Annotated in this window: 49 protein-coding genes (2 of these 49 cut by a window edge); 28 read left to right on the top strand and 21 right to left on the bottom strand. The window is 64.9% G+C overall.

Annotation, left to right across the window (positions count from 1 at the left end; translation table 11 throughout):
- Window positions 1-815, top strand: partial view of a lipid IV(A) 3-deoxy-D-manno-octulosonic acid transferase gene (waaA, locus tag H5P29_RS21810; RefSeq protein ID WP_154385450.1) — the 3' portion only. It extends 502 nt beyond the left edge of the window; 815 of the gene's 1,317 nt are visible here — the last part of the coding sequence; the start codon falls outside the window, past its left edge; it ends in the stop codon at window positions 813-815.
- 2 nt (window positions 816-817) lie between these two features.
- Complete coding sequence (gene lpxK, locus H5P29_RS21805) at window positions 818-1,843, top strand: tetraacyldisaccharide 4'-kinase (RefSeq protein ID WP_154385449.1); 1,026 nt, start codon at window positions 818-820, stop codon at window positions 1,841-1,843.
- 47 nt (window positions 1,844-1,890) lie between these two features.
- Here the strand turns inward: lpxK and H5P29_RS21800 are convergent, their stop codons facing one another.
- Both H5P29_RS21800 and H5P29_RS21795 read right to left on the bottom strand, forming a co-directional pair.
- The gene (locus H5P29_RS21800; protein WP_067966764.1) at window positions 1,891-2,124 is read right to left on the bottom strand and encodes a DUF2093 domain-containing protein; all 234 of its coding nucleotides are present in this window, start codon (window positions 2,122-2,124) and stop codon (window positions 1,891-1,893) included.
- Window positions 2,125-2,296: 172 nt separating this feature from the next.
- Entirely contained in the window at window positions 2,297-3,202 is a 906-nt protein-coding gene (locus tag H5P29_RS21795; RefSeq protein WP_067966762.1) for a LysR substrate-binding domain-containing protein, read from the bottom strand.
- A gap of 112 nt (window positions 3,203-3,314) precedes the next feature.
- Between H5P29_RS21795 and H5P29_RS21790 the strand changes: the two genes are divergently transcribed.
- Window positions 3,315-4,214 carry a DMT family transporter gene (locus H5P29_RS21790; protein ID WP_154385447.1) on the top strand — a complete coding sequence of 300 codons (900 nt, stop codon included), beginning with the start codon at window positions 3,315-3,317 and terminating at the stop codon, window positions 4,212-4,214.
- A gap of 246 nt (window positions 4,215-4,460) precedes the next feature.
- Here the strand turns inward: H5P29_RS21790 and mutL are convergent, their stop codons facing one another.
- Both mutL and H5P29_RS21780 read right to left on the bottom strand, forming a co-directional pair.
- Window positions 4,461-6,305, bottom strand: a complete 1,845-nt coding sequence (mutL, locus tag H5P29_RS21785; protein WP_154385446.1) for a DNA mismatch repair endonuclease MutL — start codon at window positions 6,303-6,305, stop codon at window positions 4,461-4,463.
- A gap of 268 nt (window positions 6,306-6,573) precedes the next feature.
- Window positions 6,574-7,476: a LysR substrate-binding domain-containing protein gene (locus tag H5P29_RS21780; protein ID WP_067963326.1), complete on the bottom strand. Its 903-nt coding sequence runs from the start codon at window positions 7,474-7,476 to the stop codon at window positions 6,574-6,576.
- A 91-nt stretch (window positions 7,477-7,567) separates the two neighbouring features.
- Between H5P29_RS21780 and H5P29_RS21775 the strand changes: the two genes are divergently transcribed.
- From H5P29_RS21775 to H5P29_RS21765, 3 genes are read left to right on the top strand one after another with little or no spacing between them, the layout of a single operon-like run.
- Entirely contained in the window at window positions 7,568-9,133 is a 1,566-nt protein-coding gene (locus H5P29_RS21775; RefSeq protein ID WP_154385445.1) for a trimethylamine methyltransferase family protein, read from the top strand.
- Window positions 9,134-9,144: 11 nt separating this feature from the next.
- The gene (locus tag H5P29_RS21770) at window positions 9,145-9,537 is read left to right on the top strand and encodes a nuclear transport factor 2 family protein (protein ID WP_067963320.1); all 393 of its coding nucleotides are present in this window, start codon (window positions 9,145-9,147) and stop codon (window positions 9,535-9,537) included.
- Window positions 9,534-10,016, top strand: a complete 483-nt coding sequence (locus tag H5P29_RS21765) for a hypothetical protein (RefSeq protein ID WP_083948618.1) — start codon at window positions 9,534-9,536, stop codon at window positions 10,014-10,016. Before H5P29_RS21770 ends, H5P29_RS21765 begins: the two co-directional genes overlap by 4 nt.
- Before the next feature lie 23 nt (window positions 10,017-10,039).
- Here the strand turns inward: H5P29_RS21765 and queF are convergent, their stop codons facing one another.
- A complete protein-coding gene (queF, locus tag H5P29_RS21760; protein ID WP_154385444.1) occupies window positions 10,040-10,501 on the bottom strand; it encodes a preQ(1) synthase in 462 nt (153 codons plus the stop codon).
- A 113-nt stretch (window positions 10,502-10,614) separates the two neighbouring features.
- Between queF and H5P29_RS32870 the strand changes: the two genes are divergently transcribed.
- The gene (locus tag H5P29_RS32870) at window positions 10,615-12,660 is read left to right on the top strand and encodes an NADH:flavin oxidoreductase (protein WP_154385443.1); all 2,046 of its coding nucleotides are present in this window, start codon (window positions 10,615-10,617) and stop codon (window positions 12,658-12,660) included.
- Here H5P29_RS32870 and H5P29_RS21750 read toward each other — a convergent pair.
- On the bottom strand, window positions 12,650-13,543 hold the full coding sequence (locus tag H5P29_RS21750; protein WP_067966757.1) for a LysR family transcriptional regulator: 894 nt from the start codon (window positions 13,541-13,543) through the stop codon (window positions 12,650-12,652). The genes H5P29_RS32870 and H5P29_RS21750 overlap by 11 nt on opposite strands.
- 119 nt (window positions 13,544-13,662) lie before the next feature.
- Here H5P29_RS21750 and H5P29_RS21745 point away from each other — a divergent pair, with 119 nt between their 5' ends.
- The gene (locus H5P29_RS21745) at window positions 13,663-14,865 is read left to right on the top strand and encodes an acyl-CoA dehydrogenase (protein WP_154385442.1); all 1,203 of its coding nucleotides are present in this window, start codon (window positions 13,663-13,665) and stop codon (window positions 14,863-14,865) included.
- A 269-nt stretch (window positions 14,866-15,134) separates the two neighbouring features.
- Window positions 15,135-15,602: a cupin domain-containing protein gene (locus H5P29_RS21740; protein WP_154385441.1), complete on the top strand. Its 468-nt coding sequence runs from the start codon at window positions 15,135-15,137 to the stop codon at window positions 15,600-15,602.
- Window positions 15,603-15,653: 51 nt separating this feature from the next.
- Here H5P29_RS21740 and H5P29_RS21735 read toward each other — a convergent pair whose 3' ends face one another.
- Window positions 15,654-16,769, bottom strand: a complete 1,116-nt coding sequence (locus H5P29_RS21735) for a mandelate racemase/muconate lactonizing enzyme family protein (protein WP_185910161.1) — start codon at window positions 16,767-16,769, stop codon at window positions 15,654-15,656.
- A gap of 261 nt (window positions 16,770-17,030) precedes the next feature.
- Between H5P29_RS21735 and H5P29_RS21730 the strand changes: the two genes are divergently transcribed.
- The 7 genes from H5P29_RS21730 to H5P29_RS21700 all read left to right on the top strand — a co-directional run bounded on the left by H5P29_RS21730 (window position 17,031) and on the right by H5P29_RS21700 (window position 22,876).
- Entirely contained in the window at window positions 17,031-17,510 is a 480-nt protein-coding gene (locus H5P29_RS21730; protein WP_154385439.1) for a cupin domain-containing protein, read from the top strand.
- Between the two features lie 176 nt (window positions 17,511-17,686).
- Window positions 17,687-18,874 (top strand): glycine C-acetyltransferase, encoded by a 1,188-nt coding sequence (locus H5P29_RS21725; RefSeq protein WP_154385438.1) that lies wholly within the window; start codon window positions 17,687-17,689, stop codon window positions 18,872-18,874.
- A gap of 55 nt (window positions 18,875-18,929) precedes the next feature.
- On the top strand, window positions 18,930-19,964 hold the full coding sequence (gene tdh, locus H5P29_RS21720) for an L-threonine 3-dehydrogenase (protein ID WP_154385437.1): 1,035 nt from the start codon (window positions 18,930-18,932) through the stop codon (window positions 19,962-19,964).
- A gap of 123 nt (window positions 19,965-20,087) precedes the next feature.
- Window positions 20,088-20,591: an HPP family protein gene (locus H5P29_RS21715; protein WP_154385436.1), complete on the top strand. Its 504-nt coding sequence runs from the start codon at window positions 20,088-20,090 to the stop codon at window positions 20,589-20,591.
- Window positions 20,592-20,703: 112 nt separating this feature from the next.
- Window positions 20,704-21,573, top strand: coding sequence for an MBL fold metallo-hydrolase (locus H5P29_RS21710; protein WP_154385435.1), 870 nt, complete (start codon window positions 20,704-20,706; stop codon window positions 21,571-21,573).
- Window positions 21,574-21,587: 14 nt separating this feature from the next.
- Complete coding sequence (locus H5P29_RS21705; protein WP_067963287.1) at window positions 21,588-22,331, top strand: fumarylacetoacetate hydrolase family protein; 744 nt, start codon at window positions 21,588-21,590, stop codon at window positions 22,329-22,331.
- A 14-nt stretch (window positions 22,332-22,345) separates the two neighbouring features.
- Window positions 22,346-22,876 carry a DinB family protein gene (locus tag H5P29_RS21700; protein WP_154385513.1) on the top strand — a complete coding sequence of 177 codons (531 nt, stop codon included), beginning with the start codon at window positions 22,346-22,348 and terminating at the stop codon, window positions 22,874-22,876.
- Window positions 22,877-22,922: 46 nt separating this feature from the next.
- On the opposite strand, the gene H5P29_RS21695 is transcribed toward H5P29_RS21700, so the two are convergent.
- From H5P29_RS21695 to aztA, 6 genes are all read right to left on the bottom strand, one after another.
- Complete coding sequence (locus tag H5P29_RS21695) at window positions 22,923-23,261, bottom strand: TIGR01244 family sulfur transferase (RefSeq protein ID WP_067963282.1); 339 nt, start codon at window positions 23,259-23,261, stop codon at window positions 22,923-22,925.
- A 93-nt stretch (window positions 23,262-23,354) separates the two neighbouring features.
- A complete protein-coding gene (gene zigA, locus H5P29_RS21690) occupies window positions 23,355-24,575 on the bottom strand; it encodes a zinc metallochaperone GTPase ZigA (RefSeq protein ID WP_154385434.1) in 1,221 nt (406 codons plus the stop codon).
- A gap of 141 nt (window positions 24,576-24,716) precedes the next feature.
- Window positions 24,717-25,907 (bottom strand): zinc metallochaperone AztD, encoded by a 1,191-nt coding sequence (aztD, locus tag H5P29_RS21685; RefSeq protein WP_154385433.1) that lies wholly within the window; start codon window positions 25,905-25,907, stop codon window positions 24,717-24,719.
- 136 nt (window positions 25,908-26,043) lie between these two features.
- Complete coding sequence (aztC, locus tag H5P29_RS21680; protein ID WP_154385432.1) at window positions 26,044-26,979, bottom strand: zinc ABC transporter substrate-binding protein AztC; 936 nt, start codon at window positions 26,977-26,979, stop codon at window positions 26,044-26,046.
- A gap of 23 nt (window positions 26,980-27,002) precedes the next feature.
- Window positions 27,003-27,869: a zinc ABC transporter permease AztB gene (aztB, locus tag H5P29_RS21675; protein WP_154385512.1), complete on the bottom strand. Its 867-nt coding sequence runs from the start codon at window positions 27,867-27,869 to the stop codon at window positions 27,003-27,005.
- A gap of 8 nt (window positions 27,870-27,877) precedes the next feature.
- Window positions 27,878-28,753 (bottom strand): zinc ABC transporter ATP-binding protein AztA, encoded by an 876-nt coding sequence (aztA, locus tag H5P29_RS21670; RefSeq protein WP_154385431.1) that lies wholly within the window; start codon window positions 28,751-28,753, stop codon window positions 27,878-27,880.
- Between the two features lie 192 nt (window positions 28,754-28,945).
- Between aztA and H5P29_RS21665 the strand changes: the two genes are divergently transcribed.
- The gene (locus H5P29_RS21665; protein WP_055979001.1) at window positions 28,946-29,290 is read left to right on the top strand and encodes a RidA family protein; all 345 of its coding nucleotides are present in this window, start codon (window positions 28,946-28,948) and stop codon (window positions 29,288-29,290) included.
- Between the two features lie 91 nt (window positions 29,291-29,381).
- On the opposite strand, the gene H5P29_RS21660 is transcribed toward H5P29_RS21665, so the two are convergent.
- The 3 genes from H5P29_RS21660 to H5P29_RS21650 all read right to left on the bottom strand — a co-directional run bounded on the left by H5P29_RS21660 (window position 29,382) and on the right by H5P29_RS21650 (window position 31,975).
- On the bottom strand, window positions 29,382-29,717 hold the full coding sequence (locus tag H5P29_RS21660) for a hypothetical protein (RefSeq protein ID WP_154385430.1): 336 nt from the start codon (window positions 29,715-29,717) through the stop codon (window positions 29,382-29,384).
- Between the two features lie 125 nt (window positions 29,718-29,842).
- Complete coding sequence (hutC, locus tag H5P29_RS21655) at window positions 29,843-30,586, bottom strand: histidine utilization repressor (RefSeq protein ID WP_154385511.1); 744 nt, start codon at window positions 30,584-30,586, stop codon at window positions 29,843-29,845.
- A gap of 36 nt (window positions 30,587-30,622) precedes the next feature.
- A complete protein-coding gene (locus H5P29_RS21650; RefSeq protein WP_157097103.1) occupies window positions 30,623-31,975 on the bottom strand; it encodes a formimidoylglutamate deiminase in 1,353 nt (450 codons plus the stop codon).
- 91 nt (window positions 31,976-32,066) lie between these two features.
- On the opposite strand from H5P29_RS21650, the gene hutI reads away from it, so the two are divergent.
- The 11 genes from hutI to H5P29_RS21595 all read left to right on the top strand — a co-directional run bounded on the left by hutI (window position 32,067) and on the right by H5P29_RS21595 (window position 52,934).
- Window positions 32,067-33,299: an imidazolonepropionase gene (hutI, locus tag H5P29_RS21645; protein ID WP_154385429.1), complete on the top strand. Its 1,233-nt coding sequence runs from the start codon at window positions 32,067-32,069 to the stop codon at window positions 33,297-33,299.
- Window positions 33,296-34,840 carry a histidine ammonia-lyase gene (gene hutH, locus H5P29_RS21640; protein ID WP_154385428.1) on the top strand — a complete coding sequence of 515 codons (1,545 nt, stop codon included), beginning with the start codon at window positions 33,296-33,298 and terminating at the stop codon, window positions 34,838-34,840. The genes hutI and hutH overlap by 4 nt, the downstream gene beginning before the upstream one ends.
- Window positions 34,837-35,664, top strand: a complete 828-nt coding sequence (hutG, locus tag H5P29_RS21635) for an N-formylglutamate deformylase (RefSeq protein WP_067963253.1) — start codon at window positions 34,837-34,839, stop codon at window positions 35,662-35,664. Before hutH ends, hutG begins: the two co-directional genes overlap by 4 nt.
- 13 nt (window positions 35,665-35,677) lie before the next feature.
- On the top strand, window positions 35,678-37,351 hold the full coding sequence (hutU, locus tag H5P29_RS21630; protein ID WP_154385427.1) for a urocanate hydratase: 1,674 nt from the start codon (window positions 35,678-35,680) through the stop codon (window positions 37,349-37,351).
- Between the two features lie 72 nt (window positions 37,352-37,423).
- Entirely contained in the window at window positions 37,424-38,749 is a 1,326-nt protein-coding gene (locus H5P29_RS21625; RefSeq protein WP_154385426.1) for a YjiH family protein, read from the top strand.
- Window positions 38,749-39,318, top strand: a complete 570-nt coding sequence (locus H5P29_RS21620) for a HutD family protein (protein WP_154385425.1) — start codon at window positions 38,749-38,751, stop codon at window positions 39,316-39,318. Before H5P29_RS21625 ends, H5P29_RS21620 begins: the two co-directional genes overlap by 1 nt.
- Window positions 39,319-39,432: 114 nt before the next feature.
- Window positions 39,433-40,005: an NADPH-dependent FMN reductase gene (locus H5P29_RS21615; protein WP_154385424.1), complete on the top strand. Its 573-nt coding sequence runs from the start codon at window positions 39,433-39,435 to the stop codon at window positions 40,003-40,005.
- 350 nt (window positions 40,006-40,355) lie between these two features.
- On the top strand, window positions 40,356-48,947 hold the full coding sequence (locus H5P29_RS21610) for a GH36-type glycosyl hydrolase domain-containing protein (RefSeq protein WP_154385423.1): 8,592 nt from the start codon (window positions 40,356-40,358) through the stop codon (window positions 48,945-48,947).
- Between the two features lie 243 nt (window positions 48,948-49,190).
- Window positions 49,191-50,957, top strand: a complete 1,767-nt coding sequence (locus tag H5P29_RS21605; RefSeq protein WP_067963229.1) for a glucan ABC transporter ATP-binding protein/ permease — start codon at window positions 49,191-49,193, stop codon at window positions 50,955-50,957.
- 109 nt (window positions 50,958-51,066) lie between these two features.
- Window positions 51,067-51,831 (top strand): heme ABC transporter permease, encoded by a 765-nt coding sequence (locus H5P29_RS21600; RefSeq protein ID WP_067963225.1) that lies wholly within the window; start codon window positions 51,067-51,069, stop codon window positions 51,829-51,831.
- Window positions 51,832-51,857: 26 nt separating this feature from the next.
- The gene (locus H5P29_RS21595) at window positions 51,858-52,934 is read left to right on the top strand and encodes a nitronate monooxygenase family protein (protein ID WP_154385422.1); all 1,077 of its coding nucleotides are present in this window, start codon (window positions 51,858-51,860) and stop codon (window positions 52,932-52,934) included.
- A gap of 77 nt (window positions 52,935-53,011) precedes the next feature.
- Here the strand turns inward: H5P29_RS21595 and H5P29_RS21590 are convergent, their stop codons facing one another.
- The 5 genes from H5P29_RS21590 to H5P29_RS21570 form a co-directional block, all read right to left on the bottom strand.
- Window positions 53,012-53,302, bottom strand: coding sequence for a hypothetical protein (locus H5P29_RS21590; RefSeq protein WP_154385421.1), 291 nt, complete (start codon window positions 53,300-53,302; stop codon window positions 53,012-53,014).
- A gap of 67 nt (window positions 53,303-53,369) precedes the next feature.
- Window positions 53,370-54,863, bottom strand: a complete 1,494-nt coding sequence (gene glpK / locus H5P29_RS21585) for a glycerol kinase GlpK (protein WP_154385420.1) — start codon at window positions 54,861-54,863, stop codon at window positions 53,370-53,372.
- Between the two features lie 91 nt (window positions 54,864-54,954).
- Complete coding sequence (locus H5P29_RS21580) at window positions 54,955-56,679, bottom strand: ABC transporter substrate-binding protein (RefSeq protein WP_115732542.1); 1,725 nt, start codon at window positions 56,677-56,679, stop codon at window positions 54,955-54,957.
- 74 nt (window positions 56,680-56,753) lie between these two features.
- Window positions 56,754-57,035, bottom strand: a complete 282-nt coding sequence (locus tag H5P29_RS21575; protein WP_154385419.1) for a DUF2160 domain-containing protein — start codon at window positions 57,033-57,035, stop codon at window positions 56,754-56,756.
- Between the two features lie 13 nt (window positions 57,036-57,048).
- Window positions 57,049-57,327, bottom strand: partial view of a carbohydrate ABC transporter permease gene (locus H5P29_RS21570; RefSeq protein ID WP_115733878.1) — the 3' end only. Its footprint extends 540 nt past the window's final position; only the last 279 of its 819 coding nucleotides appear in the window; its start codon lies off the right edge, out of view — the gene reads right to left on this strand; it ends in the stop codon at window positions 57,049-57,051.

The raw sequence follows: 57,327 nt of genomic DNA, 5'->3' as shown, positions 1-57,327 counted from the left end.
CGTGGAAGAAGCGCGCCTACATCGCCGAGGCGCTGTTCGAAAACATGGCCCATGTGGTGGCGCAGTCGGAGGTCGACGGCGAGCGTTTCCGCGCGCTCGGCGCACGCCCGGTCACCGTCTCGGGCAACCTCAAGGTCGATACCGCGCCGCCGCCGGCCGACGAAACCGCGCTCTACGCCATCCAGCGCCAGATCGGCCGCCGCCCGACCTGGGCTGCCGTGTCGACCCATGACGGCGAAGAGGTGATGGCTGCCGAAGTGCACGCCATGCTGCGCAGCCGCCATCGCAGCCTGTTGACCATCATCGTGCCGCGCCATCCCGACCGCGCCGCGGCCCTGGTGACGGAACTGACCGCCCTGGGCCTGAACGTCGCCCGCCGCAGCACCGGCGACCGCATCACCCCTGACACCGACATCTTGCTCGGCGACACCATCGGCGAGATGGGACTTTACCTGCGCCTGACCGAGATCGCCTTTGTCGGCCGTTCGATGACGGCCCAGGGCGGGCAGAACCCGCTCGAGCCGGCGATGCTCGACACCGCCGTTCTCGCCGGGCGCAACGTGCAGAACTTCCGCGACACCTACCAGCGCCTGATCGACAAGGGCGGAGCCAAGATCGTCCGCGACCGCGACATGCTCGCCGGTGCGGTCAACTTCCTGCTCGGCAACGAAATCGCACGCCACGACATGATGTTGGCCGGTGCCGCCACCGTCGAGGAAATGCGCGGTGCGCTCGCCCGCACGCTGAAGGCGCTCGAACCCTTCATCCACCCGCTGATCGTGCAGTCGCGCCTCAAGGGCGCGGGCGGGAGGTAGCTCTGGCCAGCGAAGCGCCTCCTTTCTGGTGGGAAAAGCCGGACTGGCGCGCTTACGCGCTCTATCCGGTGTCGGCGCTGTACGCCTTGGTGGCGGGCCGGCGGATGAAGGCGGCGAAGCGCGAAAAGATGGACGCACCGGTGCTGTGCGTCGGCAATTTCACCGTCGGCGGCACCGGCAAGACGCCTGTTGCCATAGCCCTTGCCAGGCAGGCCAAACGCATGCATCTGGTGCCCGGTTTCCTGTCGCGCGGCCATGGCGGCAGTTTTTCCGAACCGCACATCGTCGATCCTCATCACGACAGCGCCAAGCATGTCGGCGACGAGCCGCTGCTTCTGGCCGAACATGCGTTGGTCGCGGTGTCGGCCAACCGAGCAGCCGGCGCGCGCATGCTGATCGAGCGCGGCTGCAATTTCCTGATCATGGATGACGGCTTCCAGAGCGCGCGCATCCACATCGACTATGCGCTGATCGTCGTCGACGCCCGTTATGGCCTCGGCAATGGCCACGTCATCCCCGGCGGGCCGATGCGGGCGCGGCTGATCGACCAGCTCCGCTTCGCCGACGCCGTGCTCAAGATGGGCGAGGGCGAGCGCGCCGATGCGGTGGTGCGCCGGGCGGCGCGTGCCGGCAAGCCGGTCTTTGCCGCTGTGGCGCGCCCACGCGGCAAGAAGGCCTTTGCCGGCCGTCGTTTCCTGGCTTTCGCCGGTATCGGCCATCCGGAAAAGTTCTTCGCCACGCTGGCCAAGGCAGGGGCGACGGTGGTGCTGGCGCATCCCTTCGCCGACCATCATTTCTACCTGCCCGACGAACTCGAGGATCTGGTCACCGCCGCGCGCGTCGGCGAGCTCGAACTGGTCACGACGTCCAAGGATGCCGCCAGGTTGCGCCATGGCGCGGCGTCGCCGGAATTTCTCGAAAACCTGAATGTGCTGGAGATCGACGCCGTCTTCGACGTCGAGAACGCGCCCGAGCGCATCATCAGCGAGACGCTCGAAGCCTGGCGCCGCCGGAAGATATCAGGTTGAAGATATCAGGTTGAAAATCTCAGCCTGAAGATCTCAGGCTGGCCGGCTTATTTGCGCGTGCGCAGCTCCGGGTTCATGTCGATTTCACGCGACAGCGACACCGCGGCATCGCGGTAAGGTTCCTGGCGGGCGACGCTCCAGTATTTGAGCTCGTCCAGCGGGATGGATTCCCCCGTCACCGCGCAGCGCACGAAGGAACCGGGGCTCGTCACCTGGAAATCGCCGTCGAGATAGCGGATGCGGGCTTCGCGTGCGCCGGGGCCTTCGAAACGGTTCATCATGGGCTTTCGCTCAATCTCCCTGTGCCGGCTGCCGGTCGCCGGCGGCATCGCCTGCCGAAATCTACAGTTTCTTGACCCGCTAAAGAAGGGGGGCCATCAAGGCGGTCGCCCGTCAAGAAGGGCGGGCCGTGCCTTGCCCGGCTTTTACGGTCACAGAACGTCCTGGGTCAAGTTACCTGTCCTCGGCGAGGAAGCGTTCGACCGTCTCCAGCGACAGCCCGGCATGGTGGCCGATGCGCCGCGCCAGCTCGGCCGCAGCATGTCGCGGCCGTCCCGCAGGGCGATCGAGCCAGTAGGACACAGGGTTCAGCGCGCGGTGTTCGTCGACCATGACGAGATGGCCCGCCTTGAGCTGGTTTTCGGTCAGCGGCGGCCGCGCCAAAGCGATGCCGAGACCGTGGCTCGCCGCCGACAGCACCAGATTGTAGTCCTCGAAGCGCCGGTCCTGCGGTCGCGGTCGGTAGTCGAGGCCGTGGGTGCTGAACCAGGACCGCCAGCTCGACGCATCGGAATCGTGGATCAGCGGAAAGTCCAGCAGCCTTGCCGCGTCGCCCTTGCCGATGCGGGCCGCAAGTGCGGGTGCTGCGATGGGAAAGCAGTGCTCCTCGAACAATTGCGTCGAGATCCGCCCCGGGATCTTGCCGCGGCCGCAGCGGATGGAGAGATCGATGCCCTCGTCGGCGAGGTCGGCCTGGCGGATGTCGACGTCGAGCACGACGCGCAGCTTCGGCTCGCCCGCTTCGAGCTGCGACAGGCGCGGCATCAGCCACAGCCCGGCAATCGACGGGATCGAGGTCAGCCGCACCACGGCCGCACCGCGCGGCTCGACCCAGCGGTCGGTGGTGTCGGAGATCAGCGAAAACGCCTCATTGGCGCGCAGATGCAGGCGCTGGCCCTCGAGCGTCAGCGTCACGCCGCGCGCCCCGCGCTCGAACAGCCGGAGGCCGAGCCAGTCCTCCAGCTTGGCGACCTGCCGGCTGATCGCGCCATGCGTCATGTTGAGCTTTTCGGCCGCCGCCGAGAAGCTGCCGCTGCGCGCCGCCGCCTGGAAGGCGCGCAAGGTTTCGAGAGGGAGCATCTGTTCTGAGCTGTGATCCATGCTCACAGCTGAGCCTCGATTTATTCGTTTGTCAATCAGCTCGGTGTCGGCGACATCTTGGCATGCAGACCCAGACTGAAGAGGCCCAGCCATGACCGCCCAGACCACCATCCAGACCGGCAATCCGACACAGCGGGCTTCCACTGTCACCGTGCTTGCGGTGGTCGTGACGATCGTCGGCTGGGCCTCGTCCTTTCCGGCCATCCGCGCCGGGCTTGATGCCATCGATCCGATCGAACTCGGCGCGTTGCGCTTCGCCATCGCGGCCGTGCCGTCGGCGATCTACCTGATGATCCTGCGCCCGGCCTTGCCGGCGCTGAACGAACTCTGGCGTTTTGCCTTTGGCGGCGCGGTCTTCATCGCGCTCTACACGGTGCTGCTCAACTATGGCGAGACGACGGTTTCGGCGGGGGCGGCGAGCTTCATCATCAACGTCAATCCGATCATCACGGCGGTGCTGGCGATGATCCTGCTCGGCGAGCGTTTTCCGGTGCTTGCCTGGGCCGGCACCTTCCTGTCCTTTGCCGGCATCGGCATCATCGCGCTCGGCGAGGGGCAGGGGCTGACCTTCAACACCGGCGCCTTGCTGATCCTCGGCTCGGCGTTCTGTACCTCGCTGAGCAGCATCGTCCAGAAGCGCCTGTACATCAGCCATCGGCCGCTGACCGTCTCGGCCTGGAACATGATCCTCGGCGCGCTGTTCCTGGCCCCGGCGCTGCCCAACGGCCTTGCCCAGATGTCGGTCGCCTCATCGGAACCCTTCTGGTCGGTCATCTATCTCGGCATCGTGCCCAGCCTGATCGCCTATGGCAGCTGGTCGGTGGCGCTGTCGCGCCTACCGGCGTCGCGTGCCTCCAACTTCATGTATTGCGTGCCGCCGGTGGCGGTGGCGATCGGCTTTGTCTGGCTCGGCGAGACCCCCGGCCTGTTCGGCATCCTGGGCGGCGCGCTGGCGCTGGCCGGTGTGGTGCTGGTCAATCTCAAGCGCTGAGGCGTGCGGACTGTAGCGACTGCCTTGATGGCGCCAGGTGGCAGCACCTGGCGCCATCAATGTCTGAAGCGGTTTTCCCCAGGAGTTGCGCAAAAACAAGGAGATAGCGCGTTTCCTTGATTCAGGCACAAGTGCTGCGCTCCGGCGCAATTCCAGCAGGGCTGTGCAGCGCTTTTCCGTCCGAGATTGTGTAGAAACAAGGAGATAGAGCGGTTTCGCGATTCAGGATGAAAAGCGCGAAACGCCCTAGCGGCGGCCGAACAGCTTTTCGATGTCGGCGAGCTTGAGCTCGATATAGGTCGGGCGGCCGTGATTGCAGGTGCCCGATCCCGGCGTCGCCTCCATCTGGCGCAGCAGCGCGTTCATTTCCTCAGGCCTGAGACGGCGGCCCGAGCGCACCGAGCCGTGGCAGGCCATGGTGGCCGCGATCGCATGCAGCCTTTCCTTCAGCGTGTCGGCGGTGTCGCTGTCGGCGATCTCGTCGGCGAGGTCGCGCACCAGCTTGACGACGTCGGTTTCGCCAAGCATCGCCGGCGTTTCGCGCACCGCCACGGCACCAGGGCCGAACCGTTCGACGCCGAGGCCGAAGCGGGCCAAGGTTTCCGAATGCAGCGCCAGCCGTTCGGCGTCTTCCTCGGGCATGTCGACGATTTCGGGCAGCAGCAGCATCTGCGAGGGGATCGGCCGCGCATGCAGCGCGTTCTTCAGCGCCTCATAGACAAGCCGCTCATGGGCGGCGTGCTGGTCGACGATGACGAGCGAGTCGCTGGTCTGGGCGACGATGTAGTTTTCATGCACCTGCGCCCGGGCAGCCCCCAGTTCGGTGCGCAGCAGCGCTTCGACGACCTCAGCCTGGCCGGCGCGGGCATCGGCACTATCGAGCGGCCCGGCGTCGAAGCTCGTCTGTGCCGGCTCGGCAAAGCCCGCATCGAGCGGCCGGAACGGCGAGCGCTGCGGTTCGTAATTGGCCGAGGTGGCGGCACGGAAATCTGGATTGTAGCTGCGATGGCCGTTGGCCGGGCCGGGGTGGCCGTAGCTTGTCGGTCCCGGTCGGAACGCCCCCATCATCGCCTGCGTGCCTGTCGTCGCCGGCCGGATGCCGGCATTGGCCAGCGCCTGGCGGATCGCGCCGACGATCAGGCCGCGCACCAGGCCGGGATCGCGAAAGCGCACGTCGGCCTTGGCCGGATGCACGTTGACGTCGACAATGGCCGGGTCGAGCGTCAGGAACAGCACCGTCACCGCATGGCGGTCGCGCGGCAGAACGTCGGCATAAGCGCCGCGGATCGCCGAGGCGATCAGCTTGTCGCGCACCGGCCGGCCGTTGACATAGGCATATTGCTGCAGCGCATTGCCCCTGGTGTAGGACGGGATCGAGACATGGCCTTCGAGCCGCACGCTCTCACGCGCGGCGTCGATGGCGATCGAATTGTCGGGGAAGTCATTGCCCATCACCTGGGCGATGCGGGCAAGCCTGCCTTCGACCTCATCCGAGGTCGCCGACAATTCCAGCGTCGAGCGGTCGGTGCCCGACAGGGTGAAACGCACGGCCGGGAAAGCGATGGCGATGCGCTTGACGGTGTCGGCGATGGCGGTCGCCTCGGCGCGCTCGGTCTTCATGAATTTGAGCCGGGCAGGCGTGGCGTAAAACAGGTCGCGCACCTCGACTGTCGTGCCGCGGTTGCTCGGCGCCGGGCGCACGCCCGACACCCGGCCGCCCTCGACGGTGATCTCGGCGCCGCTGTCGGCTGATCTGGTGCGCGAGCGGATGGCGAGCTTCGACACCGAGCCGATCGACGGCAAGGCCTCGCCGCGGAAGCCGAGCGAGCGGATGTCGAGGATGTCGTCACCGAGCTTGGAGGTGCAGTGGCGCGAGATCGCCAGCGCCAGCTCGTCCTCGGGCATGCCCGAACCGTCGTCGACGACGCGGATCAGATTGAGCCCGCCGCCTGCTGTCGCCACCTCGATGCGGCCGGCACCGGCGTCGAGCGCGTTTTCGACAAGCTCCTTGACCACGCTGGCCGGCCGCTCCACGACCTCGCCGGCGGCGATCTGGTTGATCATCGTTTCGGAAAGCTGGCGAATGGGCATGGCGGAACTATAGCGGGATTCGGTTGGGCGGCGACAGGGAGATTGCGCGGGGCAAGGGCATCCACAGCGGATTGGTGACACTGGCATCTTACAGGGGAGGCAGCGCTGCCCGTCATCCCCTGCCGGGACCTTCTCCCCGTAACGGGGAGAAGCAGGCTGGCCGCAGCCTTGGCGCTCTTCCTTCTCCCCGTTCACGGGGAGAAGGTGCCCGAAGGGCGGATGAGGGGCAGCGCGACGATGCAGACTGGGGACACAGCCGCTGTCCGCCTCACGCCTGCGCCGCCAGCCAGTCGCGCACCTTTTCAGCGCTTTCGCTCAGCACGCGATTCCTGGGCCACGCGACATGGAACCCCTTGTTCGTCGTCATGACGTGGTCGGACAGCCGGACCAACAGCCCCGCCGCGATCAGCCGGTCGGTGAGGTGACGCCAGCCGAGCGCGATGCCCTGGCCTTCCATCACGGCCTGGATGACCAGCACATAGTCGTTGATGACCAGGCCGCGCTTGGCGACGGCGCCGTTCAGGCCGGCCGACTGGAACCATTCGTTCCAGGTTGCAGCAGGGCGATAGGGCTCGTCGAGGTGGATCAGATGGTGCAGGGTCATCTCGGCCGGCGTCATAGGCGTGCCGGCGCGCGCCAGATAGGCCGGGCCGGCGACCGGATAGACCTCTTCGTCGGCGATCTGCAACAGCTCGTAGTCGGGCCAGTCGGCGGCGTCGCCGCCGCGAATGCCGAGCGGAATGCCCTCGGCGACGAGGTCGAGGTCGCGGTCGGCAGTCTGGATGCGCAGGTCGATGCCAGGCAGGTCGTCGCGGAATTTCTGCAGTCGCGGCATCATCCAGAACGAGGCAAAGGCAGTCGAGGCCGACAGCGTCACATGCATGCCGCCGGCGCGGGCGCGCAGTTCTTCCGCCGACTTGCGGATATGCGACAGGCCGAGCGTGACGTCGGCATGGAACCGTTCGCCGGCCTCGGTCAAAAGCACCTGGCGGTGGCGGCGCTGGAACAGCTTGGCACTGAGCTGATCCTCCAGCCCGCGGATGGCGTAGGACACCGCGGCCTGGGTCATGCCGAGCTCGCGCCCGGCGGCGGTGAAGCTCGCCAGCCGCCCGGCGGCTTCGAAGACGATCAGGCTGCCGGCCGAGGGCAACAGGTGGCGCAGGCTTTGCATAAATCAAGCTTATGCAAGTGATGAGGATTTTCAAGCGTCACAGCATCGGATCCAAAGGCTAGCTTCATGCTGGAACGATTTGGAGCCTGACATGAGCGTCGCCACCGCAAAAGCCCCGAGCGAGCCCGCCAAGCGCCGCGAGCGCGGCGGCCGCAACGCCCGCCGCGAGCAGCGCTCGCATGGGCCCGAGGCGCATGGCCGGCCCTATATCACGAGGAACATCCCGACCTACGACATTCTCTCCGAGGACAACCTTGTCCGCATCGAGGCGACCGCCGACAGGATTCTTGCCGAGATCGGCATCGAGTTCCGCGACGATCCTGTGTCGCTGGATCACTGGAGACGGGCAGGGGCCAAGGTCGAGGGGGTGCTGGTCAAGTTCGAGCCCGGCCTGCTGCGCGAGGTGCTGAAGACAGCACCTGCAAGCTTCACCCAGCACGCCCGCAACCCCGAACGTTCGGTCGAGATCGGCGGCAAAAGCGTGGTGTTTTCGCCGGCCTATGGCTCGCCCTTCGTCATGGATCTCGACAAGGGCCGTCGCTACGGCACCATCGAGGATTTCCGCAATTTCGTGAAGCTGGCGCAGTCCTCGCCCTGGCTGCACCATTCCGGCGGCACCATCTGCGAGCCGGTCGACGTGCCGGTGAACAAGCGCCATCTCGACATGGTCTACAGCCACATCCGCTATTCCGACCGCGCCTTCATGGGCTCGGTGACCTCGGAAAGCCGTGCCGAAGATTCCATCGACATGGCGCGTATCGTTTTTGGCGAGGACTTCACCGACCGGAACTGCGTCATCCTGGGCAATGTCAACGTCAACTCGCCGCTGGTCTGGGACGCCACCATGACCACGGCTTTGCGCGCCTATGCCCGCGCCAACCAGGCGGCTGTCATCGTGCCCTTCATCCTCGGCGGCGCCATGGGCCCGGTGACCAATGCCGGCGCCATCGCCCAGTCGCTGGCCGAGACCATGGCCGGCTGTGCCCTGACCCAGCTCGAACGGCCCGGCGCGCCCGTCATTTTCGGCAATTTCCTGTCGTCCATGTCGCTGCGCTCGGGTTCGCCGACCTTCGGCACGCCGGAACCGGCGATCGGCTCGATGGTCATCGGGCAATTGGCCCGGCGGCTCAACCTGCCGCTGCGCTGCTCCGGCAATTTCACCACCTCCAAGCTGCCCGACGCCCACGCCATGAACGAAGGCACCATGTCGATGCTGGCGGCAGTGCATTGCGGCGCCAACTTCATCCTGCACTCGGCCGGTTTCCTCGACGGGCTGTTGTCGATGTCCTACGAGAAGTTCGTCATGGACGCCGATTTCTGCGGCGCGCTGCACACCTATCTCGACGGCGTCAAGATCGACGACAACCAGCTGGCGCTCGACGCCTTCCGCGAGGTCGGCCCCGGCAACCATTTCTTCGGCTGCGCCCACACCATGGCCAATTACGAGACGGCATTCTGGGATTCGGCCATTGCCGACAACGAGCCTTACGAGAAATGGGAGGCGGCAGGCTCGGTCGACGCCGCCACTCGCGCCAACCGGCGCTGGAAGACGATGCTCGCCGAATATGAGGCGCCGCCGCTCGACGAAGGCATAAACGAGGCGCTGCAGGACTTCATGACGCGCAGGAAGGCGTCGATGGAAGATGCCTGGTATTGAGGCCGCAACCTATGCAGGACACGGCCTTCGATCCCCTCGCTGCTCTGAAAACCTACCACGCGGCAATCGACGTGCTCGACTTCGCCGCCATCGAAGCCTGTTTCGCGCCTGACGCCTGTTATGTCTCCGATGGTGTCGGTGACGCCGTCGTCGGCCGCGACGCGATCCTCCAGGCATTTCGCGGCTATTTCGCCTGTTATGGCGACCAGATTTCCAAGGACGAGCAGGTGGCGGCATTGTCACAGCGCTCCGCCTGGTCGCGCTGGCGGCTCGAGGCGACGCATGCCGTGTCAGGTGTCCGTCTTGTCAGGTCGGGCGAGGAGACGGTGACGTTCGACGTCGACGGCAGGATCATGCGTGTCGAGGTGAAGGATGACGCTGGCGCGCAAGGCAGCGGCCGATGAGGCGTGCTATTGAGGGCCATCACGCCAACGCCGAGGCCGCCATGAAAGCCGCTTTTGCAACTGCCATCCTGCCCTTTCTGGTCACGCCTGCCATGGCCGGCACCGCCGTCGAGGCGGTCAGGCCGTTCTACGACCATGTCGGGCTCGAACTCGATCCGGCCGAGCGCGGCCGTTTCGTCGATCCGGCCAAGGCGGTGCTCGACGCCCGCGACCAGCTCGAGAAATCGGAGCAGGGCGATTGCCTCGATGCCAACATGCCGCTCGACAGCACAGCCTATGACAAGGCCGAACTCGACAGGAGCCTGAAGATCATCGGCTCGGAAACGGGCGACACCGCGATCGTCGTCGCGGCGTTTACGGCTCAGGGCGAGCCGCATCGCATGCAGTGGAAGCTGAAGAAGGTCGACGGCGAATGGAAGGTCGCCGACCTGCTGTCGGTGACCAATGAATGGGCGCTCAGCCAGTATCAATGCCAGTGAGCGCCGCTATCCCTTCGATGCGTTCAGCCGCGGCCGCGATAGGGCGCGACACCCGTGTCGGGCAGCCACACGCCCTCCGGCGGCCTGCCGGTCTGCCAGAACACGTCGATCGGGATGCCGCCGCGCGGATACCAGTAGCCCGCGATGCGCAGCCACAGAGGTTTTGTCGCGGCGACGACGCGGCGGCCGATCATCACGGTGCAATCCTCGTGGAAGGCGCCGTGGTTGCGGAACGAGACCATGAACAGTTTCAGCGATTTGGATTCGACCAGCAGCCGGTCCGGGGCATAGTCGATGACAATGTGAGCGAAGTCGGGCTGGCCGGTGACAGGGCACAGCGAGGTGAACTCCGGGCAGGTGAAGCGCACGATGGCGGGCGGACCGCCGAGGCGGTCGTAAGGCACGGTTTCGAGCACGGCGGTCTCGGGCGAGGCCGGCGTCTGCATCTGGGTGCCAAGCTGGGTGAGGCTGTCGGTGATGGTCATTGGGCGGCTCTTCTGAATGGGCCTGGCTCAATGCCCGAAAGGCGGCATGCGCCAGACTGCACGGGCCAGATTTTCAAGTGGCGTGTATTAGCGCCTGACAATGCGGGAAGGCAATGACCAGCAACGATCCGCTTCTCCAGCCCTACCAGCTCCGGCATCTCACGCTCAAGAACCGCATCATGTCGACGAGCCACGAGCCGGCCTATTCCGAGGACGGCATGCCCAAGGAGCGCTACCGGCTCTACCATGCCGAGAAGGCCAGGGGCGGCATGGCGCTGACCATGACGGCGGGCTCGGCCATCGTCTCGCGCGACAGCCCGGCCGCCTTCGGCAACCTGCACGCCTATGACGATGCCATCGTGCCCTGGATGGCCGAGCTGGCGGATGCCTGCCACGAGCATGACTGCAAGGTGATGATCCAGCTCACCCATCTCGGCCGGCGCACCGCCTGGAACAAGGCCGACTGGCTGCCGGTGCTGAGTGCCTCGCCGGTGCGCGAGGCCGCCCACCGCACCTTCCCCAAGACCGCCGAGGACTGGGACCTCGACCGCATCGTCGGCGACTATGCCTCGGCCGCCCAGCGCATGCAGGCAGCGGGGCTCGACGGCATCGAGTTCGAGGCCTATGGCCATCTGCTCGACGGCTTCTGGTCGCCTGCCACCAACCACCGCGACGATGTCTATGGCGGTTCGCTCGACAACCGCCTGCGCTTCACCTGGCGGGTCATCGATGCGGTGCGCGCCGCCGTCGGCCCGGATTTCCTCGTCGGCATCCGCATGGTCGCCGACGAGGATTTTGACAAGGGCCTGTCCAGGCAGGAGGGCGTCGAGATCGCCCGGCGGCTGGCCTCGTCGGGGAAATTCGACTTCCTCAACATCATCCGCGGCCATATCGACACCGATGCCGCACTGACCGGCGTCATCCCCATCCACGGCATGCCGTCCTCGCCGCATCTCGATTTCGCCGGCGACATCAGGGCGGCAACGAAGTTTCCGGTTTTCCACGCCGCACGCATCGCCGACGTTGCCACCGCCCGCCATGCCATTGCATCAGGCAAGCTCGACATGGTCGGCATGACACGCGCCCACATCGCCGACCCACACATCACCGCCAAGGTGATGGCCGGCGAAGAGCACCGGATAAGGCCCTGCGTCGGCGCCACCTATTGCCTCGACCGCATCTATGAAGGCGGCGGCGCGCTCTGCATCCACAATGCCGCCACCGGCCGCGAGGCGACGATCCCACATGTCATTGCCCGCACCGACGGGCCGCTGCGCAGAACCGTCGTGGTCGGCGCCGGCGCTGCCGGGCTGGAGGCGGCACGGGTCCTTGCCGAGCGCGGCCACAAGGTGACCGTTCTGGAGGCGGCGAGCCAGGCCGGCGGCCAGATCAGGCTGGCCGCCCAGAACCCGCGCCGGCGCGAGCTGATCGGCATCGTCGACTGGCGGCTGGCCGAGCTGGAGCGCCTCGGCGTCGAGATCCGCTACGACATCTGGGCCGGCTTGGACGACGTGCTGGCGCTCGATCCGGACGCCGTGGTGATCGCCACCGGCGGCCTGCCGCAGAACCCGCCGCTCGACGGCGGTGACGAGCTGGTGACCTCGAGCTGGGACATCATTGCCGGCAGCGTCAAGCCGGCCGAAAACGTGCTGCTTTATGACGACAATGGCGGCCACCAGGGCATGACCGCGGCCGAACTGATCGGCAAGGCCGGCAGCAGGCTCGAGCTTCTGACGCCGGAGCGCTTCTTTGCCCCCGAGATCGGCGGCATGAACCACGTGCCCTATATGGAGGCGTTTCACCGCCATGGCGTGAAGATCACCATCAACACACGGCTCAAGCAGGTGCGGCGCGACGGCAACCAGCTGGTGGCAACGCTTGTTTCGGATTTCGCCAAGGGTTGGAGCGAGGAGCGCCGCGTCGACCAGGTGGTGGTCGAGCATGGCACGCTGCCGCTCGACGAGCTCTATCTCGAGCTCAAGCCTTTGTCGAAGAATTCAGGCGCCATCGACTACACCAGCCTGATCCATGGCGGTGACATCTTCCCTGACAACAATCCGGATGGCCGTTTCCTCTTGCTGCGCATCGGCGACGCGGTCCAGGCGCGCAACATCCACGCCGCCATCTATGACGGCATCCGCTTCGGCCTCAGGATCTGACGGTCTCCGCCGTCAGCCAGCGTACGAATTCGCGCAGGCCCGGCCGGTCCTCGCTGCCGGGGCGGAAGGCGAGCCGGTAGGGCGCTTCGCCGGCGATGCGGTTGGGCGAGGCCATGACCAGCCGGCCGGTGCCGAGTTCGCGTTCGGCCAGCACCTCAGGCACCAGCGCCACGCCCAGGCCGGCAACCGCCGCCTCGACCACCATCGAGAACTGCTCGAAGCGATGGCCCCGCAAGGTCGTGCGCGGGTCGATGCCGGCGGCCTGGAACCATTGCAGCCACAGCGTCGGCCGCGTCGACTGCTGCAAAAGCGGCAGCGCGGCGAGTTCGGCGTCATCGAGTGCTGCGCGGCCATCGAGCAGGGCAGGTGAGGCGACCACCACCAGAACCTCGTCGAACAGCCTGACGATGCCTGCCTGTCCCGCCCCGGCCGGACCGCGCTGGATCGCGGCATCGAAAGCTTCGGTTTCGAAGTCGACGGTTTCCAGCCGCACCGCAAGGTCGATGGCGACATGCGGATGGGCGGCGTGGAAACCGGCAAGCCTGGGGATCAGCCAGCGGTCGGCGAGGGTCGGCAGCACGGCGATGCTGAGCACGTCGGACTGGCCGCCAAAGGCCATGGTGCGCACCGCCGCCTCATGCAGGCTGTCGAGGATGGCCTCGGCATCGCGGGCAAAGCGCCGGCCGGCATCCGACAAGGCCAGCCGCTGCCTGACCCGGTGGAACAGCGCCACGCCCAGCCGGTCCTCCAGCTGCCCGATCGAGCGGCTGACCGAGCTCTGCGTCAGGCCGAGCTGATCGGCGGCGCGAATTGTCGTGCCGAGGCTGGCGCAGGCGCGAAACGCCTCAAGCTCTGCAATCGTTGGGACATAGCTGCGCCGCATCGCCTGGCCTTGGGTCGAGTTGATCGAGTTTACGCATAAACTATGCGAGATTACTTGTTAGCGAAATGTGCCGAAGCGGTCTAGGATATCTGGGAATTCACCCACTCTCCGGAGGAACCATGAGCGCATCCACACCGGCCGGCGGCGGCAGCTTTGTCTGGGCCGACCCGTTCCTGATCGAAGACCAACTGACCGAAGACGAACGCATGGTGCGCGATGGTGCGGCAGCCTTTGCCGCCGACAAGCTCGCGCCGCGCATCGAGGACGCCTATCTCGACGAGAAGACCGATCCGGCGATTTTCCGCGAAATGGGCGAGGCCGGCCTGCTCGGCATCACCGTTCCCGAGGAATATGGCGGCCTTGGCGCCGGCTACGTCACCTATGGTCTGGTGGCGCGCGAGGTCGAGCGTGTCGATTCCGGCTATCGCTCGATGATGTCGGTGCAGTCGTCGCTGGTGATGTACCCGATCTATGCCTATGGCTCGGAGGAGCAGCGCCGGAAGTACCTGCCCAAGCTCGCCTCGGGCGAGTGGATCGGCTGCTTCGGCCTGACCGAGCCGGACGCCGGCTCCGATCCGGGCGGCATGAAGACCCGCGCCGAGAAGACCGCCAATGGCTACAGGATCTCCGGTTCGAAGATGTGGATCTCGAACGCGCCGATCGCCGACGTCTTCGTCGTCTGGGCCAAGTCCTCGGCCCATGACAACCAGATCCGCGGTTTCGTGCTCGAAAAGGGCATGAAGGGCCTGTCGGCGCCGAAGATCGGCGGCAAGCTGTCGCTGCGCGCCTCGATAACAGGCGAGATCGTCATGGAAGGCGTCGAAGTCGGCGAAGACGCTTTGCTGCCCAACGTCTCGGGCCTCAAGGGTCCGTTCGGCTGCCTCAACCGCGCCCGCTACGGCATCTCCTGGGGCGTTCTGGGCGCTGCCGAGGATTGCTGGCACCGTGCCCGCCAGTACGGCCTCGACCGCAAGCAGTTCAACAAGCCGCTGGCCGGCACCCAGCTCTACCAGAAGAAGCTGGCCGATATGCAGACCGAGATCGCGCTCGGCCTGCAGGCGTCCTTGCGTGTCGGCCGCCTGATGGACGAGCACAAATTCGCCCCCGAAATGATCTCGATAGTCAAGCGCAACAATTGCGGCAAGGCGCTCGACATCGCCCGTATCGCCCGCGACATGCATGGCGGCAACGGCATCCAGATCGGCTACCACGTCATGCGCCACGCGCAGAACCTGGAGACGGTCAACACCTATGAAGGCACGCATGACGTGCATGCGCTGATCCTGGGCCGCGCCCAGACCGGCCTGCAGGCGTTCTTCTAAGCCTCAGCCGCAAGCTGAAATCGCCTAAAACGGCCGCGAAGCAAGCGCTTCGCGGCCGCTTTCTTGGCGCCGCAGACCGCCGGATTCCGGATTTTCGGCAAAACGGCTTTCGCTTTCTGGTTTAGGAAGCGCGAATATATTTCGACTTGAGCGCGAATTGTTTCATTGATCTGAAACAGGAATGGCGGCTGCCAACCTCAAACGGTTACATCGCGTCGATAACTCCGGACCTGGGCGGCAGTTTCGCCGGGGTGCGGGGAGACTAATCTGTGAGCGATAAGACCAGGGCTGAGAACGCCAACCAGATCTTGTGGTTCGGCGACAACCTCATGACCATCCGTGTGTCGGCCAGCGCCGGCGAGATCAGCGTCATCGAATGCCGCATGCCGCAGGGCGAAACGACGCCGCTGCACATCACGCTCAGCGGCGACGAAGTCATTCACATGCTCGAAGGCACGATGCAGTTTTTTGTCGACGGCAAGGATTTCCCGGCAAGTGTCGGCCAGACGGTGATGGCGCCTCGGGGGCTGCCGCATGATTTCAGGATCGAATCGACCGACGGCGCGACCTGCCTGATCGTCACCCAGGGTGGCGCTTTCGAGCAGATGGTGCGCCAGATGAGCCTGCCGCTACAGGCGGACGACCTGCCGTCGAGGGCCGAGCGGGACACAAGCAGGCGTTTCTTCGACAGCTCAGTGCAACGCAACATCAAGGTCGTCGGCGCTCCGCTACCATAGCGCCGACATCAGGCTGGACGGGTGCGGGGGCGTGTCCGTCCAGCCATCTCTTCAAAGGCTGCAAACAAACAGCGGTTCGCCGAACAGGCCGGGGTCGACGTGGAGGCCAAGGCCCGGCCCGCCGGGCACAGCCATCATGCCGCCTGAAATGGCAAATTCGCCGGTTGCATTGGCGACCGTCACCCAGTTGTGGAAGTCGACCGTGTGCTGCCTGAGATGTTCGGGCGTCGACAAAAGCAGGCCCGAATAGGCGGCCGTGTCGATCTGGGCGCCGCCGGTGTCTTCGATCGTGACCTTCAGGTTTTTGGCAATTGCGATGTCGCGCAAAAGTTTTGCGCGTGTGAGCCCGCCGACGCGCGCGAGCTTGATGGTGATGCCGTCGACCAGCCCGTCTGATATCGCGCGGATGAGCACGTCGGCGCCGTCGATGGTCTCATCCAGCACCAGCGGCCGGTCGGTGGCGCGGCGGATGGCGAGGTTTTCCTCATAACTCGCGCAAGGCTGCTCCAGTGTGTAGTCGAGATTTCGTGTCGCCATCAGGAAGCGCCGCGTCTCCGCTGTGCCCCAGCTGGCATTGGCGTCGCAGAACAGCACCGTGTCGGTGGGTACTGCTGCCCGCACCGCTTCGAGCCTCGCGATGTCCTCGTTGACGTCGAGCCCGACCTTGACCTGCAGGCGGCGGTAACCCTCGGCGATGTATTTTGTCGCCCTGACAGCCATCGCCTCGGGCGCCTGCTGGGCGATCGAGCGATAGAGCGCAAGCAGTTCGCCCTCGGCACCGCCCGACAGGGCGGCCAGCGGCAGGCCCGAACGTTTGCCGGTCAGGTCCCAGAGCGCCATGTCGATGGCCGATCTGGCGTAAGGATGGCCCTTGAGCAGAAGCTCCATGCGCCGGTTGAGCGCCTCGATGCCGGACGCGTCACAGCCCAGCAATTGCGGCGCCAGCTCCTTCATCGCCTCGCGGGCGCCTGCGGCAAAGGCCGGATCGTAGAAGCTGCCGAGCGGTGCCATCTCGCCATAGCCGCTGGTGCCGTCGCGGCTGGTGATCTCGACGATAGTCGAATCGAAGCCCTCGGCGCTTCGGCCGCCGGAGCAGCGGTAGGTGCCGTCACGAAACGGCTGCCATTGCCTGTAGATGCGGATGCCTGAAATGGTCGCGTCGGCCATGTTGTCCCCTCGGCGAAATATGATCTCGACCAAGGATAGACCGGGCAATCGGCCGCCGCGGCGAGGGAAACGGCGCATGGCGGCGTCGTTTTCCTGACAGGTCGGGCTCTCCAGTGAAGTGTTCTTTTGTTTCGTATAAGGCGCGAATTGTTTCAGGTTTCGGATACAGCGTTCGGTTTTGCTGAATTCGAACGGATACGGCCGCCCCTTACATCGGGGCCACCGCGGCTTTTGAGGCCGCGCTGCTCGAAAGGACCAGACATGACAATGCATACGAAGACGGACAGTGACGGCGAGTTGTTGTGGTTCGCCGGCTCCCTGGCGATCATCAAGGTATCAGGCGAGGCCGGCACCGACACGATCAGCGTCATCGAACATCTAATGCCCTATGGCGCGTCGCCGCCGCTGCACATCCACGTCAACGAGGACGAGGTGTTCCATATCCTCGAAGGCGTGATGCGCTTCAATGTCGGCGGCAAGGAGTTCTTCGGCCGCGCCGGCCAGACCATGATGGCGCCGAAGGGGGTTCCGCACAGCTATCGCGTCGAATCCGCCGAGGGCGCCCGTTGCCTGACCGTCACCACGCGCGGCGACTTCGAGCGCCTGGTGCGGGAGATCGGCGTGCCCACCGACAAGGCGGAGTTGCCGCCTCAGGTCGCGCCGACGCCGGAGGCCATCACGGCGCTCACCGAGGCCTGTGCCCGCAACGGCATCGACATCATCGGCGCGCCGCTGTCCTGACCCGTCTTGAAGAGCCGGTCGTCCCGGCCGGCTCTTTTCTCGTGAAACGTGCTCGTTGCAAGGGGCCCGGCTTGGCCGCATCCTGTGCCAGGGATGATCGACCTCTCGGGTCGTATTTCCTGTAGTATCGGCCAGGTCTTGCCGCCATATCAGGCCAACGAACGGGACGTGACGCGATGAGAAATGCTTTCCTCTCCCATCTCCAGGCGGAACTGTCCGGCCTCAAAACCGCCGGGCTCTACAAGTCCGAGCGCGTCATCACCTCGACGCAGGGTGCCGAGATCGAGGTCGGCGGCGAAAAGGTGCTGAACTTCTGCGCCAACAACTATCTCGGCCTCGCCGACAGCCATGAACTGCGTGACGCCGCCAAGTCAGCCCTCGACCGTTATGGCTACGGCATGGCCTCGGTGCGCTTCATCTGCGGCACCCAGGAAGAGCACAAGCAACTGGAGGCAAAACTCTCCGGCTTCCTCGGCATGGAGGACACCATCCTCTATTCCTCCTGCTTCGACGCCAATGCCGGCCTGTTCGAGACGTTGCTCGGCGAAGAGGACGCGATCATCTCGGATGCCCTCAACCACGCCTCGATCATCGACGGCGTCAGGTTGTCCAAGGCCAGGCGCTTTCGCTACGCCAACAACGACATGGCAGCACTTGAGGAGGAGCTGAAGAAGGCCGAAGGCAGCCGCTTCAAGCTGATCGCCACCGACGGTGTGTTCTCGATGGACGGCATCATCGCCAATCTCAAGGGCGTCTGCGATCTCGCCGACAGATACGGCGCGATGGTGATGGTCGACGACAGTCATGCCGTCGGCTTCGTCGGCAGGAACGGGCGCGGCACCCCGGAGCATTGCGGCGTCGAGGGCAGGGTCGACATCATCACCGGCACGCTCGGCAAGGCGCTGGGCGGCGCCTCCGGCGGCTACACCTCGGGCAGACGCGAGGTCGTCGACTGGCTGCGCCAGCGCTCGCGGCCCTATCTGTTCTCCAACACGCTTGCCCCTTCCATAGCCGGCGCCTCGATCAGGGTGCTCGAGCTGATCGCCGAAGGCGCGGACCTGCGCCAAAAACTCTATGCCAATGCTGAGCGTTTCCGCGCCGGCATGGGCAAGCTCGGCTTCAAGCTTGCCGGCGCCGACCACCCGATCATCCCGGTCATGCTCGGAGATGCCACGGTGGCCCAGGAGATGGCGGCGCGCATGCTGAAGCGCGGCATCTATGTCATCGGCTTTTCGTTCCCGGTGGTGCCCAAGGGGCAGGCGCGCATTCGCACGCAGATGTCGGCGGCGCATTCTTCAGCCGATATCGATCGCGCGATCGCGGCCTTCGCCGAGGTCGGGCGCGAACTCGAGGTGATCTGGTAGCACTGCCGGGATTGCGAAAAGCGATTCCGGATCAAGCGATTCCGAGGACAAGACAATGTCGAACATGATGCGCGCACTGGTAAAGGCGAAGGCTGAACCGGGGATCTGGATGGCAGAGGTGCCGGTGCCGGAGATCGGCCCCAATGACGTTCTGATCAAGGTCAGGAAGTCGGCGATCTGCGGCACCGACGTCCATATCTACAATTGGGACCAGTGGGCGCAGAAGACCGTGCCGGTGCCGATGGTGACGGGACACGAATTCGTCGGCACCGTCGCCGATTTCGGCGCCGGGGTGAAGGACTACAAGGTCGGCCAGCGTGTTTCCGGCGAAGGCCACATCGTCTGCGGCCATTGCCGCAACTGCCGGGCCGGGCGGGGACATCTCTGCCGCAACACGCTCGGCGTCGGCGTCAACCGGCCGGGTTCCTTCGCCGAATATGTCGCCATTCCCCAGCACAATGTCGTGCCGATCCCCGACGACGTCTCCGACGAAATCGCCGCGATCTTCGACCCGCTCGGCAATGCGGTGCACACCGCGCTGTCCTTCGACCTCGTCGGCGAGGACGTGCTGGTGACAGGCGCCGGGCCGATCGGCATCATGGGCGCGCTGGTCGCCCAATGTGTCGGCGCCCGGAAGGTCGTCATCACCGACATCAACCCGACCCGGCTGGCGCTGGCGCGCAAGATGGGCATCCACCACGTCGTCGACGCCTCGAAAGAGAAGCTGCGCGACGTGATGCTCGAGGAGGGCATGACCGAGGGCTTTGACGTCGGCCTGGAAATGTCGGGCTCGGCGGTTGCCTTCCGCGACATGATCGACACCATGAACAATGGCGGCAAGATCGCCATTCTCGGCATTGCGCCCACCGGTTTCGAGATCGACTGGAACAAGGTGATCTTCAAGATGCTGCATCTCAAGGGCATCTATGGCCGCGAAATGTTCGAGACCTGGTATAAGATGATCGCGCTGGTGCAGGGGCCGCTCGACGTCAGCGGCCTGATCACCCACCGCATCGGCATCGACGACTATCAGGCCGGGTTCGACGCCATGCGGAGCGGCAATTCCGGCAAGGTCGTCATGGACTGGTAGGGGGATTGGTAGAGGTTCCAGGGAAAGTTTTTTCACTGTAGGGCGAAAAATTCGAACAAAGCCACGTTGCCAGCCGAAGCTCTGATTTGCTATTGAAGCGGGCCCTTCGGCCTGGAACCAACGATGCGCCGTCACATTCGCACCCTTACTGCCCGGCATGAGCCGAAAGGACAGATGCTTTCGCACGTCAAGTCGGGATCGGGTGCGATCGTCGGCCTGGCCGCCGTCGGCGGACTTGCCTCGGTCACCGGCCTGCCGATGCTGATCGCGCCGCTGGGCGCGACCGCGGTTCTGCTGTTCGGCCAGCCGGCCAGCCCACTGGCCCAGCCGATCAATATTTTCGCCGGTTATTTCATCGCCACGCTGATCGGCGTCGCCGCTGCGATGGCTTTTCCCGGCCTGTGGGAAGTGTCGGCGGTGGCCGTCGGCGTTTCGATCGCGCTGATGCTGATGTTCCGCGTCACCCACCCGCCGGCGGGTGCCATCCCACTGGTGGCGACGGCGACGCCCTATCAGGGCAGCACCTTGTTCATCGTCGTGTTGTTGAGCTGCATCAGCCTGCTGCTTCTGGCGCTGGTCCATCACTGGATCCCGCCGCGCGCCCAATATCCGCGCCGCGTCGACTGACGCTTTGACCTTGCCTCGGTGCTTGCTGCCGCTCTAGCTTGGGCGCAGGCAAAAAGAGGTATCAGATGAAATCCGAGTCGCAGATCGCAACTGTTCGCGCGGGCAGGGGCGCATGAGCGACCGTCTCGTCCTGCTCGGCACCAAGGGCGGGCCGGCGATCAGGCCGGGCGGGCCATGGCCGACATCGACGCTGCTCGAACTCGGCGGCCGCACCGTCATCGTCGATTGCGGGCTCGGCGTGACGCGCGGCGTGACCGATGCCGGTCTCAGCCTCAAGGCGCTCGACCTGGTTTTCATCACCCATCTCCATTCCGACCATGTGCTCGAGCTCGGGCCGTTGCTGCACACCGCCTGGACCGCGGGGCTGGCCACGCCGGTCAGGCTTTTCGGGCCGGTTGGATTGAATCGATACTGGCAGAGTTTCGTGCAAGCGCTTGAATTCGACATCGAAATCCGCATCGTCGACGAAGGCCGCCCCGATCTGCGCGAGATGGTCGAGGTCGTCGAGTTTGGCGAAGGCGAGGTGCTGAGCGACGGCACCCTGTCGGTCACCGCGCTGCGTGTCGACCATCCGCCCGTCACCGAGTGTTTTGCCCTGCGCTTCGAGCACCAGGGCACGTCGATCGTCTTTTCCGCCGACACTGCTTTTTTCCCGCCTTTGGCGGACTTTGCCCGCGGCGCCGACATCCTGCTGCATGAGGCGATGCTGGAGGAAGGTGTCGAGCGGCTGGTGGCGCGCACCGGCAATGGCGCGCGGCTGCGCGAACATCTGATGGCAAGCCACAGCCTGGCCGGCGAGGCGGGCATCATTGCGGCGCGTGCCGGCGTCGGCCGCCTTGTGCTCAACCACCTCATTCCGGCTGACGATCCCGACATCGGCGAGGCCGATTGGGTCGAAGCGGTCAGGAAAACATGGAATGGTCCCTTGACGATTGGTCGCGACGGGCTTGTTGTGACTGACAAGGGCGAAGACGCCCCCTAACCGGGAGGACGTGCATGAAACTGGCGACGCTGAAGAACGGTTCGCGTGACGGGAAACTGGTCATCGTCTCGCGCGACCTGACGCGATACACCGATGCCTCGTTCCTGGCACCCAACCTGCAGGCGGCGCTCGACGACTGGCGCCGCATCTCCCCGCATCTCGCGGCTTTGGCCGGCTCGCTCGAAATCGGCGCGGTGCCGTCGTCGCGCTTCCACGAGCATGACGCCCATTCGCCCCTGCCGCGCGCCTACCAGCGTCTCGGCGGCGGCGATGCCTTTGCCGGTCCGCGCGATCCGATCGAACTGCCCGGCAAGATCCGCGACGCCAGGATCGAAGCCGCGGTCGCCGTCATCGTCGGCGACGTTGCCATGGCGGCGACCGAAGAGGCGGCGAAGGAGGCGGTGGCGCTGATCGTGCTCTCCACCGATACCATCCTCGATGGCGGCCAGGCCGGCACTTCGGCGCTGTCGCCTGTCGCGGTCACCCCTGATGAGCTGGGCGGCGGCTGGGACGGGGCCGTGCATCTGCCGCTGATTGCCGGGGCGCGCAACGTCACCTCCGTCTGGACCAGCTTTCCCAAGCTGATTGCGGACGCCGCCGCAACCCGCGCGCTCGGCACCGGGGCCATCGTCAGGGGCGCTGTCGAAACGCTGTCGGTGTCGCTCGGCGACACGCTGCGCGTCGAGATGAAAGACAAGGCCGGCCACTCGATCTTCGGTGCCATCGAACGCCAGGTCGGCAGGTTCGAGCCGGCCTGAGCCGCCTGGTGGAAATGACAGGCCATTTCAGCCGCATGGCGCGGAACAATCTGTGGTCCAACGACCGCATCTACCGCGCCGTGCTGGCCCTGCAGCCGGGTGAGCTCGAGGCCGAACGGACGAGCTTTTTCCCCTCGCTTAAGGACACGCTGAACCACATATTGGAAGTCGACCTGTTCTATCTCGACATGGTCGAGGAAGGCGGCGAGGGGCAGAAGCTGTTCGATCGCTACGTTGCCTTCGACACGGCGCAAAGCCTTGCCGCGGCGCAGGCCAGTTTCGACCGGCGGCTGGTCGCCTGCTGCGACGGTCTGGGTGCTTCCGATCTCGACAGGCGGGTGCTGTCGGATCGCGGCGAGGCCGGCCAGATCCCCGAACGCATCGGCGACCTCCTGGCCCATCTGTTCATTCACCAGATCCATCACCGCGGCCAGGTTCATGCGATGCTGTCGGGCACATCGGTCGCGCCGCCGCAGCTCGACGAGTTCTTCCTCGACTATGATCTGCGCTTCAGGGGAGAAGAGGTCGAGCGGCTGGGGATCTAGAGCGGGCAAGACGCGTGTCGGTGACCGCGTCTTGCCGGTTGGCCGGTCAGCCCTTGCTCTGCTGGATTGCCATATAGAGATTGGTGCAGCGTGTACCCGAACGGCAATAGGCGAAAACAGGACCGTCCATCTCGTCGAGCGCTTCGGCCATGTCGGCAACATTGTCGCCGGTCATGGCGCCGCTGATGACCGGGATGTAGCGGAAGGCAAGGCCGGCGGCTTCGACGGCGGACTTGACGCTGTCCGCGGAGGGCTGGCCGGGCTGTTCGTCGTCGGGCCGGTTGCAGATGACACTCTTGAAGCCGGCGGCCTTGATGGCGGCAACTTCATCAGGGGTGATCTGGCCTGAAACCGAGTAGTCGTCGGTGATCTGACGGTATTCCATCTTGGTCCTCACAGTTTGTTGGCCGCTTTGGCGGCGCGTCGGCGCCAGTCTTGCCACTGCTGGCGCCGCGGGGCAACTGCTGTTGGACCTCGTTCAGGCAGCCGGGCGCTGCCAGGACGGGAACGGATCGACGAGATCGCGCCATTTGCCCGGCGTGAAGGACGAGGCGTCGACAAGACAGTGGTCGAGCTCGGCGCGGATTTGCTGCTCGTTCATCGGATCGCAGCCGATGAAGACGATCTCCTGGCGGCGGTCGCCCCAGACCGGGTCGAGATAGGGCTTCATCGCTTCATGCCATTCGGCATGGTCGGGCCATTGCCCGCGCGGCACTGCCGACCACCACAGGCCGCGCTTGCCGGTGCGCACCAGGGCGCCGGCCTGGCTGATCTCGCCGACGAATTCGGACCTTGTGGCGAGCCAGAAGAAGCCCTTGGCGCGGACGACGCCGGGCCATTGGCGGTTGATGAAGGCGTGCAGCTTCTCGGGGTCGAACGGCCGCCGCGCGCGATAGACGAAGGAGCGGATGCCATATTCCTCGGTTTCGGGCACGTGATCGCCAAAGCCGTTCAACTCCTTGAACCACAAGGGATGCTGTTCGGCCTTGTCGAAATCGAACAGGCCGGTGCCGAGGACGGTGTCTGTCGGCACCCGGCCGAAATCGGTCTCGACCAGCCGGGCATCGGGGTTGAGCGCGACGACGATCTTGCGCGCCGCGTCGCGGTCGGCGGCACTGGCAGTCGAGGCCTTGTTGAGCACGACGACATCGGCAAATTCGATCTGCTCGACAAGCAGGTCGACCAAGGCACGATCGTCGCCTGTGCCGGCCTGTTCGCCACGGTCGCTTAGGAAGTCGGACGACGCATAGTCCTTGAGCAGGTTGGCGGCGTCGACGACAGTCACCATGGTGTCGAGGCGGGCGACGTCGGACAGGCTTTGGCCGTTCTCGTCGCGGAACTGGAAGGTCGAGGCGACGGGCAGGGGCTCGGAAATGCCTGTCGATTCGATCAGCAGGTAGTCGAAGCGGTTCTGCCCGGCGAGCGCGCGCACCTCCTTGAGCAAATCGTCGCGCAAGGTGCAGCAGATGCAGCCATTGGTCATTTCGACCAGCTGCTCGTCGGTGCGCGACAGGTCGGCGCCGCCGTCGCGGACAAGCGCTGCGTCGATGTTGACCTCGCTCATGTCGTTGACGATGACGGCGACGCGAAGGCCGTCGCGGTTGTTGAGGATGTGGTTGAGAAGCGTGGTCTTTCCTGCACCGAGGAAACCGGACAGCACTGTGACGGGCAGTCGTGTCGGCTTGTTTGGGACGGGCATTGGTCATTCCCTTCGATGTGGGTAGCCGGCGACGGATGCCGCCGGCCAGGACGTTGGGGAAGAGTCCGGCGGCGAACGCCGCCGGCCGGGACGTGGGCGAAACATCCGGCGGCGAATGCCGCCGGATGTGCGAGTCGCTGATCAGTGCGTTTCGCCGGAGCCGCCGACGGCAACGAGGTTGAAGGGCTTGCCTTCGAGCGCGATGTCGTCGCCTTGCTTGAAGCTCTCAGCATCGACGATATGCAGCACGCTCTTGAGGGGATCGGAGACGACGATGCGGCTGCCGGCAACCGCGATGCGCGGGCGCGGGTCGCTCCAGTGGCCGTCCATGGAGTAGGGTTCGGTCAGCTTCAGCGAGGCGTCGATCTTGCCCGCGACCACGTCGATGCGGTGCAACTGGCCGTCCTCGGTGAAGACATAGGCAAATTTCGCCCGCACCGGATCGACGGTGAAATGCACCCGGCGCGTCGGCAGCTCGATCAGCCGGAAGGCGTCTTCCGACTTCGGGTCGATCAGCACGACAGCGCTTGGGCCATAATTGCCGAGGAAATATTGCAGGCCGCGGCCGCCGACCAAAGTCGTCGATTTGCCCGCGGGCAAGGCCTTGTCATAAGGCAAAAGCTCGATCTTGCCGTCGCCTGAGGTGATAAGAAGCCCTTCGGCGCAGGCAATGGCCACGAGGTTGCCCGAGGATGCTTCGCCATGCAGGTCGGGGCAGGCATGGATATCGCCGACGGTCGCACCGGCGCGATCGACGACACGAATGCCTGTCGGCAGCTCGTCGGGTTTGTCCGTGTTGGGCTCCGATATCAGCACGTCGTCGCCAAGGGCGATCGCGACGCCATGGTGGGGAGCGTCGGTCACCACCTCGCGGATGGCCGGCTTGCCGTCCAGAATGTCAGCCTCGCGGGTGACGCGCGCCTTGCCTTCGCCGTCGAAGAACAGGGCGATGTCGCCGTCATGATCGACGAAATGCGACGGCTTCTTGCCCTCGAAGGCGACGTCGAGCAGCTTGGGTGCCTCGACCTTGATGTCGCCGTGGTCGCCATGGTCGCCGAAGGCGATGCCGCTCGACAGCACCGAGATCACGTCGCCCTTGCCTTGCACGGCAAAGATGCTGCGGCCGCTGTCTGAGCGGTAGAGGCTGGTTGGCGCCTTGACGTCGAAGGTTTCGATCGTCTTGCCGGTTTCCATGTCGAGGGCATGGACGACTGAGGCTGCATGGTCGGAGACGAACAGCCGCCATGCCGTCTTTTCCTCTGAAGAGGCGGGGGTGGTGGCGAGGCCGATCAGCATGGCGAGCGCGGATGCCGTGGCGAGCAGGTGTTTCATGATGTCCTCATAAATGTTATTACATAACAGATTGTGCGAGAAGAAAAGGCGAGGTTTTGCGCCCCGCCTTCACCAGGCTGGTCGGGTCGTGCGGCAGCCCGATCGCGCGGGCCGCCGGTGCTTCGGACGGGCAGTCCTAGCTGCCGAGGATCGCGCCCTTGATGGTGGCGATGTTGGACTTCATCATCTCGATATAGGTTGCGGCAGGGCCGTCGGCCTTGGACAGGGCATCGGAGTAGAGCGTGCCGCCGACCTTGACCCCGGTTTCGGCCGAAATCTGCTCGACAAGGCGCGGATTGGTGATGTTTTCGACGAAGATCGCCGACGCCTTGTCGCCGCGAACCTGCGAGATCAGGGCCGCCACGTCGGCAGCGGAGGCCTCGGCTTCGGTCGAAATGCCTTCGGGGGCCAGGAAGGTCAGGCCATAGGCGTTTTCGAAATAGCCGAAGGCGTCATGCGAGGTGATGACGGTGCGCTTCGCCTCGGGGATCGATGCCACCGCTTCCTTGACCTCGGTCTCGGCCGCGGTGAGTTTGGCCGTATAGGCGTCGGCGTTGCTCTTGTAGGCATCGCAACCGGCGGCATCCGCCGCGCAGAAGGCGTCGGCGATGTTCTTCACATAGATCTTGGCATTGGCGATCGACTGGAAGGCATGCGGGTCGAGGTCGCCGTGATGGTGGTCATCACCGCCTGCCTCAGTGGCGTGCTCATGTTCTTCCTTCATCTTGATCGGCTCGACGCCCTTGGTCAGCTCGACGACCGACGCCTTGGTGGCGCTGGCCTCGACAAGCCGCTGCAAGAAACCCTCGAACTGCAGGCCGTTGACCAGCACGACATCGGCCTTGGACATCTTCACCGCATCGGCGGGCGAAGGTTCATAGACATGGGCGTCGCCGTCGGGGCCGACGAGTGTGGTCAGCTCGATGCGGTCGCCGCCGACATTTCTGGCGAAATCGCCGATGATCGAGAAGCTCGCCACCACTTTCAGCGGTTCGGCTGCGGCCGAAATCGTGGTCAGCGACGTTAATGTTATAACGCTCATAAGCGAGGCGAAGCCAATTGTTCTGAGCATGTGTCTCTCCATGTTGAAGCGGATCAGGCGGTGCGGTGGCGGTGGCGGCGCAGCTTGGTGTTGAAGACGCCGCGTGTGCCGAAAAGGATGGAGGCGAGATAGATCGCGCCTGAAGACAGGATGATGGCCGGGCCCGAGGGCAGGGAGGCGTGGTAGGACACCAGCAGGCCGGCGATGCAGGAGATGGCGCCGAAGCCGAAGGCGAGCGCGCACATCGGCTCGACGCGCGCCGTCCAGAAGCGTGCCGCAGCTGCCGGCAACATCATCAGGCCGACCGAAAGCAGCGTACCGAGCGCCTGGAAGCCGCCGACGAGATTGAGCACGACGAGGCCGAGGAAGATGAAATGGACAGGCGTGCCGAGCCGGCTGACCGAGCGCAGAAACAGCGGATCGAGGCATTCGGCGACGAGTGCGCGCCAGAAGATGGCGAGCGTCAGCAGCGTCAGGCCCGATATCAGCGCGATCAGCGTCAGCGCGTCGTCATTGAGCGCCAGCACGGTGCCGAACAGCACATGCATCAGGTCGACGCTCGAGCCGCGCAGCGACACGATCAGCACGCCGAGCGCCAGCGAAATCAGGTAGAACGCCGCCATCGAGGCGTCTTCGCGCTGCACGGTGAAGCGTGACACAGCACCTGCGCCGAGCGCCACGATGACGCCGGCGATCAGCCCGCCAATGGTCATCGGCACGATCTGCAGGCCATAAAGCAGGAAGCCGGCGGCAGCACCGGGCAGGATGGCGTGCGCCATGGCATCGCCGGTCAGGCTCATGCGCCGCAGCATCAGGAAGACGCCGACCGGGCAGGCGCCCAGCGCCAGCATCAGCGAGCCGGCCAGCGCGCGCTGCATGAAGCCGAATTCGACGAAGGGAGCGATCAGGAACTCATACATGGCGAAGGTCACGCTGCCCGGGGGCCGGATTCATGGTCGGGACGATCATGGACCTCGCCGTGATCGTGATGGTGATGCCCGTCATGTCCCTCTGTGTGGGAATGCGCGTGTTCATGTCCATGAGCGTGGGAATGCGCATGGCCGTGCCCGTCGTCCGGCTCGCACCAGGGCGCATCGTCATGCCAGGCCTCGTCGAAACGGCGCGCCTTGAGCAGGTTTTCCGGGCGCAGCACCTCGCGCGTTTCGCCCCAGGCGACCGGCCGCCGGGCCAGAAGCAGCGTGTGCGGGAAATGTGCGCGCACCAGTTCGAGGTCGTGGGCGACGACCAGCACCGTGCGGCTTTCGCCATGCCAGCGCTGGATCAGCTGGATCAGGTCGCCGACAGTCTTGGCGTCGACCGCGTTGAACGGTTCGTCGAGCAGGATCAGATCGGCATCCTGCACCAGCACACGGGCAAACAGGGCGCGCTGCAGCTGGCCGCCCGACAGCGTGTCGATGGCGCGCTTTTCGAAACCTTCGAGGCCAACCGCCATCAGCGCCCTGGAGACGGCATCGCGGTCTTCCGTGGAATAGCGGCCAAGCAGGCCGCGCCTCGGCCAGAGACCGAGCGAGACGAGATCGACGACGCGGGCCGGGAAGCTGCGGTCGAGTTCGGACTGCTGCGGCAGATAGGCGACGCGTTTGCCCGGTGTGACGGTGCAGATGCCGGCCATCGGCTTCAGCACGCCAACGATGCCCTTCATCAAAGTGGATTTGCCCGAGCCATTGGCGCCGATCACGGCGGTCAGCGATCCCGAGCTGATCGAGCCGCTGAGATGGTGCACTGCCGGATGGCTGTTGTAGCCAAGCGTCAGGTCCTTGAATGTCAGGCAGGCGTCGGTCATCGGCTTCATGCTTTGTCGCAGCGAACTGGTCCTTGGATATGTGATGTTATTACATTAGTCAACGAGGTCGGGCGACAAAGCGGTGGATCGGTGCGGCAAAGCCGCTGGCCCACGCAATTCGACCACTGCGGCCTTGCCCGGGGAGGTGGCAAAATCTAAGAAGGGCCACCCCTAACGGAAGGAGACCCACCCATGAGCGTTCGTCGTATCGATGTCGGCCCCCGCATGAGCCAGATCGTCATCCACAACAACACCGTTTACCTGGCTGGCCAGGTCGGCGCCCCGGGCGAAAGCGTTGCCGCGCAGACCAAGGCCATCCTGGCCGAGATCGACGCGCTGCTCGCCAAGGCCGGCACCGACAAGACCAAGATCCTGCAGGCGATCATCTGGCTCGACGACATGTCGACCTTCGCCGAGATGAACTCGGTCTGGGATGGCTGGGTGCCGCAGGGCAACACGCCGGCGCGCGCCACTGGCGAAGCCAAGCTGGCCGGCCCGGAATACAAGGTCGAGATCATCGTCACCGCCGCTGCATAAGCGACGCGTTTCGGCTCGAAGCCCAAAGAACGCCGCGTATCCAAGGGGATGCGCGGCGTTTCTGATTCTGCATCGAGGCGACTTGGAAAAACTAACGGTGTCTGGCGAACAGGTCCCGCTGAGCCTGGTTGACGGAGCCATCGTCCCAATCGACTTCACGCTTCGACAACGGCATATGGGGTCGTCGATGCTGATTGTCGTAGAACAGGGTGCCATGAATTCCCAAGGCATCGCGCTTCAGCACGGGACGGCTCCACAACTGCGCCAGGACCGAGCCTGCGGCCTTCTTGCCGAGCCGCTCGATCAGGTCTTCGATCAATTCCATGTCGCGTTCGGCCGGGAAGATGGCGGCAAACTCCTCCTCCGCTGCCTGGAACACGCTGAAGGTGGCGTTCTCAGCGCCGTCGATGATCTGGACGTTTTTCATGGGGCGCGACATGCACGGCGACAATCGAAGCTGATTGGCGTGAGATGAAAGCCTTTGTTCAAGACCGCCTGGGCGGGCAGGACTGAGCTGCATGCCGCCGCCGCCGGATGCTCGCTCAAAATCGCCTAGCCGTCGGACGGCGTGAAGCGCGCTACCACGGCATGCGCATTGGCCGGATAGGTGAAGCGCACATGGGTGACCGGGCGCTCCGCGCTCCAGGTCCGCCTTTCGATGATCAGGCAGGGCGCGCCATTGGCGAGGCCAAGGTCGGCGGCCGTCTCGCCATCGGCGGAGGCGGCGCGAATGACATGTTCGGCAGCACTCCATGGCACCTGTCCGATCAGCCACGGCCCGGGCGCCGATTTGCGAAACTCCTGATCGGCGGCTTCGGGCACGGCGGCGAGGCTGATCAGCCGGTCCTCGACGCAGAATGGACGCACCCCGGCATAATGCAGGCACTGCAAGGCCAGGACCTGGCCTGCGGTCGACGGGCCGGGGCCGAGCCTGTCGCGGTCGACCGTCGTGGCGCGCCGTCTGGTCTGGGCCATCAGCTCGTAGCGATAGGGCAGGCCGAGCGCTTCGACCTCGACGCGGATGTCGTGGATTTCGAGCACCGCCGCCTGCGATTGCGGCCGGCGCACGAAGCTGCCGGAGCGGCGCCGCCTTTCGATCAGCCCGGCCTTGGCGAGCTGCGACAGCGCCTTGTTCACGGTCATGCGCGAGCAGCCATATTGCTCGGTCAGCTCGTGTTCGAACGGAATGCGGTAGCCGGGCTCCCATTCGCCCGAGACGATGCGGTCCCTGATGTCGTTGAGGATGCGCTGGTAGAGCGATGTCGATGCATCGCCGCCAACCGTCTCTTCAACCATCTCCGCTATCGAATCGGACACCCCAGTCTCCCTTTCTCACGCCGCCGTCAGTTCCATCATCACGTTACGAAACCGGGCCGCAATAGCATCCCTGCGGAAATGTGCGCCATCAGTCACGACTTTGCGGCCATTTGCCCAGACACAGTCGACTTTTCCGCCCGAGGCGAAGATCCAGGCATCGAGAATGGCGTCGTCCGACTTGCCGGCAAGCGTCGGGTGGGTGGGCGCGAGCGAGACGAAATCGGCGGCAGCGCCGGCGCCAAGTCCCGCCGTGCCCACGCCGAGCGCCTGCGCGCCGCCGCCAAGTGCCGCATCGAACAAGGCGCGGCCGGTCGACTGGCCTGAGGTGGCAAGCACATTGCGGGCGCGATGGGCGAGGCGCTGCGAATATTCGAGCATCCTGAGTTCGCCACTGAGGCCGATCTCGACATTCGAATCCGAGCCGACGCCGTATTTGCCGCCATGTTCGACAAACAGCGGTGCGGCAAAGACGCCGTCGCCGAGATTGGCCTCGGTGATCGGGCACAGGCCGGCGACCGCGCCCGACCGCGCCATGGCGATCGTCTCGGCTTCGGTCATGTGGGTGGCGTGAATCAGGCACCAGCGCCTGTCGACATCGGCGTGGCTAAGCAGCCATTCCACCGGCCGGGCGCCCGACCAGGCGACGCAGTCTTCGACTTCCTTGACCTGTTCGGCGATGTGGATGTGAACAGGGCCTGACGTCAGCGCGGTGACTATGGCCAGTTCGTCAGGCGTTGCGGCGCGCAGGCTGTGCGGCGCAAGGCCGAGCACCGCACCGTTGATGCCCTTCAGCGCTTCGCCGCACCTCTCAAAAAGCCTGGCGAAGCGATTCGTATCGTTGATGAATCGGCGCTGGCCGTCATTGGCGGGCGCGCCGCCGAAACCCGAATGGGCGTAGAACACCGGCAGCAAGGTCAGCCCGATGCCGGTATCGACAGAGGCCGCCGCGATGCGTTCGGCCATCTCGGCGATGTTGGCATAGGGGCTGCCGTCGCGGTCGTGATGGAGATAGTGGAACTCGCCGACGCGAGAAAAACCGGCCTCCAGCATTTCGACATAGAGCTGGGCTGCGACCGCCTCGACCTGCTCCGGTGTCATCGACAGCGCGAAGCGGTACATCACCTCCCGCCAGGACCAGAAGCTGTCCGACGACGGCCCGCGGATTTCGGCGAGGCCGGCCATGCCGCGCTGGAAGGCATGGCTGTGCAGATTGGGCATGCCGGGCAGGACAATGGCGTGGCGCTCGTCGCCGGGCTGAGCGGCCGTGCCTGTTTCCACCGTCGCGATGCGGCCGCCGGCCAATGTCATCCGCACGTTGCGTTGCCAGCCGTCGGCCAGCAGCGCCTGTTCCGCAAAGATCGTCGCCACCAGAATCTCCTCACCTTTCATGTGCACGATAGCACTTGCATCGCCTTTCTGATATGTATATACATAATCGCAGTTGGAGGAAACGAAAAAGATGATGGCTGGCAACCAATCAGCGACATCGGCAAGAATCTGGCGCAATGCGCGGCTGGCGACGCTGGCTGAAGCTGCCACCGGCCTTGGCATTGTCGAAAACGGTGCGATTGCCGCCCGTGACGGCCGCATCGTCTTTGCTGGCCCGGAAGCCGACATGCCCCAGGCTCTGCGCGACGGTGCCGACCTCATCGACTGCGAGGGGCGCTGGATCACGCCGGGCCTGATCGACTGCCACACCCATCTCGTCCATGCCGGCAACCGCGCCAACGAGTTCGAGATGCGGCTGGCGGGTGCGACCTATGAAGAGGTGGCGCGGGCAGGGGGCGGCATCGTCTCGTCGGTCGAGGCGCTGCGCGCGGCGAGCCAGTCCGATCTGGTGGCCCAGACCTTGCCGCGCCTCGATGCGCTGGTTTCAGAAGGTGTCACCACCGTCGAAGTCAAGTCGGGCTACGGTCTCGACCTCGACAACGAAGCCAAGTCGCTGCGCGCCGCAAGGCACCTGGCCGAACTGCGGCCGGTGACCGTGCGCACCACTTTCCTCGGGGCGCACGCGCTGCCGCCGGAAGCCAACGGCGACAAGGACGCCTATATCGACCTCGTTGCCGGCCCGATGCTTGACAGGATCGCGGCCGAGGGCCTTGCCGACGCCGTCGACGGCTTCTGCGAGGGCATCGCATTCTCGACCGCGCAGATCACGCGTGTCTTCGACGCCGCGCGCGCCAAGGGCCTGCCGGTCAAGCTCCATGCCGACCAGCTGTCCAATCTCGGCGGTGCGGCCCTTGCCGCACATTATGGTGCGCTGTCGGCCGACCATCTCGAATACACCGATGACGCCGGTGCCGCCGCAATGGCTGCGGCAGGCACGGTCGCCGTCATCCTGCCCGGCGCCTTCTATTTCATCCGCGAGACCAAAAAGCCGCCGGTCGAGCTGTTCCGCCGCCACGGCGTCAGGATGGCGGTTGCCACCGACAACAATCCCGGCACCTCGCCGCTGACCTCGCTGCTTCTGACCATGAACATGGCAGCGACCCTGTTTGCCATGACGGTCGAGGAATGCCTCGCCGGCACCACCCGCGAGGCCGCCCGCGCGCTCGGGCTGCGCACCGAGACCGGCACGCTCGAAAAAGGAAAATGGGCCGATCTCGCCATCTGGGACATCGAAAGCCCGGCCGAACTTGTCTATCGCATGGGGTTCAACCCGCTCCATGCCCGTATCTGGAGGGGAAAATGACCACGCTTATATTGAACCCCGGCAATGCCACGCTTGCCGACTGGCGCGCCATCTATCGCGGCGCCGTTCCTGAACTCGATCCGGCCTGCCGTCCCGGGATCAAGGCCAGCGCGGAGACGGTGGCGCGGATCGTTGCCAAGGGCGAGCCGGTCTATGGCATCAACACCGGCTTCGGCAAGCTCGCCAGCGTCCGCATCCCGGCCAATGACCTCGAAACGCTCCAGCGCAACATCGTGCTCAGCCATGCCGCCGGCGTCGGCGAGGCGATGCCGGTTGCCGTGACCCGCCTGATGATGGCGCTCAAGCTCGCCAGCCTGGCGCAGGGCGCCTCCGGCGTGCGCGAACAGACCATCGACCTGTTGCAGCAGATGCTCGCCAAGGGCGTCATTCCGGTCGTGCCGGCGCAAGGGTCGGTCGGCGCCTCGGGCGATCTGGCGCCGCTGTCGCACATGACCGCAACGATGATCGGCGTCGGCGACTGCCACACCCCGCATGGCATCGTGCCGGCCAAGGTCGCTTTCGTTACCCACGAACTCGAGCCGATCACCCTGGGCGCCAAGGAAGGCCTGGCGCTGCTCAACGGCACCCAGTTCTCGACCGCTTACGGGCTCGCCGCTCTGTTTGAGGCGGAAAACCTCTATCATTCGGCGCTGGTGTCAGGCGCGCTGTCGACCGATGCCGCCAAGGGCTCGGATGCGCCGTTCGACCCGCGCATCCATATCCTGCGCAAGCACCGCGGCCAGATCGAGACGGCTGAGACGCTGCGCAATCTGATGGCCGGCAGCGCTATTCGCGAAAGCCACCGCATCGGCGACGAGCGTGTCCAGGATCCGTACTGCCTGCGCTGCCAACCGCAGGTCATGGGTGCTGCCCTGACCTTGTTGCGCCAGGCCGCCGAGACGCTCGGCACCGAGGCCAACGGCGTCACCGACAATCCGCTGATCTTCACCGAGGACGACACCGCGCTGTCGGGTGGCAATTTCCACGCCGAGCCGGTGGCATTTGCCGCCGACATGATCGCCCTTGCCGTCTGCGAGATCGGCTCGCTGTCGGAACGCCGCATCGCCATGCTGGTCGATCCGGCCCTGTCGGGCATGCCGGCGTTTCTGACGCCGAAGCCCGGCCTCAACTCCGGCTTCATGATCCCGCAGGTCACGGCCGCCGCGCTGGTCTCCGAGAACAAGCAGAAGGCCTATCCGGCCAGCGTCGATTCGATCCCGACTTCGGCCAACCAGGAAGACCACGTCTCGATGGCCGCCCATGGCGCCCGCCGGCTGCTCGGCATGATCGAAAACGCCAATGGCGTGCTCGGCATCGAGCTGCTTGCCGCGGCCCAGGGCTGCGACTTCCATGCGCCGCTGGCCTCGAGTTCGGCGCTCGAAGCCGTGCGCAAGCTCGTTCGTGCCCAGATTCCGCATCTTGACGACGACCGCCATTTCCACCCCGACATGGAAAAGGCCATCGCCCTTGTCCGCAGCGGCGCCATCGTCCAGGCGATCGCCGGCGTCCGCCTGCCCGAGATCTCGGGTGGCGAAAGATGAGCGGCGCGCCCTGGTTGACGGTCCAGCGCGGCGACGCCCCGCTGCTCGTCAGCATCCCTCACACCGGCATAGACCTTGCCGGGCTCGACGATCTGTTCGTGTCGCGCTGGCTGGCGCGGCGCGACACCGACTGGTGGATCGAGCAGCTTTATGATTTTGCCGCCGGCCTCGGTGCAACGGTGGTGCGCACCACGGTGTCGCGCTCGATCATCGACGTCAATCGCGACCCCTCCGGTGCCTCGCTCTATCCCGGCCAGGCGACGACCGAACTCTGCCCGACCACGACCTTCGACGGCGAGGCCCTCTACAACGAAGGACAGGAGCCCGACGAGGCCGAAGTCGCAAGGCGTCGCCAGACCTATTACGATCCTTATCATGCAGCGCTCGAAGGCGAGATCGTCCGTCTCAGGGCACTGCATCCCGAGATCGTGCTCTATGACTGCCATTCGATCCGCTCGGTCATCCCCAGGCTGTTCGACGGCAAGCTGCCGCTGTTCAACCTCGGCACCAATTCCGGCAAGAGTGCCGATCCCGCCTTGCAGGAACAGGTCGCATCGCTGATGGCAGCCAGCGGCAGGCCCTGGGTGGTCAATGGCCGCTTCAAGGGCGGCTGGATCACCCGCCGGCACGGCCAGCCGGAGCAGGGCGTCCATGCCTTGCAGATGGAACTGTCCTGCCGCGGCTACATGCTCGAGCCGACAGGCAAGGTCGAACCGGCCAACTGGCCGAGCCGCTACGATCCCGAATTCGCCGCACCGATGCGCGCGACGCTCACCAAGATCCTTGAAACCGCGCTCGCCTGGGCGGGCAGCCGACACTCCTAGGGAGGTTTTCGTAATGACCCAACATTCCCGCATCGACAATGCCCGCGTCATCCGCGCCGCCACCGGCACCGAGCTCACCGCCAAGAGCTGGCTGACCGAAGCGCCGCTGCGCATGCTGATGAACAATCTCGACCCGATCGTCGCCGAAAAGCCGGGCGAGCTCGTCGTCTATGGCGGCATCGGCCGTGCTGCCCGCGACTGGGACAGCTACGACCGCATCGTCGCTGCCCTGCGCAAGCTCGAAGGCGACGAGACGCTGCTGATCCAGTCGGGCAAGCCGGTTGGCGTGTTCCGCACCCACAAGGATGCGCCGCGCGTGCTGCTCGCCAACTCCAACCTGGTGCCGCACTGGGCCAACTGGGACCACTTCAACGCCCTCGATAAGAAGGGCCTGATGATGTACGGCCAGATGACCGCGGGATCGTGGATCTATATCGGCAGCCAGGGCATCGTTCAGGGCACCTACGAGACCTTCGTCGAGATGGGCCGCCAACATTTCGGCGGCGACCTCGCCGGCCGCTGGATCCTGACCGCCGGCCTCGGCGGCATGGGCGGCGCCCAGCCGCTGGCCGCGACCATGGCCGGTGCCGCCTGCCTCGCCATCGAATGCCAGGCAAGCCGCATCGAGATGCGCCTCAAGACCGGTTATGTCGACGTCCAGGCCAAGGATCTCGACGATGCGCTCGCCATCATCGACAGGGCTTGCAAGGACAAGAAGGCGATTTCGGTCGCCCTTCTCGGCAATGCCGCCGAAATCCTGCCCGAACTGGTCAAGCGCGGCGTCAAGCCGGATGCGGTGACCGACCAGACCTCGGCGCATGACCCCGTCAACGGCTACCTGCCGATCGGCTGGACCGTTGCCGAATGGGAAGAAAAGCGCGAGCGCGACCCCAAGGCGGTCGAAAAGGCGGCGCGTGCCTCGATGGCAGTGCACGTCAGGGCGATGCTCGACTTCCACAAGATGGGCATCCCGACCGTCGACTACGGCAACAACATCCGCCAGGTCGCCAAGGAAGAGGGCGTCGAGAACGCCTTCGACTTCCCGGGCTTCGTGCCGGCCTACATCAGGCCGCTGTTCTGCCGCGGCATCGGACCGTTCCGCTGGGCAGCCCTTTCGGGCGATCCCGAGGACATCTACAAGACCGACGCCAAGGTGAAAGAACTGCTGCCCGACAACAAGCACCTGCACAACTGGCTCGACATGGCGGCCAAGCGCATCCATTTCCAGGGCCTGCCGGCGCGCATCTGCTGGGTCGGCCTCGGCGACCGCCACCGCCTCGGCCTCGCCTTCAACGAGATGGTCGCCAAGGGTGAGCTCAAGGCGCCTGTCGTCATCGGCCGCGATCACCTCGACTCCGGCTCGGTCGCTTCGCCGAACCGCGAGACCGAGGCGATGAAGGACGGCTCGGACGCCGTCTCTGACTGGCCGCTGCTCAACGCGCTGCTCAACACCGCCTCGGGCGCCACCTGGGTGTCGCTGCACCATGGCGGCGGCGTCGGCATGGGCTTCTCGCAGCATTCGGGCGTGGTCATCTGCGCCGACGGCACCGAGGATGCCGCCCGCCGTCTCGAGCGCGTGTTGTGGAACGACCCGGCGACCGGCGTCATGCGCCATGCGGATGCCGGCTACGACATCGCGCTCGACTGCGCCAGGGACAAGGGCCTCAACCTGCCCGGAATCCTTTGAAACTGATCGACCTTGCGAGGCGGCACCCGGTGCCGCCTCGCATCTTGTTGACTTACTGGGAGGAGGACCCTCATGACCGATATCACCAGCCATGAAGGCGGATCGCGGGCCGGCGCCGGCCTGAAACTTGTGCTTTTCAGCCTCATTGGCATAGTCTTCTTTTTCGTACCGGTCACGATCGGCACAAAATCCACCATCCTCCTTGATCATGCCGCGACCGCGCTGGCGGTCCAGTTGCGCCCCGTGGCGGTTGCCTTCGTCTGTCTGCTGATCGCCTATGGCGCCATCGGCCCGTTCGTTCGCGGTTCCTGGAACAGGAACGTCACCGAAGCAATCTTTTCGGCCCTGCGTGTCCTCGGGCTCGGGCTCTCGGTCATGTATCTCACCGGGGTCGGGCCGGAGACTTTCTTTGCCCCCGACATGTTGCCCTTCCTGTTCGACAAGCTGGTGCTCTCGGTCGGGCTGATCGTGCCGATCGGCGCTTTGGCGCTCGCTTTCCTCGTCGGCTACGGCCTGCTGGAGTTCACGGGTGTGCTTGTGCAGCCGGTCATGCGGCCGGTCTGGCGGACGCCGGGCTGGTCGGCCATCGATGCGGTTGCGTCCTTTGTCGGCAGCTATTCGCTGGCGCTGCTGATCACCGACCGGGTCTTCAAGGAAGGCAAATACACCGTCCGCGAGGCGGTGATCATCGCCACCGGCTTCTCGACCGTTTCGGCAACCTTCATGATCATCGTCGCCAAGACCCTCGGCCTGATGGGCAACTGGAACCTCTACTTCTGGACCACCTTCGTCGTGACGTTCGTCGTTTCGGCAATCACCGCCCGGATCTGGCCGATCTCCGGCAAGGATCATCCCGCCAACCGCGACCAGCCGCTTGCGGCCGGAAAGTCCCGCCTCCAGACGGCGATCGATGTCGGCCTCGACCAGGCCCAGGCGGCTCCGCAGCTGCACGCGCTGCTGCGCGACACCTTCATCGACGGCCTGCGCATGGCATCGATCATCCTTCCCAGCATCATGGCGGTCGGGCTTCTCGGCCTGTTGGCGGCCAAATACACGCCGATCTTCGACATACTGGGTCTGGCGCTGTATCCATTCACCTGGCTGGCGCAGTTTAACGATCCGATGCTTGCCGCAAAGTCGCTGGCTTCCGGTCTGGCGGAAATGTTCCTGCCGGCGATCCTGCTGAAAGAAGCCGATCTCGGGCTGAGGTTCGTTGCCGCGGTCGTGTCGGTCAGCCAGGTGCTGTTTTTGTCGGCATCGATCCCGTGCGTGCTGGCGACGTCCATCCCTCTGTCTTTCCGGGACCTGATCATCATCTGGTATATCCGCACCGCTCTCAGCATTCTGGTCACCGCTCCGATCGCCTGGCTGGCGATCAGCATGGGCTGGCTGGCGTAATGGCAGCGCGCATCATCCGTCACGCCGACTGCCGCCCCATGCCGTGGAAGAACAGCGGCGGCGTGACGACAGAAATCCTGGCCTGGCCGTCCGCGGCCGGGCTCGACGCCTTCGACTGGCGCATCTCGATGGCGCAGGTGGCCGGCGGCGGGCCGTTTTCGGTCTTTGCCGGCATCGACCGGACGCTGACCGTTCTGTCGGGCACGATGCAGCTTGCAGCGGGCGATGCCGCACCGGTGGCGTTGTCTCCGCAGTCGCAGCCTTACGCTTTCCCGGGCGATGTCGGCACCGAGGCCGTGCTCATCGACGGGCCGGTGCTCGACTTCAACGTCATGACCCGGCGCGACCGTGTCAGCCATGCTGTCGAGCGGCTGGAATTTTCGGACCCGGGCGAAATCGCCCTGGGGCAGGGCATCAGCCTGGTCTTCGTCGCATCAGGTGCGGCGCGCATCGGCAGCGAAGCGGTCGCGGCCTTCGATACGCTCTATTCAGATGACGGGCCGGCCAGCTTGACGGTCGCGCCGAACGGGCCGGTATCGCTTCTCAAGGTCTCCATTCGCCTGATATAACAGGGCAATCTCCAAAATCGTCGTGACATCGGCGCGGAACTGGCAAACACTCCCCTGGGGGACGGGTAGGTCAGGCCGGCGATCCAGATCGCGCGGCGCAGTGGAGTATGTGCCATGGACACCTACAAGGTCGGCTATTTCGTCGGCAGCCTTGCCACAGCGTCGATCAACCGCAAGCTCGCCAAGGCGCTGGTCCGGCTCGCGCCCAAGCACCTCGAGATGGAAGAGATCCAGTTTCGCGACCTGCCGCTCTACAGCTATGACTACGACGCCGACTTTCCGCCGCCGGCGCGCGCCTTCAAGAAGGCACTGGCCGGCGTCGATGCCGTGCTGTTTGTCACGCCCGAATACAACCGCTCGATCCCCGGCGGCCTCAAGAACGCCATCGACTGGGCGAGCCGGCCTTACGGCACCAATTCCTTCACCCGCAAACCGTCTGCTGTCATCGGCACCTCGCCCGGCGCGATCGGCACCGCTGTCGCCCAGCAAAGCCTGCGCAGCGTGCTGAGTTTCTGCAACTCGCCGCAGATGAACGCGCCCGAAGCCTACATCCAGTTCAAGCCAGGACTGATCACCGACGAGGGCGAGGTGACAAATGAAGGCACCGCCGAATTCCTCAAGAACTACATGGCCGAATTCCATGCCTTCGTGGTCAGGGTCTACACCGTGTTGCCCCGCGGCGGCTGAGTGGCGGCTGAGCGGTTCGAAGCCCGTTTGGCCACGGTGGTGGCCTGAAATTCGGCTGAAGAAATGCCGGTGTTGCGAAGGTTGACGCGCAGCGCCTGAAATATGGCAAAGATTCATCATGCGAACACGAAAAAGCCCCAATCCTTGCGTTCCGCTCGCGGCCCTGCACTGCTATGAGGCGCGGAGGGAGATTGGCGGCGCCGACGCCATATTTTCACTCCATCCAGGTGCAAGAGCGCTCAATCGACCTGTTGGTTGCATGCAACCAATTCTTGTTTGAAACGGTTTATGTGGCAGGTCCGCGACGCCGGCAGGCGCTGCGGACTTTCTGTCAAACGGAAATGCTGTAGATGAATATTCAGACCGACCCGCGCCGGATCAAAGACGTAGTGCCGAGTTTTCCGGCCGTGGCCGAACAGCCGATCAGGGCGACGGTGCTGCATGAGGACCGGCTGCGCGCGACGGGCGAGAGCATGGCCCGCAAGGAGCTGCGCTCCTATTTCGGTCTCGAAGCCTTCGACTTCCACGCCCGCATCCGCGAGAGCGCCAAGAAGATCCTCCAGGTCTATCGCGACACCAATGCCGCGCAGGGCAGGGGCGAGCCGATCACGCCGGCGGCGCAATGGCTGCTCGACAACAACTATCTGGTCGAAGAGACCATCTACCAGGTCAAGCGCGACCTGCCCAAGCGCTTCTACCGCGAATTGCCGACGATCGATCTCGGCAACGGCCAGTTGGTGCCGCGCGCGCTGGCCATCGCCTGGGTCTATGTCGCCCATTCCGACAGCACCGTTTCGGCGCATATGTTCAAGGCGATCGTCGAGGGTTACCAGGCCGTCGAGCCGCTGCATATCGGCGAGCTCTGGGCGCTGCCGTCGCTGCTGCGTTTCGTTCTGGTCGAGAATCTGCGCCGCATCGCCGTCCGCGTGAACCGCGCCCGCGAAATGCGCGCAATCGCCAACGACGTCGCCGACCGCCTGCAGAGCGTGCAGGAGCAGGACGACGGCCTGGCCCTGCTCAGGGCCTATGCTGCCCACGCCCGCGACACGACCTTTGCGACGCAGTTGCTCTATCGCTTGCGCGACGGTTCGCAGAACGCCGGCAAGGCGTTGATCTGGCTTGAGAACGAGCTCGAGAAGTCGGGCAGCGACGCCGAAGAGATCATCATCGGCGAGCACCACACGTTGTCTTCCGGCAACGTCACGACCGGCAACATCATTCGTGGCCTGCGCCTGATCAATGACCAGGACTGGACGGTCTGGTTCGAGGATGTCAGCCGCGTCGACACGCTGCTGCGCGAGCGCACCAATTTTGCCGAACTCGACTTCGCCTCGCGCGACCAGTATCGCACCGCGATCGAGGAACTGGCGCGTCACTCCAAGCTGTCGGAATTCCAGGTCGCCGAACAGGCGACCGCCTTTGCAAGCAAGGAAGTCGCCGAACAGGCGACCGATTTTGCGCTCAAGGAAGCGCCTGCTTCATCAGAGGATCCTTCGGGTCTGCAGAAGGAACGCTCTGACGTCGGTTTCTTCCTCGTCGGTCCGCGCCGGCAGGAGCTGGAACAGTCGATCGGTTACCGCCCGACCATCGGACGCATCGTCAACCGCGCCTTCCGCAAGACCAACTGGCTCGGCATTGCCCTCCCGGTCTTTGCCCTGACCGTTCTACTGCTTCTGCTGGCTGGTAACGCGCTGGCTGCGCTGGGCCTGCCGACGGCGGCGGTGGTGGTGATGCTGGTGCTGTTTTCGGTTCCGGCCAGCGAGGGTGCGCTCGCCTTCTTCAACACCATCGTGCTGAAGTTTCTCGAGCCGACCCGCCTGATCGGCTACGAGTTCAAGGACGGGGTGCCGGCGGAAGCCCGGACATTGGTGGTGGTGCCGTCGCTGATCGGCTCGCGCGACGATGTCGAGGAGAACATCCGCAACATCGAGATCCATCACCTCGCCAACATGACGGGCGAGATCCATTTCGCCGTGCTCTCCGATTGGCCCGACAGCCAGGCCGAAATCTCCGTCGGCGACCGCGAGATCTATGACTATGCCCGTCGCGAGATCGCCAGGCTCAACCAGCGTTATCCCAGCGAGGGTGCTGCGCGTTTCTACCTGCTGCACCGTCGCCGGCTGTTCAACCCGTCGCAGGGCTGCTGGATGGGCTGGGAGCGCAAGCGTGGCAAGCTGCACGAGCTGAACCTTTTGCTGCGCGGCGACGCCGACACCACCTTCCTGCCGACCGATACGCCGCTGCCTGACAATGTCGTTCACGTCGTCACCCTCGACGCCGACACGCGCATGACGCGCGGCGTCGTCACCAAGCTGGTCGGCAAGATGTGCCACCCGCTCAACCGGCCGGAGTTCGACGCAGAGAAGCGCCTGGTGACCTCAGGCTACGCCATCCTGCAGCCGCGCGTGACGCCGTCGCTGACGACGGGCGACGAAGCCTCGTTCTTCCAGCGCGTGTTTTCAGCCCATCGCGGCCTCGACCCTTACGTCTTTGCCGTGTCCGATCTCTACCAGGACGTCTTCGGCGAAGGCACCTTCACCGGCAAGGGCCTCTACCATGTCGACGCGATGGAAGCCGCGCTCAAGGGGCGCATCGCCGAAAACACCATCCTGTCCCACGATTTGCTCGAAGGCGCGCTCGCCCGCTCGGCACTGGTCACCGACGTCGAGGTGGTCGAGGACTATCCGACCCGCTACTCGGTCGACGCTTCGCGCCAGCATCGCTGGGCGCGTGGCGACTGGCAGCTGCTCGGCTACATCTTCGACCCGAAGTCGGGCGTGCCGGCGCTGTCGCGCTGGAAGATGGTCGACAATCTCAGGCGCTCGCTGACGCCGATCTTCTGGGTCATGGCGGCGATTGCCGGCTGGACGCTGCTGCCCTTCACCCAGGCCGCGCAATGGCAGGCGCTGCTGATCCTCAGCCTGTTCATGGCGCCGACCTTCGACATCATCGACGCAATCCTGCCCAAGAACCGCGAAGCGACCCCGCGCGGCCATTTCAGCGCGCTCGGCCGCGACCTTGCCTTCGGCACCGCGATGGTGGCGCTCAAGGTCGTGTTGATGGCGCATCTGGCCTGGATGATGGGCGATGCGATCATCCGCACGCTCTATCGCCTGTTCGTCAGCCGCGAGAACCTTCTGGAATGGCGCACCGCCTCGCAGGCGCACAAGTCGGGCGGCAACGACCTCGCTGCCTATTACCGCATGATGTATGGCGCGGTGATCATCGCCGCCGTCGGCCTGGTCCTGCCTGTGATGACGGATTCGACCGGCGCCTTCGTTGCCTTCGCCTTCGCCATCTTCTGGGCCGGTTCGCCGGCTTTTGCCTGGCTGATCAGCCGCTCGGCCGAAACCGAAGACCGGCTGCATGTCGCGCCCTGGGACGTCCACACCCTGCGCACCGTGGCACGCCGCACCTGGCACTATTTCGAGACCTTCGTCACGGCGGAGCAGAACTTCCTGCCGCCTGACAATTTCCAGGAAAACCCGACCGGCGTGATTGCCACGCGCACCTCGCCGACCAATATCGGCGTGTATTTGCTGTCGGTCGTCTCGGCCCGCGACTTCGGCTGGATCAGCCTGGCGGACGCGGTGTCGCGCATCGACGCCACCGTCTCGACCATCGAAAAGATGGAGCGCTACCGCGGCCATCTCTACAACTGGTACGACACGACAAACCTCAGGCCGCTCTATCCGCTCTATGTCTCGAGTGTCGACAGCGGCAATCTCGCCGGCCATCTCGTGGCGGTTGCCGCCGCCTGTTCGGAATGGGCCGAGGCGCCCTCGGTCCATCTCCAGGGCGATTTCGAGGGCATTCTCGACATCGTTTCGATCATCGAGGAGAGCGTCGCCGACCTGCCTGACGACCGCCGCCAGCTGAGGCCGCTGCGCCAGCGCCTGATCGACCGCATCGACGGCATGCGCCGGGCCGTGGAAACCATCAAGTCGCAGCCGGAAATGGCCTCGATCCGCACCATCAACCTGGCCGTCTTGTCAGGCGAAATCCGCAAGCTGGCGGGCGCGATCCACACCGAAGCGGCCTCGACCAAGAGCGAAGTGCTTGCCGACTGGGCGAGGACGCTGGAAGTCACCTGCGAGGCGCATGTGCATGACGCGCACAGCGATGACCAGGCGGTCGCGGCCCTGCGCAGCAAGCTGATGGAACTGCGCGAACGCACCCGCAAATTCGCCTTCGAGATGAATTTCTCGTTCCTGATGCGCAACGAGCGCAAGCTTCTGTCCATCGGCTACCGCGTCGAGGAGCACCAGCTCGACGAAAGCTGCTACGACCTGCTTGCCTCCGAAGCACGGCTGACCAGCCTGTTCGGCATCGCCAAGGGCGACATCTCGACCGAGCATTGGTTCCGCCTCGGCCGTCCGATCGTCGAGATCGGCTTCCAGGGCGCGCTGATGTCGTGGTCGGGCTCGATGTTCGAGTATCTGATGCCGCCGCTGGTGATGAAGGAGCCGCAGGGCGGCATCCTCAACCAGACCAACAAGCTGATCGTCCACCGGCAGATCCAGTATGGCCGCTCGAAAGGCATTCCGTGGGGCATCTCGGAGGCTGCCTATAACGGCCGCGACCGCGAACTGACCTACCAGTACACCAATTTCGGCGTGCCGGGGCTCGGCCTCAAGCGCGGCCTTGGCCAGAACACCGTCATCGCGCCTTATGCGACCGTGCTGGCGGCACAGTTTCTGCCAAGCGAGGCGACGGCCAATCTCAGGCGCCTGCGCAAGCTCGGCGCGCTTGGCCGCTACGGCTATTACGACGCCGTCGACTACACGCCGCAGCGTGTGCCCGAAGGCACCGACCACGCCGTCGTCTACAACTACATGGCCCATCACCAGGGCATGTCGATCGTGGCGATTGCCAATGCGATTTTCGAAGGCCGCATGCGCGACCGCTTCCACAGCGATCCGGTGATCGAGGCGGCCGAACTGCTGCTGCAGGAAAAGGCGCCGCGCGACATTCCCGTCGCCACCGTCCGCACCGAGGTGGCCGAACACACCAAGGACGAGACCGCCGATCACAGCGCCGATACGCGCCTGGTGCTCAATCCGATGCGCGCCCTGCGGTCGACCAACCTGATGTCAAATGGCCGCTACTCGGTCATGGTCACGGCGACAGGCTCGGGCTACAGCCGCTGGAACGACATGGCGATCACGCGCTGGCAGCCGGATCCGACCGAGGATCGGCTTGGCACCTATCTGTTCCTGCGCGACACCGAAACCGGCGACTGGTGGTCGGCGACATCGGAGCCGAAGCGCGCCACCGGTGAGCAGACCCAGACCCTGTTCTGCGACGACAAGGCGAGCTTCATCAAGACGGTCGGCACGCTGCGCAGCGAGGTCGAATGCATCGTCGTCTCCGAAGGCAATGGCGAGGCCCGCAAGGTCACCATCTGGAACGACGCTGCCGTCGACCGCCACATCGAGGTGACGTCGTTTGCCGAGCTGGTGCTGGCGCCCGAGGCCAATGACAACGCCCATCCGGCGTTCTCCAAGATGTTCGTCGAGACCGAGATCACCCACAATGGCAGCGCCATCCTGGCGACGCGGCGCACCCGCGCCGCCAACGAGCCTTCGGTCGTCGCGGCGCATTTCGTCACCGACCAGTCGGGCTTCGTGCGCGACACCGAGGCCGAGACCGACCGCCGCGCCTTCATCGGCCGTGGCCGCACCATATCAGATCCGGCGGCGTTCGATCCGGGCGCCAAGCTTTCGGGCAGCGCCGGCTTCACGCTCGATCCGGTGGCGGCCCTGCGCCGCCGCGTCCGCGTGCCGGCCAACAAGAAGGTGACGCTGACCTATTGGACCATCGTCGGCTCGACCCGCGAAGAGGTCGAAGAGACTGTCGCCAAGCTCGACCACCCCGAAGGCTTCCAGCGCCAGGCCATGCTGTCCTGGACCCGCTCGCAGGTGCAAACGCGCCATCTCGGCCTCAACCTGGCTGACGCCGCAAACGTCCAGAAGCTGGCCCGCTTCCTGATCTATCCCGATCCGTTCCTGCGCCTGTCGGCGGATGCCATCGCCTCCGGCCTCGGCCGACAGTCGGCGCTGTGGCCGATGGCGATCTCGGGCGACTTCCCGATCCTGGCGATCCGGATCGGCGACGTCGCCGATATCGAGATCGTCGCCCAGGCGCTGCGCTTCCAGGAATATATGCGCGCCCGCGGCCTCGTCGCCGATCTCGTCATCGTCAACGAGCAGGCCTCGTCCTATGTCCAGGACCTGCAGCAGGCGATCGAGCATCTGTGCGAGAACAGCCGCCTGCGCGGCAAGGAACTCGGACCACGCCAGCATATCTTCGCGGTTCGCCGCGACCTGATGGACGAGGCATCCTACCGCACGCTGCTGGCCGTCGCGCGTGTCTGCCTGCACACCCGCAACGGCACGATCTTTGACCAGATCGAGCGCGCCGAGGCGGCAGCGCTTGCCGCCCGCGACGCATTGACCGCCGCCCAGGCGACCGACCGGCCGGAAACCTCGGCACTGCAGACCTCGCCGTCGCGCAGCGCCCGCAAGAGCGGCGGCGACGGCCTGTCCTACTGGAACGGTTTCGGCGGCTTCGACGCCAATGGCCGGGACTATGTCGTGCGCCTCAATGGCGCCCGGTCGACGCCGCAGCCCTGGATCAACGTCATCGCCAATGGCGGTTTCGGCTTCCACGCTTCGGCGGAAGGCGCTGCCTTCACCTGGAGCCGCAACAGCCGCGACTACCAGCTGACGCCATGGTCGAACGATCCGGTCACCAACCGGCCGGGCGAGGCGATCTATGTCTTCGATCGCGCCAGCGGCAGGACCTGTTCGCCGATTGCAGCGGTGGCGCGTGACGCGGGCGCAAGCTACGAAGCCCGTCACGGCCAGGGCTTCTCGACCTTCCGCTCCAAGCGCGGCACTTTGGCCACCGAACTGACGCATCTCGTCGATCCGAACGATCCGGTGCGCATTTCCAGGCTGAAGATCGAGAACTCCGGCGCGGTGCCGGCCAAGCTCAAGGTCTACGCCTACGCCGAGTGGGTGCTGGGCAACAGTCGGGCCAGGACTGCGCCCAACATCGTGCCGTCGCTCGACGAGGCGACGGGCGCGCTGTTCGCCCGCAACAGCTACGGCCTCGATTTCGGCGAGCGTGTCGCCTTCATGGCGATGGACGGCAAGACCAACTCGGTCACCTCGGATCGCCACGAGTTCATCGGCTTGGGCGGCACCGTCGAGGCGCCGCGCGCCGTGACCCTCGGCGCCGATCTGACCGGACGCGTCGAGGCGGGTGTCGATCCCTGTGCTGCGATCTCGAGGGATGTCGAGGTGCCTGCCGGTGGCTCGATCTCCCTGCTCTGGCTGCTCGGCGATGCCGGTTCGGACGAGGAGGCGAGCGCGCTGGTCGCCCGCCATCTCAAGGTCGATTTCGAACAGAGGCTGGCCGACAACGAGCGGAACTGGCGTTCGTTCCTCGGCACCATCGAGGTCGAGACGCCCGACAAGGCGCTCGACGCCATGGTCAACAACTGGCTGCCTTACCAGAGCCTGGCCTGCCGCATCCGTGCACGCTCGGCCTTCTACCAGGCCAGCGGCGCCTTCGGCTTCCGCGACCAGCTGCAGGACACGCTGGCGCTCCTGATGCACGACGCAAGCCTTGCCCGTGCGCAGATCCTGAACGCCGCCGGCCGGCAGTTTGCCGAAGGCGACGTGCAGCATTGGTGGCTGCCGCGCACCGGCGCCGGCGTGCGCACCATGATCTCCGACGACGTCGTCTGGCTGGCGAGTGCCACCGCGCGCTATGTCACGGTGACCGGCGATGCGGCGATCCTCAACGAGCAACTGCCCTTCATCGAAGGTCAGCAGCTCAACCCGGGCGAGCACGATGCGTTCTTCACGCCGGAGCAGTCCAAGAAGAAGGCCTCGCTCTACGAGCACTGTGCCCGCGCGCTCGACCTCGCCATCAAGCGGACGGCCAAGAACGGCCTGCCGCTGATCCTCGGCGGCGACTGGAACGACGGCATGAACCGCGTCGGCGAGGAGGGCAAGGGCGACAGCGTCTGGCTCGGCTGGTTCCTGCTGCGGACGCTGGGAGAGTTCGCCCCGCTGGCCAAGGCCGAGGGCGATTCAAAACGCGCCAACGCCTGGGACAAGCATGCCACGGCATTGAAGCGCGCGCTGGAGAATGCGGCCTGGGATGGTGAGTGGTATCGCCGCGGCAGCTTCGACGACGGCACGCCGCTCGGCTCGCGCAACTCCGATGAATGCAAGATCGACTCGATCGCACAGTCGTGGAGCGTCATTTCGGGCGAGGGCGATCCGGCACGTTCGCGCACGGCGATGGCACAGGCGACCAAAATGCTGGTCGATGACGAGCTGAAGCTGATCAAGCTGTTCACCCCGCCATTTTCCGAAACCGACAAGGAGCCGGGCTACATCAAGTCCTATCCGCCTGGCGTGCGGGAAAATGGCGGTCAGTACACCCATGCCGCGACCTGGTTTGTCATTGCCTTGGCGGAAATGGGGCAGGTCGACGAGGCCTATCGCTGCTTCTCGATGCTCAACCCGGTCAACCATGCGCTCGACGAGGCGGCGGCCGAGACCTACAGGGTCGAACCCTATGTGGTGGCAGCCGACGTCTATGCCGACGCCTCCAAGGCGGGCCGCGGCGGCTGGACCTGGTACACAGGTTCGGCAGGCTGGCTCTATCGCGCGGCGGTCGAAAGCATCCTCGGCATCAGCCAGCGTGGCAACAGGCTCGTCGTGGCACCAGCCATTCCCAGGCATTGGGAAGGTTATTCGGCGACGCTCCGTTTGGGTGGTGCCGTCTACAGGTTGCGTGTGGTGAGGGACAAAGCCGCTAAAGCTGCGAAAGCAGAAGTCGATGGCGTGAAGGGCAAGGACGCGTCCTTTGCCATGCGCGACAGCGGCGAAGTCGACGTTGTGATCCGCATCCCGGCCTAGCCGGGATGCCCCTGCGTCAACTTGGTTGCCGGCTTTGTCATCATTTTGCCGCAACGATGCCTTTTTTCGTTAAATCTCAATTCCTTATCGGATCACAGCAGATTACCGGCCGTAGCCATGTGTTGTTCGATTTTTTTGAACGGAGCGGCTATCTGCGCATTGTCTTGCGGACCCATGACCGCTATTTGTCGGCTATGGTGCAGTGCACAATAAAGGGACGAACGGGACTCAAGGGGTACCAAAGTGTCGTTGCTTGAAGTTTATTGGAGAGCCCTCCGCTATCTTGCCGCCGACGGCAAGAAGGTCGGGCTGATTTGCGCAGCCAACGTCGTGTTGGCAATCGTGACCATTGCTGAACCGATCCTGTTCGGGCGTATCATCGATGCCATCGCTGGAAAGACGGAAGTCGTTCCGACAATGGCGCTGTGGGCGAGCTTCGGCGCGTTCAACATCGTCGCCTTCGTTCTGGTCGCACGCGGCGCCGACCGCCTGGCGCATGCGCGCCGCGGCGAGGTGCTGTGCCAGTCGTTCGAACGCGTCATCACCATGCCACTGGCCTGGCACCAGCAGCGCGGCACGTCGCATTCGCTGCACACCTTGCTGCGCGCGGTCGAAGCGCTGTTCAGCCTGTGGCTCGAATTCATGCGCACCCATCTGTCGACGGCGGTGGCGCTGGCGCTGCTGATCCCGACTGCCTTTTCGCTCGACGTCCGCATGTCGCTGGTGCTGATCGTGCTTGGCGCGCTGTATCTCGCCATCGGCCGGCTCGTCATGCGCAAGACCAAGGAGGGCCAGGCCTCCGTCGAGCGCCACTATCACAAGGTTTTCTCCCACGTCTCGGACTCGGTCAGCAACGTCGCCGTGCTGCAGAGCTACAACCGCGTCGGCCAGGAAACGGAATCGCTGCGTGCCTATGTGAAGGCATTGATCACCACGCAGAACCCGGTGCTCGACTGGTGGGCGCTGGCATCCGCCATGCACCGCCTGGCCTCGACGATCTCGATGATGGTGGTGCTTCTGATCGGCGCCTATCTGGTCAGCAAGGGCCAGCTGCGCATCGGCGACATCGTTGCCTTCACCGGCTTCGCCGCCCTGCTGATCAGCCGCCTCGACCAGGTTTCGAACTTCGCCAACCAGATCTTCGACGCCCGTTCGAAGCTGGAGGAGTTCTATCGCCTCGAGGACGCCGCCGGCGAGAACCGCGAGCCGGAAGGCCTGCGTGAGCTCGACAACGTCACCGGCCACGTCCGTTTCGAAAACGTCAGCTTCGAGTTCCCCAATTCGGGGCAGGGCGTCACCGACGTCTCCTTCGAAGTGCGCGCCGGCCAGACCATCGCCATCGTCGGCCCGACCGGTGCCGGCAAGACGACGCTGATCAACCTGCTGCAGCGCGTGCACACGCCCCAGCATGGCCGCATCCTGATCGACGGCATCGACACCCGCACCGTGACCAAGAAGTCGCTGCGCCACTCGATCGCCACCGTCTTCCAGGACGCCGGCCTGCTAAACCGCTCGATCGAGGACAACATCCGCGTCGGCCGCGCTGGTGCGAGCTACGAGGAAGTGCATGCTGCAGCGACCGCGGCTGCGGCGCAGGACTTCATCCTGTCCAAGAGCGAAGGCTACGACACCAATGTCGGCGAGCGTGGCGGCCAGCTGTCCGGCGGCGAGCGCCAGCGCATCGCAATTGCCCGCGCCATCCTCAAAAGCGCGCCGATCCTGGTGCTCGACGAGGCGACGAGCGCCCTCGACGTCGAGACCGAGAACCGGGTCAAGGACGCCATCGACATGCTGCGCGACGGCCGCACCACCTTCATCATCGCGCATCGCCTCAGCACTGTCCGCGACGCCGACCTTGTGGTGTTCATGGATCGCGGCCATGTCGTCGAGATGGGCGGCTTCAACGAGCTGTCGACCCGCAATGGCCGCTTCGCCGCCCTGCTGCGCGCCGGCGGCCTGCTCAATGATGAGGAAGTCCGCCGCGTCACCCATGTCGAGGCCGCGGCCTAGTCCATCATCGTCATACGGATCCGGACGGGGCGCCTTGGCGCCCCGTTTGCGTTTGCCCGCGACGCCGGAACAGATTGCGAAGACGCACGCCCAAGGCTATTTAGCGTCCATGACACAGACGACCTCGCAGGCCTGGCGTTTCAGCGACCTCGCCAATCCGACCCGCTTCATCTCGCTGGTCGACAAGATCGTGCCCTGGCTCGGCGGCGCCTCAGTATTGGTGCTGGCGACCGGGCTTTATCTCGGCTTTGCCGCGCCGGCCGATTTCCAGCAGGGCATCACCGTTCGCATCATGTATATCCACGTGCCTTTCGCCTGGCTCGCCATGATGTGTTATTCGGTCATGGCCATCGCGGCGCTCGGCACGCTGGTCTGGCGTCATCCGCTCGCCGATGTCGCGCTCAAGTCGGCCGCACCGGTCGGCGCCGTGTTCACCGCGCTCGCATTGCTCACCGGCTCGATCTGGGGCAAGCCGATGTGGGGCACCTGGTGGGTGTGGGACGCCCGGCTGACCTCGGTCTTCGTGCTGTTTTTGATGTATCTCGGCATCATCGCGCTGACCCGCGCGCTCGACGACCCCGCGCGTTCGGCGCGTGCTGCCGCCGTCATCACGCTTGTCGGCTTCATCAACATTCCGATCATCAAGTTTTCGGTCGAATGGTGGAACACGCTGCACCAGCCGGCCTCGGTGTTCCGCATGGACGGCCCGACCATCGATCCGAGCATGCTCTGGCCCCTCATGACCATGGCGCTTGGCTTTACCCTTCTGTTCTTCACTCTGCATCTAATGGCGATGCGCACTGAGATCTGGCGCCGCCGTGTCACAGCCATGCGCCAGATTGCCGCCCGGAGGGCCGAGCGCCAGCAGGCCTGACGACCCCTTGAAGGAAGGAAGAAATCATGTGGCCCGATCGGCGAATTCTTGATCTTCTGGGCCTCGAGCTTCCGATCTTTCAGGCGCCGATGGCCGGGCCTGTCGATTCCGAAATGGTGATCGCGGTCTCCGAGGCAGGCGGCCTCGGCGGCCTGCCTTGCGCGCTGATGACGCCTGAGAAGACGCGGACCGAACTCGGCATCATCCGGCAGCGCACCTCGAAGCCGATCAACGTCAATTTCTTCTGCCACAAGCAGCCCGAAGACGACCTTGCCCGCGAAGCCGCGTGGAAACAGCGGCTCGCGCCCTATTATGTCGAGCTCGGCCTCGACCCCACGGCCCCTGCGCCGCGTTCGGCGCGTGCGCCTTTCGACGAGACCTTCTGCGACATCGTCGAAGAGTTCCGGCCGGAGGTGGTGAGTTTCCATTTCGGCCTGCCTGATGCCGCCTTGCTCGGGCGCGTCAAGGCGACGGGCGCCAAGGTGCTGTCGTCGGCGACCACGGCCGACGAGGCGGTGTGGCTCGAGGCGCGGGGCTGCGATGCGATCATCGCGCAAGGTGCCGAGGCCGGCGGTCATCGCGGCATCTTCCTGACCGACGACGTCGCCAACCAGCCCGGCACCTTCGCTCTGGTGCCGCAGGTGGTCGATGCGGTCAAAGTGCCCGTCATCGCCACCGGCGGCATATCCGACGCGCGTGGCATCGTCGCTGCCTTCGCGCTTGGCGCCTCCGCTGTGCAGGTCGGCACCGCCTATCTGTTCTGCCCCGAGGCCAAGGTGGCAGCACCGCACAAGGCGGCATTGCGTTCGGCCAAGGACGACCACACCGCGCTGACCAATCTGTTCACCGGCCGGCCGGCGCGCGGCATCGTCAACCGCATCATGCGCGAGATCGGCCCGCTGTCTGAGGACGCGCCGGCATTCCCGCTGGCAGGCGGGGCACTGGCACCGCTGCGAGCGGCGTCGGAACCGAAAGGTTCGGGCGACTTCATGTCGCTGTGGTCGGGGCAGGCAGCAAGGCTTGGCCGCGACATGCCGGCGGCGGATCTTACGCGCGCCCTTGCCGCGGAAACACAGGCTCTGCTGTCGCGCTTCGGCCGATAGCGCAATTCGGGGAACGTGACGCTCCGCTCCCCAAAAAGCGAAGCCTTTTTTGGTTGGTGTCTCAGCGGAAAATCAAGCTACAGGCGTTTCAGGATCACGGATCGCTCTTCCCTGATGCCATCATCGACAGACGGGTCAGGAAATGCGACCACAAAAGCCTTGAGAAGAATGTCACCGTCTGGCTCGTTTAGCCATTCGGCGCTATCCCCGACGTCGAAGTAGACACCATCTTCCGAGAAGCCGAATGTTTCGCCGGCGAGGAAGGGTGCCCTCCGTCGAATTGCTGCGGCATGAACATCCCACGGAAAGGATGTAATGCGGTCGAAGCAGTCCTGTGTCTCTTTCGCAAGCCGTGCTGCTATGTCCATTGGTCCACGCCAAACGTCCTTCTGCCTCGCGCCGACAAACGACCAGCTATCGTCGCACTGAAGCGGATTACCTGGGCGTCAGCGTCCGCCGCACGGCGTCGTGCCAGCCTTTCAGCTTGGCCTTGCGCAGCGCAGGTTCCATCGCCGGCTTGAACTGGCGGTCGAGCGCCCAGCCCTTGGCGAACTGTTTGGCCTTCGGCCAGACGCCGGCGCGCGAGCCGGCGAGCCAGGCAGCACCGAGTGCCGTGGTCTCGAGCACCGTCGGCCGGTCGACCGGCGCGTCCAGGATGTCGGCCAGGCGCTGCATCGTCCAGTCGGAGGCGACCATGCCGCCGTCGACGCGCAGCACGGTCTTGCCGTTGCCGCCCTTCCAGTCCTTCTTCATCGCGTCAAGCAGGTCTCGGGTCTGGTAGGCGACGGATTCGAGCGCTGCACGGGCAAACTCCGCCGGCCCGGTGTTGCGGGTGAGGCCGTAAATGGCGCCGCGCGCTTCGGCATCCCAATGCGGCGCACCGAGCCCGACAAAGGCCGGCACGAGATAGACGTCCTGGCTGTCGTCGGCGTCGGCCGCCAGCTTGCCGCTTTGTTCGGCCTTGCCGATCACCTTGATGCCGTCGCGCAGCCACTGCACGGCAGCACCGGCAACGAAGATCGAGCCTTCCAGCGCATAGGTGGTCTTGCCGTCGAGCCGATAGGCAATGGTGGTCAACAGCCGGTTCTTCGAACGCACCATGTCGCTGCCGGTGTTGAGGATGGCAAAGCAGCCGGTGCCATAGGTGGATTTCATCATGCCTGGTTCGAAACAGGCCTGGCCGATGGTCGCCGCCTGCTGGTCGCCGGCAACACCGAGGATCGGGATTGCCGCGCCGAACAGCGCCTTCTCGGTCACGCCGAAATCGGCGGCGCAATCCTTCACCTCGGGCAGCATGACGGCAGGGATTTTCAGAATGTCGAGCAGCTCGGCGTCCCAGTCGTTCTTTGCGATGTTGTAGACCAAAGTGCGCGAGGCGTTGGTGGCGTCGGTCGCATGCAGCTTGCCGCCGGTCAGGCGCCAGATCAGGAAGCTGTCGATGGTGCCGGCAAGCAGCTCGCCGCGCTCGGCCCGCTTGCGCGCGCCCTTCACCTTGTCGAGCAGCCAGGCGATCTTGGTGCCGGAGAAATAGGGGTCGAGCAGAAGCCCGGTCTTCCCGGTGAATTTCGGCTCCAGCCCCTGCTTCTTCAGCCTGGCGCAGAGCGGCGCGGTGCGGCGGTCCTGCCAGACGATGGCGTTGTGGATCGGCTTGCCTGTCGCCTTGTCCCAGATGACGACGGTTTCGCGCTGGTTGGTGATGCCGATGGCCGCAATGTCGGCGGCGTCCTTGCCTGCCTTCTTCAGTGCCGTCTTGCAGGTGGAAACGACGCTGTCCCAGATCTCTTCCGGGTCGTGCTCGACCCAGCCGGAGGCGGGAAAGTGCTGAGCGAATTCCTTCTGGCCGACACCTGCGACTTTCATCGCCGCGTCGAAGACGATGGCACGGCTGGATGTCGTGCCTTGATCGATCGCCAGAATGAAGCCGCTCATCTTGCCCTCCGCAGTCACTTGCATGAATAGGGGAGACGGCGCTGTGCCGCCTCCCCGGATAGTTGGCCGGGCGGATCAACCGCCCGAACGCTTACTTGCTCCAGCTCTTCACCAGCTCATCGTAGTTGATGGTGACAGGCTTTTCCTTCTCGTTTTCGATCTTCAGCTGCGGCGCGAGATTGCCGGCCTTGACCGCTTCGGCATTCCAGTAGGCGAGATCGTGCTCTTCCGCCATCTTCGGGCCGATGTCGCCCTGGATGCCGGCGCGTTCGAGGCGTTCGAGCACCTTTTCCTGCTCGGCGCACAGCGAGTCCATGGCTTCCTGGGCCGTCTTGGCGCCCGAGGACGCATCACCGATCGCCTGCCACCAGAGCTGAGCCAGCTTCGGATAGTCAGGCACGTTGGTGCCCGTCGGCGACCACTGAACGCGGGCCGGCGAACGGTAGAACTCGATCAGGCCACCGAGCTGCGGGGCACGGTCGGTGAAGCTCTTGTGGTCGAGCGTCGACTGGCGGATGAAGGTCAGGCCGACATGGCTCTTCTTCACGTCGACAGTCTTCGAGGTCACGAACTGCGCATAGAGCCATGCGGCCTTGGCGCGGTCGTCAGGCGTCGACTTCAGGATCGTCCACGAACCAACGTCCTGGTAGCCGAGCTTCATGCCGTCCTTCCAGTAGACGCCATGCGGCGAAGGGGCCATGCGCCACTTCGGCGTGCCGTCCTCGTTCATCACAGGCAGGCCGGGCTTGACCATGTCGGCGGTGAAGGCGGTGTACCAGAAGATCTGCTGGGCAATCGCGCCCTGGGCCGGCACCGGGCCGGACTCGGAGAAGGTCATGCCCTGGGCTTCCGGCGGCGCGTAAGCCTTCAGCCAGTCGAGATACTTGACGATCGAATAGACCGAGGCTGGTCCGTTGGTGTCGCCGCCGCGTGCGACGCAGGAGCCGACGGGCTGCGACTTTTCATTGACCTTGATGCCCCATTCATCGACCGGCAGGCCGTTCGGCAGGCCTTTGTCGCCGTTGCCGGCCATCGACAGCCAGGCGTCGGTGAAGCGCCAGCCGAGCGAGGGGTCCTTCTTGCCATAGTCCATGTGGCCATAGACCTTCTGGCCGTTGACGTCGCGGCCGGTGAAGAACTCGGCAATGTCCTCATAAGCCGACCAGTTGACCGGAACGCCCAGATCGTAGCCGTACTTCGCCTTGAAGTCGGCCTTGTTCTTCTCGTCGTTGAACCAGTCGTAGCGGAACCAGTAGAGGTTGGCGAACTGCTGGTCGGGAAGCTGGTAGAGCTTGCCGTCTGGCGCGGTCGTGAACTTGGTGCCGATGTAGTCGGCGATATCGAGGTTCGGATTGGTGACGTCCTTGCCCTCATTGGCCATCCAGTCGGTCAGGCTGCGTGCCTGCTGGTAGCGCCAATGCGTGCCGATCAGGTCGGAATCGTTGACATAGGCGTCATAGATGTTTTCGCCCGACTGCATCTGCGTCTGCAGCTTTTCGATGACGTCGCCTTCACCGATCAGGTCATGCGTGATCTTGATGCCGGTGATGTCGGAGAACGCCTTGGCGAGTGTCTTCGATTCATACTCATGGGTGGTGATGGTTTCCGAGACGACCTTGATTTCCATGCCGGCGAAAGGCTTCGCCGCATCGACGAACCACTGCATTTCGGCTTCCTGGCCGGCGCGGTCGAGCGCCGACATGTCCTTGATCTCGGCATCGAGGAAGGCTTTCGCCTCGTCCATGCCGGCAAAGGCGCTGCTTGATCCCAAAAGCAGGGCGATCACGCTTGTTGATGCTAGAATATGGCGTCGCATTAATTTCCTCCCAAACAAGGTTGCATTGCCATTTGGCTCCGCCGCGGGCTTGCGGCGGCCCAACATTTCCCCCTCTAGACGAAGCGGAATACGCCGATCGCGTAGACCACTGCGAGAGCGAGAGCCCACCACAGGTTGGGTCCGATCAGACCCAGCCATGCGAGATGAATGAAGGCGCTGCCGAGCAGCGAAACGAAAAGCCTGTCGCCCCGGGTCGTTTCGAAGCGGAGGATCCCGACGCGCGGATTGCCGCCCGGCGAGACATATTCCCACACGCCCATGCCTACGAGCATCAGGAAGATGGTGATGAAGAAGGCCGCTGTCGGCAGCGTCCAGGCCATCCATGAGAAGTCCATCACAAACGCTCCCTCAGACGCGGCCCAGGGCAAAGCCCTTGGCGATGTAGTTGCGGACGAACCAGATGACGAGCGCGCCCGGAATGATGGTCAGGACGCCGGCCGCGGCGAGCACGCCCCAGTCCATGCCCGAGGCCGAGACGGTGCGCGTCATGATGGCGGCGATCGGCTTGGCATCGGTTGTGGTCAAGGTGCGGGCGATCAGCAGTTCGACCCATGAGAACATGAAGCAGAAGAAGGCGGCGACCCCGATGCCGCTGGCGATCAGCGGAACGAAGATCTTCACGAAGAA

The sequence above is a fragment of the Aminobacter sp. MDW-2 genome, assembly GCF_014250155.1.
GTDB classification, from domain to species: Bacteria; Pseudomonadota; Alphaproteobacteria; order Rhizobiales; family Rhizobiaceae; genus Aminobacter; species Aminobacter ciceronei.
The sequence above is the reverse complement of the archived record's forward strand: the minus strand, read 5'-3'. Positions and strand labels throughout refer to the sequence as shown.

What these genes read in the sequence shown, in the direction of transcription:
- H5P29_RS21800 (WP_067966764.1), bottom strand. Translation starts at nt 2,124, where the DNA reads ATGATGAACCGTTTCGAAGGCCCCGGCGCACGCGAAGCCCGCATCCGC.
- H5P29_RS21795 (WP_067966762.1), bottom strand. Translation starts at nt 3,202, where the DNA reads ATGCTCCCTCTCGAAACCTTGCGCGCCTTCCAGGCGGCGGCGCGCAGC.
- H5P29_RS21790 (WP_154385447.1), top strand. Translation starts at nt 3,315, where the DNA reads ATGACCGCCCAGACCACCATCCAGACCGGCAATCCGACACAGCGGGCT.
- mutL (WP_154385446.1), bottom strand. Translation starts at nt 6,305, where the DNA reads ATGCCCATTCGCCAGCTTTCCGAAACGATGATCAACCAGATCGCCGCC.
- H5P29_RS21780 (WP_067963326.1), bottom strand. Translation starts at nt 7,476, where the DNA reads ATGCAAAGCCTGCGCCACCTGTTGCCCTCGGCCGGCAGCCTGATCGTC.
- H5P29_RS21775 (WP_154385445.1), top strand. Translation starts at nt 7,568, where the DNA reads ATGAGCGTCGCCACCGCAAAAGCCCCGAGCGAGCCCGCCAAGCGCCGC.
- H5P29_RS21770 (WP_067963320.1), top strand. Translation starts at nt 9,145, where the DNA reads ATGCAGGACACGGCCTTCGATCCCCTCGCTGCTCTGAAAACCTACCAC.
- H5P29_RS21765 (WP_083948618.1), top strand. Translation starts at nt 9,534, where the DNA reads ATGAGGCGTGCTATTGAGGGCCATCACGCCAACGCCGAGGCCGCCATG.
- queF (WP_154385444.1), bottom strand. Translation starts at nt 10,501, where the DNA reads ATGACCATCACCGACAGCCTCACCCAGCTTGGCACCCAGATGCAGACG.
- H5P29_RS32870 (WP_154385443.1), top strand. Translation starts at nt 10,615, where the DNA reads ATGACCAGCAACGATCCGCTTCTCCAGCCCTACCAGCTCCGGCATCTC.
- H5P29_RS21750 (WP_067966757.1), bottom strand. Translation starts at nt 13,543, where the DNA reads ATGCGGCGCAGCTATGTCCCAACGATTGCAGAGCTTGAGGCGTTTCGC.
- H5P29_RS21745 (WP_154385442.1), top strand. Translation starts at nt 13,663, where the DNA reads ATGAGCGCATCCACACCGGCCGGCGGCGGCAGCTTTGTCTGGGCCGAC.
- H5P29_RS21735 (WP_185910161.1), bottom strand. Translation starts at nt 16,769, where the DNA reads ATGGCCGACGCGACCATTTCAGGCATCCGCATCTACAGGCAATGGCAG.
- H5P29_RS21730 (WP_154385439.1), top strand. Translation starts at nt 17,031, where the DNA reads ATGACAATGCATACGAAGACGGACAGTGACGGCGAGTTGTTGTGGTTC.
- H5P29_RS21725 (WP_154385438.1), top strand. Translation starts at nt 17,687, where the DNA reads ATGAGAAATGCTTTCCTCTCCCATCTCCAGGCGGAACTGTCCGGCCTC.
- tdh (WP_154385437.1), top strand. Translation starts at nt 18,930, where the DNA reads ATGTCGAACATGATGCGCGCACTGGTAAAGGCGAAGGCTGAACCGGGG.
- H5P29_RS21715 (WP_154385436.1), top strand. Translation starts at nt 20,088, where the DNA reads ATGCGCCGTCACATTCGCACCCTTACTGCCCGGCATGAGCCGAAAGGA.
- H5P29_RS21710 (WP_154385435.1), top strand. Translation starts at nt 20,704, where the DNA reads ATGAGCGACCGTCTCGTCCTGCTCGGCACCAAGGGCGGGCCGGCGATC.
- H5P29_RS21705 (WP_067963287.1), top strand. Translation starts at nt 21,588, where the DNA reads ATGAAACTGGCGACGCTGAAGAACGGTTCGCGTGACGGGAAACTGGTC.
- H5P29_RS21700 (WP_154385513.1), top strand. Translation starts at nt 22,346, where the DNA reads ATGACAGGCCATTTCAGCCGCATGGCGCGGAACAATCTGTGGTCCAAC.
- H5P29_RS21695 (WP_067963282.1), bottom strand. Translation starts at nt 23,261, where the DNA reads ATGGAATACCGTCAGATCACCGACGACTACTCGGTTTCAGGCCAGATC.
- zigA (WP_154385434.1), bottom strand. Translation starts at nt 24,575, where the DNA reads ATGCCCGTCCCAAACAAGCCGACACGACTGCCCGTCACAGTGCTGTCC.
- aztD (WP_154385433.1), bottom strand. Translation starts at nt 25,907, where the DNA reads ATGAAACACCTGCTCGCCACGGCATCCGCGCTCGCCATGCTGATCGGC.
- aztC (WP_154385432.1), bottom strand. Translation starts at nt 26,979, where the DNA reads ATGCTCAGAACAATTGGCTTCGCCTCGCTTATGAGCGTTATAACATTA.
- aztB (WP_154385512.1), bottom strand. Translation starts at nt 27,869, where the DNA reads ATGTATGAGTTCCTGATCGCTCCCTTCGTCGAATTCGGCTTCATGCAG.
- aztA (WP_154385431.1), bottom strand. Translation starts at nt 28,753, where the DNA reads ATGACCGACGCCTGCCTGACATTCAAGGACCTGACGCTTGGCTACAAC.
- H5P29_RS21665 (WP_055979001.1), top strand. Translation starts at nt 28,946, where the DNA reads ATGAGCGTTCGTCGTATCGATGTCGGCCCCCGCATGAGCCAGATCGTC.
- H5P29_RS21660 (WP_154385430.1), bottom strand. Translation starts at nt 29,717, where the DNA reads ATGAAAAACGTCCAGATCATCGACGGCGCTGAGAACGCCACCTTCAGC.
- hutC (WP_154385511.1), bottom strand. Translation starts at nt 30,586, where the DNA reads ATGGTTGAAGAGACGGTTGGCGGCGATGCATCGACATCGCTCTACCAG.
- hutI (WP_154385429.1), top strand. Translation starts at nt 32,067, where the DNA reads ATGATGGCTGGCAACCAATCAGCGACATCGGCAAGAATCTGGCGCAAT.
- hutH (WP_154385428.1), top strand. Translation starts at nt 33,296, where the DNA reads ATGACCACGCTTATATTGAACCCCGGCAATGCCACGCTTGCCGACTGG.
- hutG (WP_067963253.1), top strand. Translation starts at nt 34,837, where the DNA reads ATGAGCGGCGCGCCCTGGTTGACGGTCCAGCGCGGCGACGCCCCGCTG.
- hutU (WP_154385427.1), top strand. Translation starts at nt 35,678, where the DNA reads ATGACCCAACATTCCCGCATCGACAATGCCCGCGTCATCCGCGCCGCC.
- H5P29_RS21625 (WP_154385426.1), top strand. Translation starts at nt 37,424, where the DNA reads ATGACCGATATCACCAGCCATGAAGGCGGATCGCGGGCCGGCGCCGGC.
- H5P29_RS21620 (WP_154385425.1), top strand. Translation starts at nt 38,749, where the DNA reads ATGGCAGCGCGCATCATCCGTCACGCCGACTGCCGCCCCATGCCGTGG.
- H5P29_RS21615 (WP_154385424.1), top strand. Translation starts at nt 39,433, where the DNA reads ATGGACACCTACAAGGTCGGCTATTTCGTCGGCAGCCTTGCCACAGCG.
- H5P29_RS21610 (WP_154385423.1), top strand. Translation starts at nt 40,356, where the DNA reads ATGAATATTCAGACCGACCCGCGCCGGATCAAAGACGTAGTGCCGAGT.
- H5P29_RS21600 (WP_067963225.1), top strand. Translation starts at nt 51,067, where the DNA reads ATGACACAGACGACCTCGCAGGCCTGGCGTTTCAGCGACCTCGCCAAT.
- H5P29_RS21595 (WP_154385422.1), top strand. Translation starts at nt 51,858, where the DNA reads ATGTGGCCCGATCGGCGAATTCTTGATCTTCTGGGCCTCGAGCTTCCG.
- H5P29_RS21590 (WP_154385421.1), bottom strand. Translation starts at nt 53,302, where the DNA reads ATGGACATAGCAGCACGGCTTGCGAAAGAGACACAGGACTGCTTCGAC.
- glpK (WP_154385420.1), bottom strand. Translation starts at nt 54,863, where the DNA reads ATGAGCGGCTTCATTCTGGCGATCGATCAAGGCACGACATCCAGCCGT.
- H5P29_RS21580 (WP_115732542.1), bottom strand. Translation starts at nt 56,679, where the DNA reads ATGCGACGCCATATTCTAGCATCAACAAGCGTGATCGCCCTGCTTTTG.
- H5P29_RS21575 (WP_154385419.1), bottom strand. Translation starts at nt 57,035, where the DNA reads ATGGACTTCTCATGGATGGCCTGGACGCTGCCGACAGCGGCCTTCTTC.